Below are 55,306 nucleotides of genomic sequence, written 5' to 3' on the forward strand. Positions count from 1 at the left end.
TTTGTAGATTTCGCCGAGTTGGCGGATGAGGACCTTGTTGTTGAACACGGCGTGGGCGCGTTCGACGGCGGCGGGGATGATCGTCCGGCGCAGGCCGTCGTCGGTCAGGGCGCGGCGGATGATGCCGGCCAGGGCGGCGGGATCGTTGGACGGGCAGAGCAGGCCGGTCTGTTCGTGGGTGACGAGTTCGGGCACGCCGGAGACGTCGGTGGCGGCCACGGGCACGCCGGTGGCCATGGCCTCGGCGACCACGTTGGGGATGCCGTCCCGGTCTCCGTCCCTGGCCTCGCGGCAGCCCAGGGTGAAGCAGTCGGCGCGGTTCAGCAACGCGATGACCTCGTCGTGGGTGATGGTTCCGGGCAGGGTGGTCACGTCCTCCAGGCCAAGCTTGCGGACGAGGTCCCTGATCTTGCGGTTGAATTTGGCCTTGCCCTCGCCGACCAGGGTGTAGCGGAAGTCGAGCCCCTGGGCGCGCAGTTCGGCCAGGGCCTCAAGCACGGTGTCCAGCCCCTTCTTCTCCACGAACCGGGCCACGGTCAGGATCTCGTAGGGCGGCCGGGCCTCGGGCGGACGGCCGTTGGGCGAGAAGAGGTCGAGGTTGATGCCGTGGTACACGCAGTGGATGGGGTTGCCGTTCGCCACGTGCTCGCGCAGGTAGCGCTCGTTGTACCGGGTGCAGGTGACCACGAACTTGGCCCGCGCGACCTTGTCACGGATGCGCTCCGGGTCCTGGGTGTAGATGTCCTTGGCGTGGGCGGTGAAGGAAAAGGGGATACCGGCCAGGCAGGCGGCGTACATGGTCACGGTGGTCGGGGTATGGGCGAAATGGCCGTGCAGGTGGGCCAGGTTCACGCCGCCGTCGAGAACCGACTTCTGGACGATGTAGCCCGCCTGGAGCATGTGCTTGACCCAGGTGTGCTTCTTGGGCGCGAGCCTGAACCGCTTCCTCATCAGCTTGAGGCACTCGCGATAGCGGCCGGGCATGCGCAGGAACAGGCGCACGTTGTGGTAGACGAGCCGGGGCAACCCCCAGAGCATGGATTCCGGCAGGTAGGTGACCTTGGCCTTGATCCGCTTGATGGACTCGTGGGAGAAATTCTCGCGCGGGGCGCGCATGGAGTAGATGTGGATGGTGAAGCCCATCTCTTCGAGCAGGCGGATCTCGTTGGAGATGAAGGTCTCGGAAATGCGCGGGTACCCCTTGAGCACCATGCCCAGGGTCTTTTTGCCGGAAGGTGCGAACATCAGCAGTTCTCGCGGAAAAAGAGCAGCCGTTCGCGCATGACCTTGAGCCCGGTCATGGCGAAGGTTTCCAGGGCCGAGGTGTAGGGCGTGGGGTCTTCGAGCAGGGCGTTGATCTTTTCGCGCATGGTCTCGGGCGAGACGTCGTCCCAGCGGATGTACTCGCACAGCCCCTGTTCCTTGAACACCTTGGCCCGGATGAGCTGTTCCTGGCGCGGGTTGTCGCGGGGGATGATCAGGGCGGGTTTTTTCAGGGAGAGGATCTCGCACATGGTGTTGTAGCCGCCCATGGAGACCACCAGGTCGGACTTGGCCATGCGCTTTTCCATGTTGCGCACGAACGGCTTGATCTGGACCTTGAGGGCGCGGGCGCGGTCGGCCAGCTCATCCAGCCGCTCCAGGGAGAGGAACGGGCCGGTGATCATCAGGGTCTTGAAGTCCACGGTCCCGTTGGTCTCGAGCATCTTCAGGTAGGTGTCGAGCACGGTGTAGCCGTCCCCGCCGCCGCCGATGGTGACAATGACCTGCTTGTGCTTGCGCCGGGCCTTGCGGGCGCGCGGGATGAAGCGCGGGATGTAGCCGGTGAACACGGTCTTGGCCGCGATGTCGTCCGGGAAGGCGTACTCGGTGATCGGGTCGTACATGGACTTGGCCCCGTAGACCCAGATCTCGGAGTAGAGGTCGCGCAGGACCTCGGGAAATTTCTTGCGCTGCCAGTCGGCGCGGGTGGACTCGGCGTCGTCCAGGATGTCGCGCAGGCCGAGGACCACGCGCGAGCAGGGCAGGTGCTTGCGCATCCACTTCAGGGTCGGCAGGACCTCGCCCTTGAGCCCGGTGGGGACCTTGTCCACGATGAGCAGGTCCGGCTTGAAGCTTTTGGCCGTGGCCGAGATGATCTTGGTCCGGATGGAGATGGCGATCTTGGGATCGACCTTGATGGAATGGGGCACGTAGACCACGTTGGTCTTCTTGATCATGCCGGGGATGCGCACGAAGTCGATGCCGCGCGGCATGGTGTACCGGCCGACGATGGGCGACCCGGTGACGATGAGGATGTTCACCTCGGGCCCGACCAGATTCCTGGCGATGGCCATGGTGCGGCGGATGTGTCCCAGACCGTAGGTGTCGTGGGAATACATCAGGATGTTGTAGGCTTTCGATTCCATGGGTATCCGCGGGTCACAAAAAAAGCCGGACAGTCCATCTTCTCCGGCAACAAGCACACATTATCGGCTTGCGCGGTTTCTGTCCAGAACCGGTCAGGACCAATCTGCCATTTCCCGGAAAATCATCGGGGGGCGTCGGCGTCGGCGTTGACGTCCAGACAGATGCCGGGGTCGAAATCCGGGGCGTCGGCGCGGGCGCCGTCGAGGTTGGCGGCATACAGCGGGTTGTCCGGCCGCGCCTTCAGGGCGCGCTCGAAACGGCGCACGGCCGCGGCCGCGTCGCCGCGCCGCCAGGCCAGCACGCCGAGGTTGTTCTCACCGCACGGATGGCCGGGCGAGACGGCCATGGCCCGCTCGAAAGCGGTCAGGGAGGCATCGTTTTCGGCCACTACCGCGAACTGGACGCCCTCCACCAGGGCGGCCTGGGCGTCGCTGAGCTGCACGTGGTCCAGCCCCCGGCAAGGGCAGCGCTTCTTGGTGCAGGGCGGGCAGCCCTCATAGAGCGAGACCTCGTCCATGACGTTGCCGAGCACGGTCTTGTCGCCGGGGCAGCGGAAGATCGTCCCGTCGGGCTCCATGCGCAGCAGGGTGCGGCCCGCCGAACAGGGCAGGCCCTCGAAGTTGAAGGCCACCTTCCGGCCCTGCTCCGGGTGGTCGGCGAAGATGGCCCTGGCCCGGTCGCCGTATGCCTCGGGGTAGCGCCGCCCCTCGAAGCTCCCCCGGAATGGACGCGGGGTGATGCGGATGCCGTGGCCCGCGAAAAAGGCGACGTCCTCGTGGAAGCGCGCCTCCAGGGTGGGATGAACCACGTAGTTGACGATGATCTCGAATCCCTTGTCCAGGAGCAGTTGGGCGTTTTGGATGAAGGCGTCCACGCCCTTGATCCGCTCGCGCTCCTCGATGTGCAAGGCCACGTAGAGGTTATGGACCCGCTTCGGGTCGATGCGCTGCGCGAACTCCCGGACCTTGGAGGACACGGACAGGTTGGTGTCGATGCCGATGACGTGGGTTTGCGTCAGGGTCTCGCAGACGTCGACGATGCCGGGGTAGATGAACGGCTCGCCGCCGGTCAGGCCGACCTTCCACGTCTCGCCCGTGCCGTCGAGGAAGTCCTTGATGCGGGCCGCATCCAGGGTCTCGGTGACCGGCGTGTTGTCATGGGGAAAGTAGCAGTATTCACAGCGGAAATTGCACTTCCGCGTCATGTTCCAGATCAGTGTGTTGCAGGGGACGTTCATACCGGTGTGGCCTCCGTGCATGGTCCTGCCACATTGTCGGTAAAAATGCCAGCGCGGGTAGTGGCTTTTATTCCAAAGCTCTGGTACAATCAACGTCCCATGACTGCCCACTCCATGAATATCCTGCTGCGCGAACTGGACGCCTGGAAGGACGCGGGTGCGACCGCCGAATTCTGGTGGCGCGACGACGACGCGGCCGAACCGACCGCGCCCCTTGACCGGCTCCTCTCCCTGAGCGGCCGGTACGGCGTGCCCTGCGGCCTGGCCACTGTCCCGGCCAAGGCGGGCGAACCGCTGCGCAAGACCGTGTCCCACGCCCATCTCGTCTGGGTCCTGCAGCACGGCTTTGCCCACAAGAACCACGCCCCGTCCGGCACCGGGGCCTGGGAGCTCGGCGGCCACCGGCCCAAGTCCGTGGTCATGGACGAGCTCAGGCAGGGCATGGGCAAGCTGACCCAGCTATTCAAGTTCCAGTTCGTGCCCGTGCTGGTGCCGCCGTGGAACCGCATCGACCCGGAACTGCTGCCCTACCTGCCGGTCCTGGGCTACCGGGGGCTGTCCTCCGGCTACAAGAAATCGCGGCCCGCGCCGCCCGCCGGCCTGCGCGTGGCCGACGCCCACTGCGACGTGCTCCACTGGAAGGACAAGCCGAACGTGCGCTTTGCCGGAACGGAAAAGTGCTTGAAATTATTGGTGGACCATCTGAAAGACAAGCGCACCAGCGAGGCCGATGCCGACGAGCCCACCTGCGTGCTCACCCACCACATGGCCATGGACGCCGAGGCCTGGGCGTTTGTGGAGACCCTCTTCGAGGCGACCACGGCCCACCCTGCGGCCGCGTGGCTCTCCCCGGCCGCGATCTGGCCCGCCAAGGACTGACCCGGCCCGCCTCGCGGCCGATTCCGCCTGTTTGGCACCGAACGGGTAGGTTTCTGCTTGCACACTGCGGACGAACGATCTACCGTCCCTGTCGAACCACTTCCCAGAGGATTGCCATGACCGCTACACTGCGCCCCATGAAGGCGGCGGACATAGACGCCGTCTGTACGCTCTTGCATGAGCATATGAATCCGAACTTCACCGCAAAGCGCTGGAAGGCGCTTTTCTCCCCGGTCTGGTGCGCCGAAAAGCACGACCTGGGCATCGTGGCCGAGGACAACGGCCGCATTGTGGGCGTGCACGGCCACGTATGCTCCTACCGGGTCATCGACGGACACCGGGAGCGGTTCCGAAACTTCTCCTCCTGGTACATCCTCAAGGAATACCGCAAGAGCGGGCTCGGCTCGGGCATGGTCGAAATGGCCTGCGCCGACCCCGAGGTGACCTGCACCGTCTTTTCGCTGTCTCCCAAGCAGACCGACTTCTTTAAAACGCTCGGCATGAGCGTGCTCGAAGAGGAGCGGCTGTTGTGGCGCAAGACCGGCAAGCGGTACGACAACCTCGAACTGGTCAGCGACCCGGTCAAGATCCGCCAATGGTGCGACCAGGGGGACATCCGGGTCTTCGACGACCACCACGACCTGCCGGTCATCCCGGTCCTGGTCATGACCCGCTGCACCCAGTGCCTGCTCTTCCTGTCCCGCGCCGTCAAACACGGCGGCAGGATCTACTACGACGTGCTCTACCGCTCGAATCCGGCCATGTTCACCGACCGGGTCCAGGACATCGCCGAGGCGCTGTTGCCCGACGAAGACTGCGTGCTGGCCGCGGACCGGCGGTTCACGGACCACGACGCCGGGGGCGAGGTGGAGGTTATCAAGTCCCCGCGCTTCTACAAGTCCGCGCGGGTCCAGCCACGGGACATCGACCTGGCCTATTCCGAAATTTCCCTGCTGGGGCTCAAGCTCGACTAGGCCCCGCCCTTGCCCAAAATCGCCCGGCAGGGTAATTAGTCGGGACATGAGCGAAGAAAATACCTACCCCACGTCCCTGGAAGCGCCCGAGGGCGACGCCACGCCCCTGACCCTGAGCCTGGTGGGCAGGCTGCTGGCACAGTCCCGACAGAGCCCGCGCAAGCGCCTGCTCCAGAGGCTGCACAAATCCCTGGACGCCGGCGCACACCGCATGTTCAACGCCATGCAGCCCGGCACCTACATCATGCCCCACCGGCACCTCGACCCCGCCAAGGAAGAGACCGTTCTGGTCATGGCCGGGTCCATGCTCTTCATCCGCTTCACGGACGACGGCGAGATCGCCGAGCAGGTCCTGCTCCAGCCCGGCACCGAGACCTTCGGCATGGACGTCGCCCCGCACGTCTACCACACATACGTGCCCCTCAAACCGGACACCCTGGTCTTCGAGTGCAAGACCGGCCCGTACTCGGCGGAATCGGACAAGGATGTGCCTGCCTGGGCCCCGCGCGAGGGGACCCCGGAGGCCGAGCAGTACCTCCTGGAGATGCTCAAGGCCCTGGCCGCCAAGGCCAACGCCGAGGCCGAGGCCGTCAAGGCGGACCGGGGCGGCGAACCGGACCAATAGCCCCGCACCGGCCTTGCCGCCCGGCACCGAATACAGTACACGGGGTAAGTTTTTCCCGTAAGGAGACCACCCCGTGAACACCCGCGCCCTCCGCGCCGACATCCTGCTCTTCCTCACCGCCGCCATCTGGGGCCTGGCCTTTGTGGCCCAGCGCGTGGGCATGGAACACGTCGGCCCCCTGACCTTCAACGGCATCCGCTTCGCCCTCGGGGCGCTGGCCCTGGTCCCGCTCACCCTGGCCCTGGAAAAACGGCGCGCCCCCGGCAACCTCGGCGCGGACCGCAAACGCATGGCCGTGGGGGGCATGCTTCTCGGCATCGCCCTGTTCGTCGGGGCCTCCCTGCAACAGATCGGCCTGGCCGGTCCGCAACTGGCCGGGTTCGGACTGGAGGCGTCCACTGCGGGCAAGGCGGGGTTCATCACCGGGCTGTACGTGGTCCTGGTGCCCATCTTCGGCCTGCTCCTGGCGCAAAGGCCGGGCTGGGGCACGTGGATCGGCGCGAGCCTGGCCGTGGTCGGCATGTACCTGCTGTCCGTGACATCAAACCTGACCATCTCCTTCGGTGACCTGCTGGTCTTCATCGGCGCGTTCTTCTGGGCGGGCCACGTCCTGCTCGTGGGCAAGCTCTCCCCCGGCCTGGACGGGGTGGACGCCATCAAGCTGTCCACCATCCAGTTCGCGGCCTGCGCGGTGTTGTCGCTCCTCGGCGCTGTGGTCACCGAGGAAATCACCCTGGCGGGCATCCTCGGCGCAGCCCCGGCCATCGCCTACGGCGGGCTGATGTCCGTGGGCGTGGCCTACACCCTCCAGGTGGTCGCCCAGCGCGATGCCCAGCCCGCCCACGCGGCCATCATCCTCAGCCTGGAATCGGTCTTCGCCGCCCTCGGCGGCTGGCTGATGCTCGGCGAGGTCCTGTCCACCCGAGGGTTGATCGGGTGCGGGCTCATGCTCGGCGGCATGGTCCTGAGCCAGTTGAAGCCGTAGCGGCCTCTTCACCGCATTTTCAAGACAGGAAAGGCCGCCTTGAGGCGGCCTTCTGGTTGGCGGAAGAATCCGTGCGGAGGCGGCGATGCCGCCGGACGCGCCGTGCGCTAGTCATGCGTGTCCCACATGCCGTTGTAGACCCAGCCGAAGTACTTGCGGGCGATATGGGACGCCACCTCCGCGGCGTCGTCCAGCCCGAACTTGGGGACGTCGGCGTCGGCCCCCCGGTCCGTGACCATGGCGATGAGCTTCCTGGCCTGCTGGTTGTGCCGATCGCACAGGGGATGGACGTGGGCGTCCTTGCGGTAGATCTCGATCTTGGGCTGGTCAGAGTTGAAATACCCCTCGGCCAGGACTAGGTCCTTGTCCGCGAACAGGGTCTCGGCCAACTCCTCCAGGGACCGCTCGCGGTCGATGGACTGGATCATGGCCACGCGGTCGGGCGAGGAGACCACCACGGTCTCGGCCCCGGCGCGCTTGAGCCGCCAGGAGTCCTTGCCCTCCACGTCCATCTCGAAGGAGTGGGCGTCGTGCTTGACCGCGCCCACGGACAAACCGAGCTTCTGCAACTCGGGCAGCAGCTTTTCCATAAAGGTGGTCTTGCCGGACTTCTTCTTGCCGACGATGCAGAGTATATGTTGTGCCATTTCAATCCCTTAAAGTTGCGATACAGGAATGCGGCCGGGGGTCCGCAACAGCCCCCCGGCGCGACGCATCTACAGACTTTTTTATCATATATTAAGGGATCAAAGGGTGCAATTATTAAGGGAGCAAGGGGGCAATCCTTTACAACATGCGGGCCGGGTGCCAGTATCGCCACAAACGGCCGCCAAACACCCCAAGGAAGTCCATGCACACACCCATCTCCCGAGCGGACGCGGTCCGCAAGCTGCTCCGGCGCGCCCGCCCGGCCGGGGAACTGGCCGTGGCCCCCATGGACGGCGTCGGCCTGGCTGCCGGGCTCGATGTCTCCGCCCTGTGCGACGTGCCCGAGCACGCCTGCTCGGTGCGCGACGGATACGCCGTGCAAAGCCGGGACGTGGCCCCGGCCAAGGCCATGGCCCCGGTGCGGCTGGCCGTGCACGGATGCCTGCGCGCCGAGTCCGCGGACCCGGATTCCATCGAGCCGGGTACGGCCGTGCGCGTGCTCACCGGCGGCCCGGTGCCGCCCGGCGCGGATGCTGTCCTTGCAGAAGAAGATGTCCGGGAAGAGGGTGACCACATCCAGGTCTTCGAGCCCGTGCGTCCCGGCTGGTTCGTCCGCGCCGCGGGCGGCGAGATCGCGGCGGGCACGGTCGTCACCCCGGCGGGACACGAGATCACGCCCCAGGCGGCGGCGGTCATGACCCGTACGCGCGTGGACTCCATCCTGGTCCATCCCCGGCCCCGCGCCAGGCTCATGGCGCTCGGCAGCGAACTGGCCAAGCCGGGCCTCGACCCGGCCGAACGGATCGTGTCCGGCACCGCGCGCTTTCCGGCGGACAACCTGGTCCTGCTCAAGGGGGTCTTCGAGGCGGCCGGGGCAATCGTGGAACGGACCGGGGTCATCCCGGACGACCGCGAGCGGCTGGTCGCGGCCCTGTCAGGCCCGGATCTGCCCGAGATCATCGTGACCACGGGCGGCACGGGCAACAGCGAACGCGACTTCGCCTTCGAGGCCGCAATCGAAAGCGGGTTCGAACCGATCTTCAAGCGCATCGACATCCGCCCCGGCCGGAACATGTTCGCGGCCGCGCGCGGCAACACCCTGCTCTTCGGCCTGCCCGGCCCGCCCGCCGCGGGCCACGCCTGCTTCCACGCGGTCATCCTCCCGGTGGTCCGCACACTGCGCGGCCTGCCCGATGCCGGACCCCGCACCGCCCGGTTCACACAGGCCATCAACGCCCGGCCCGGCTCCGAATGGCTGGTCCAGTGCAGCCTGAAGATCGAAGGCTCAACCCTGACCGCCACTCCCCTGGCCGGCAAGACCGTGCCCCCCATGCACGGCCTGGCCCAGGCCCACGGCCTCGCCGTCCTGCAAAGCGGCCAAACCCTCACCCCCGGCGACGAGGTTGAGGTACTGACGACGCTGTTCTAAGAGCGCCTGCGGCGCCAGGGGAAGGGGAGAGAGGGCACCCTTTGGAAAAGGGCTTCCCTCTCTCCCTTCCCCGGACTCCCTATCCCCTCTCACTCTCCGAAACCTTTTGGTGCCGCTTCGCGGATTACGGGGGCGATTATCCGGCCCGCAACCCACCACATTGACTTCCGCATCAAGCCCCACTCCTGGCGTATTTGAGCGCCCCGCGCTCAAACAGCCCCGCACTCTCTTCCCTAATCCCCTGGAGCGAATCGGGTGCGCAGCATCCCGACAGCGGCTCACCCCTTCGGGGCGTTGCGGAAAGACCGCAACGTCCAAATCCGCTGTCCTGCGGATTTGTCGAGAGTGGGCCAGCTGTGCATTTTCCGGGGGTCCGCCTGACCGCAGCGTCCCCCAGTACGTGAGGATCAGGCGGACCCTCGAAAAATGTGCAGATGGCCCGCTCTCGGAAGCCGTCCCCCCAAAAACTGTAACTGACCTTTCTAGAGGCCGTCACGAAGATGTAACATCGCGGGTCTATCACTACGTCACACGTCGACGAGGAATGGTTTTTTATCATAATTTTTAAGGAAGGTACTTCTAATGAAAAAATTGCTCATTGCTTTCGTGACCCTGGCTGTCCTGAGCGTTTCCGCTCTCTCCTTTGCCGCGGAAATCCGCGTCAAGGGCTCCACCACCGTCGACCCGGCCATGAAAAAGCTGGTGGCCGCCTACCAGACCGCCAATCCGGGTGTGAATTTCTCCATTTCCGCCACCGGTTCCGGTGACGGCGCCAAGGCGATCATCAACAAGACCGCCGACATCGGTATGATGTCCCGTCCCATGAAAGACACCGAGATCAAAAAATGCCAGGCCAACGGCATCGAGCCCGTGCGCACCATCATCGCCCTGGACTGCATCGTGCCCATCGTGCACCCGTCCAACCCGGTGAACGCCGTGACCACCGCCCAGCTCAAGGACATCTACCAGGACAAGATCCGCAACTGGAAGGAACTCGGCGGCAACGACGGCATGATCGCCCTGTTCTCCCGCGAAACCAACTCCGGTACCTACGAGGTGTGGGAAAAGAAGGTCATGCAGAAGGAAGACGAGTATGACCTGGTCTCCCGCATGCCCTCCAACGCCGCCATGGCCGCCAAGATCGCCGGCAACAAGAACGGCATCGGCTACGTGGGCCTCGGCTTCCTGAACCCGAAGATCAAGGGCCTGACCGTCAACGGCATCGTGCCCTCCGTCAAGACCGGCGCCGACGGCACCTACCCGCTGGCCCGCAAGCTGAACCTGTACACCGGCGGACAGCCCACCGGCGAAGTCGCCAAGTTCATCACCTTCGTGATGTCCCCGGCCGGCCAGAAGATCATCGCCGAAGTCGGTTTCGTGCCCGTCAACTAAACCGAACGGCAACCCAAGACGAACGCAACGTCCCGTCGGGGTGGGTAACCGCCCCGACGGGATCACGCATCAAAGGCGGCAACACATGCTCGTTTCACGGTCCTCCAAGGAAAAGCTCATCCGGGCGGCCTTCCTGATCTGCGCCAGCGCATCGATCATCGCCCTCGGGCTGATCATGTACTTCCTGATCTCCGAGGCCCTGCCCACGTTCACCGGCTTCGACGCCATGGGCGAAAAGATCAGCGGACTCAATTTCTTCGATTTCATCTTCGGCACCCAGTGGAAGCCCATTTCCTCGCATCCGCGCTGGGGCATCCTGCCGCTGATCATGGGTTCCTTCTGGGTCACCCTGCTCTCCTCGCTCATCGCCATCCCGCTGGGCGTCATGACCGCGGTGTACCTGGCCGAGATCGCGCCTCACAAGGTCCGCGAGATCGTCAAGCCCATGGTCGAGCTGCTGGCCTCCCTGCCGTCGGTCGTCATCGGTTTCTTCGGCATGGTCGTGGTCGCCCCGATTCTGCTCGAGCTCTTCAACATCCGGTTCGGCGTGAACATGCTCAACGCCTCCATCATGCTCGCCTTCATGGCCGTGCCGACCATCACCTCCATCGCCGAGGACGCCATCCATTCCGTCCCGGCCGAGGTCCGCGAGGGCTCGCTCGCCCTGGGCGCCACCCGGTTCGAGACCATCTGGCGCGTGGTCCTGCCCGCGTCCCTGTCCGGCCTGTCCACGGCGGTCATCCTGGGCATGTCCCGGTCCATAGGCGAAACCATGGTCGTGCTCATGGTCGCGGGCGGCGCGGCGCGCATCCCGACCTCCATCTTCGACCCGGTCCGGCCCATGCCCGCCTCCATCGCCGCGGAGATGGGCGAGACCAGTTTCGGCCTGGAACGCCACTATTTCGCCCTGTTCGCCATCGCCATGGTGCTCTTCATCATCACCTTTCTCTTCAACCTCCTGGCCGACCACATCGCCCACAAATACAAGCAGGTCGGCTCGGCCAGCCTCTAGGAAAAGGACATGTCTGAAATGGTAAGCACCGATATCGCCATGAACGGTCCCAACATCCCGGACAATCCGGGCCTGCTTTTCCGGCGCAAGGCGACCCAGGAGATCTGGTTCACCCTGTTCCGGATCGCCGTGGCCATCAACGCCCTGGCCCTGTTCATCATCGTCGGCTACATGGTCTACTACGGCCTCCCGGCCATCAGTTGGGACTTCTTGACCACCCAGCCCACCGAGGGCGGCCTGGCGGGCGGCATCTTCCCGTGCATCGTGGGCACCTTCTATCTCTCGCTGGGCTCCATGGCCCTGGCCCTGCCGCTGGGCGTGGCCGCGGCCATCTACCTGCACGAATACGCCACCCCCGGCCCGTTCATGCGCGTGGTCCGACTGTGCATCAATAACCTGGCGGGCGTCCCGTCCGTGGTCTACGGCCTGTTCGGCATGGCCTTTTTCGTGGCCGGGCGCGACCTCGGCGGCCTGGGCATGGGCGTGTCCATCGCCTCGGGCTGCATGACCCTGGCCGTGCTCATCCTGCCGGTCATCATCGGCACCTCGGAAGAGGCGCTGAGGAGCGTGCCGGACACCTACCGCGAGGCCTCCCTCGGCCTGGGGGCCACCAAGTGGCAGACCATCTTCAAGGTGGTCATGCCCTCGGCCATGCCCGGCGTGTTGACCGGCTCCATCCTGTCCATCTCCCGCGCGGCGGGCGAGACCGCGGCGATCATGTTCACGGCCGCGGCCAGCTACAACCCGACCCTGCCGAAATCCATCTTCGACGAGGTCATGGCCCTGCCCTACCAGATCTATTCCCTGTCCGTTTCCTCCACCAACCCCGAGGCCACCCTACCTCTCCAGTACGGCACTTCGCTCGTACTGGTGGCCTTGGTGTTGGGCATGAACCTGATCGCCATCATGCTCCGCTCCCGCCTGCGCAAGAAGCTGACCTAGAAAACCCAACGACTCGCCGGAGAGCCCCCGCACCGAACATCGGTACGGGGGCTCTTTTATGAAGTTGTTTCCCTTGCGAGGCCAAAAGAACCGCGCCGCAGGCGAAATCACCCGTCATTCGGCGCGAAGCGGTTTTCAAAACCTGATTTTGCTATACGGCGCAATGCGCGCCTACAGGCTCGCATACAGGCGGGCGTAATCCCCGACCATGCGTTCCACGGAGAATTTCCGGCGGCCGGACAGAAAGGCTTCCTGGCCCATCTGGCGGACCAGGGAGCGGCTGGACAGGACGGACAGGGCCGTGTCCACGAATTGCCCCCGGTCGCCGGGCGGCACGAGCATGCCGGTCATGCGGTCCACGATCTGCTCGGGGATGCCGCCCACGCCGTAGGCGACCACGGGCAACCCGGCGGCCATGGCCTCCAGGACCACCAGGGAGTGGTTGTCCGCGCGGGTGGGATAGAGCAGGACGTCGGACGCGGCCATGAGCAAGGCGAGCTTTTCGCGGTCCACGTAGGGCCACAGGATGAAGTCGTCGCGCCGCTCCGCGCGGTCGCCGCCCACGGCGAAACAGACCAGGTCGGGCAGGGCCTTTTTCAAGCGCTCCCAGAGCTCCTGCCAGGTGTCGCCGGACTTGTAGGCCGCGTTCATGCCGCCATGGGCCGCGAACAGGGCCACGCGCGCCGCCGGGTGGATGCCGAGCAGCTTGCGGGCCTCGGCCTTGGCGCGCCGGTCCGCGGGCCAGGGGATGCCGTTGGGGATGACCCTGACCGGCCGGTGCAGGTGGGTCTTGGCCAGCCGGGCCAGCCAACGCGACGGCGCGGCCAGAACCGGTTCGAGCCTCTTTATTTCGGCCAGCTTGCGCTTGCGCAGCGCGTCGGCGTCCGGGAAATTGCGCGGGCACGGAACGGCGCACCCGTCCTCGGCCATGGGGCAGTCCAGGGGATAGGGGCAGCCGCCGGTGAACAGCTCGCAGTCGTGCAGGGTGATGACCGTCTTCGCCCCTGCGGGGATGGACCCGAGCAGGGCGGGCCAGTCTCCCGTGCAGTGCACGTGGGCGATGGACCCCTGGGGCAGGCGCGCGCCGAACTCCTCGGGCGGGATGGCCGCCACGTCCGCCTTCTCGGCCAGCTCGAAGGACAGGCTGGAGTCCACCTCGTACCGGGCCAGCCCTTCGAGCAGCAGCCGGGCGACGCGGGTGGCCCCGCCGCTCGCCTCCAGGCCGGTGTGGTGATGGACCGGGGGCAGGTTCATGGCCTAGTAGTCCACCTTCTCCATGTCCAATGTCATGTCCACCAGGTCCGGGTCGTGCGGATCGGGCTCGATCTCGAAACCGAACTTCCGGGACAGGCCCTGCATGGCCTTGTTCTCGAGCATGGTCTGGCCGGTGAGCAGCCTGGTGCCGCGTTCCTTGGTGTACTGGATGCCCTTGTGGAAGAGCATGGAGCCCAGCCCCTCGCCCTTCATGTCCGAGCGGACCACGATGGCGAACTCGGCCTCGGAGTTATCCGGCTTGGTGTTGGTGCGCATGACGCCGAGCGTCTCGGGCTCGCCGCGGTCGGTCAGGGCCGTGGCGATGAAGGCCATCTCCCGGTCGTAGTCGATCTGGGTGAAGCGGGCGATGTCCTTGTGGTCGAAGTCGCGCTGGACCACGCCGAAGAAGCGCAGCCGCAGGTCCTCGTCGCTCAGGCTGGCCAGGAACGTACGGTGGGTGTCCTCGTCCTCGGGCCGGATGGGCCGCAGGGTAACCTGCCGCCCGCTCCGCAGCGTAACGCACTCCTCCAGCTCGCGGGGATAGGGCCGGATGGCCAGCCGGGACTCGCCCTCACCCTCAAACGGCGCGATGTCGATCTTGGCGTCCAGGGCGAGCACGCCCTCGGAGTCGGCGTAGAGCGGGTTGATGTCGATGGCCGTGATCTGGGGCACGTCCACGATGAGCTGGGATATCTGGATGATGGTCAGGCAGATGTCCTCGATGTCCGCCGGGAGGTGGGACGGGGTGCCCTTGAGCAGGGTGCTGATGCGCGTGCGCGAGACCAGTTCCCTGGCCAGGGACATGGACAGGGGCGGCAGGGTCAGGGCCTGGTCCTGGATCATCTCGCGGGCCATGCCGCCGTGCCCGAACTGGAGCACCGGGCCGAAAATCTTGTCCAGATGGGCCGACACGGACAGCTCGTGCGCGCCGGGCCGGCGGCCCATGCGCTGGACCGTAAACCCCTCGATGTAGGCGTCGGGCCGCTCGCGGGTGCAACGGGCCAGGATGGAGGCCGCGCCCTCCCAGACACGCTCGGGCGTCTCCAGGTCCAGGAGCACGCCGCCCACGTCATAGGGCTGGGGAATCTGCGGGCTGCGCAGCTTCAGGGCCACGGGATAGCCGAGCTCGTCGGCCGCGATGACCGCCTCCTTGGCGGACACGGCGATGCGCGTTTCGACCACGGGGATGCCGTAGGCGGCCAGGATGTCCTTGGCCTCGGGCTCGGTCAGCGACTCGCGCCCGCCCTCCAGCGCCAGGCGGACAATCTTTCGCGCCCCGGAGGTGTCCGGGAAGAAGTCCGTGGGCAGGGAGTCCGGGGTCTCGATGAGCATCTCCTGGTTGTGCAGGTACTCGGCCATGTACAGGAAGGCCTGGACCGCCTGGGTGGGGGTCTCGTAGGTGGGGATGCCCGCGTTGCGGAAGACCTCGCGGGCCTGCCCGGCCTGGCCGGAGCCGAGCCAGGCGGTCAGGACCATGCGCCGGACCCGTTTCAGGGCGTCGCGGATGGCCTCGGCCACCTCCACGTCGGGCTGGGCGGTCCAGGGCACGTGCATGGCGAGGATGCCGTTGGAATTCTTGTCCTTGATGAGCAGCTTGAGGACCTCGGAGTAGGCCTTGCCGTCGGCGTTGAACGGGATGTCCACCGGGTTGGCCCTGGACCAGTTGCTTGCGCCGAGCACCCCGTCGATGCCCTTGACGGTCTCGTCGGACAATGGGGCCATCTCGCCGCCGCCCACCAGCAGCCGGTCGGCGGCCAGGATGCCCGCGGAGGTCCCGTTGGTCAGGATGGCCAGCTTGCGGCCGAAGACCTGGCGCGGCGTGGACAGGGTCTGGGCCGCGTCGAACAGCCCGTCGATGTCCTCCACCCGGAGCATGCCCGCCCTGCGGAAGGCCACGTCGTAAATTTCGTCGGAACAACAGCGCTCGCCGGTCTCGCGCTGCTTGAGGTTCGCGAGCACGGCGTCCAGCGCCTGGCCCGGCCGGATGACCAGCACGGGCTTGTTGCGCGAGGCGGCCCTGGCCGCGGACATGAACTCGCGCGCGTCGCGGATGGACTCCACGTAGAGCATGATGGACCGGGTCAGCGGGTCCGAGCCGAGATAGTCGAGGATGTCGGCGAAGGTCACGTCGATGCGGCTGCCCAGGGCGACCATGTGCGAAAATCCCACGCCCTTGTCGATGGCCCAGTCCAGGACCGTGGCGAACAGGGAGTCGGACTGCGAGATGAAGGCCACCTTGCCCGGCTCCACCCTGGCGTGGGCCAGGGAGGCGTTCAGGTTCATGGACGGAATCATCAGCCCCAGGGACTTGGGTCCGAGAATGCGTATCTCCGGCGGCTGGGCGATGGACAGGATGGTGGACTTGATGTCCTGGCTCTCGTCATAGGACATGGACGCGAACCCCGCCCCCATGAGCACGGCCGCGCGCGTGCCCCGCTCCTTCAGGGAATGAATGACCTCCGGAACCTCGTCCAGGGGCGAACAGACCACGGCCAGGTCCGGAGTCTTGGGCAAATGCTTGACAGAAGGGTAGGTAAGCACCCCGGCGATGGCCTCGGCCTGGGACGAAACCGGCATGACCGGCCCCAGAAATCCGCCGGCCATGATGTTGCGCATGACGATGTTGCCCGCGTTTCGGGGATCGTTGGTGGCACCGATAACCGCCACGGACTTGGGCTTGAAGAGGTATTCGAGATTGGTGACGCTCATGTGGCTCCTTGGCGTGTCGGGACAGGACGGTTTAGGCGAACGATAGCGTCTTTTGCCGCCATGAGGCAACCGCAGAATGGGCTTGGCCGGCGGGCGGCCGGGAGCCCCGCCGGGGCCGCCGTCCGGCCCGCCGCAAGGCACGTTTCTATATTTTTATAAAAATACATATACAAACCTAAAGTTTTCCGCTTGCCGTCCGATAAGCCGTTTGAGGGAAGGTCCATGGAGCAACAAAGGAGTGCGAGCCATGGCGATCGAATCACTGTTGCAACAGGCCGGGGCGTTCGTGGATACGCTGACCGTCAAGCCCGCGTCCACGGACAAGACCGGGAACGAGACCGCCCAGGAGGCGCGGGTTCCCGAGCAGGGGGACACCGTGATCATCTCCGAGGAGGGGCGCGCCTTGGCCGCGGCGGAGGATTCCGGCGATTCCAAGGAAACCGGCGGTTCCAACGTCGGCATCGCCGCCGACCAGTCCGATGAGAGCCAGGAAGAAAGCGAGACGGACCGGATCATCCGCATGCTCAAGGAGCAGATCCAGCGCATCGAGGAGGAGATCAAGGCCCTGGAGGAGTCGGACATGCCCGAGAAGCTCAAGCGGACCATGATCCAGGACAAGCAGATCATGCTCATGGAGCTGAACGAGCAGCTCACCAAGGCCATGGAAGACAAGATGAAGAACATCGGCGGCGCTGTGGGCGGCGGCACCCGGGCCGAGGGCTTCGGCGGCTCCGCGGCCTCCTTCTGACCGTAAGCGGCGCATCGGACGGCGAGCGGGCCGGGCGGTGCCCCGGAGAACCGGCCCGTTTTCGGACGGGCTCAATATAGATTCGTTTACAAACATAAAGTTTTCTATGCACGATCCGATAAGCCGGGCGAGGGGATGCCCATGCCCGCGACAAAGGAGTGCGAATCATGGCTATCGAATCATTGATGCAGCAGGCCGGATCCTTCGTGGATGCGCTGACCGTCAAAGCGGCGGCCACGGACAAAACCGGAAATGAAACCGCCCAGGCGGCCCGCGTGCCCGAGCAGGGCGACACCGTGACCATCTCCGAGGAGGGCCGCGCCCTGATCGCCCTGGAAAAATCCGGCGACTCCGACGAGCTCGACCAGGAAAAGGACATGGACCAGACCATCGACACCCTCAAGAACCGCATCCAGAAGCTGGAGGAGGAAATCAAGGCCATCGAGGACGGCGACCTCCCCGAGGACCGCAAGCAGACCCAGCTCCAGGCAAAAGAGACCATGCTCATGGATCTGCGCGACCAACTGCTCAAGGCCGAACAGACCAAGCTCAAGGTCTCCGGCATGGCCGACGGCGGCGGCACCCGCGCCAACGGCTTCGGCAACACCGCCGAGACCTTCTGACCCCGGCGCCGCCTCCCCCGCGCCGGCCGCCCCCCTTCGGGGCCACAGCACTCCCCGTTTCCGCACGGAGAATATACCCCTTGACGCCCTTTTTCCCGCTCGTATATTGTAGATATACGCCAGAAGGCCCCATTGCGGGCGCATGCGGACCAGGGAAGGGCCGCTCGGCGGGGAGAAAATCCCATGTCCATGGGAGTTACAGACTTCATCGTGGCCGGCCCTCCGGGTCAGACCACCGCAGGCCCGGCAGGCTCGTTCCAGGCGGGCCCGCCCGGACAGTTATCCATCGGCCAGCCCGGCCACGTCCCCATTGACGCCACACCCGCGCGCGTGCCCATCGACACGTCCATCGCCCGGATACCCTACTCCGCAGCCGCCGGCGGCGGACTCGCCTCCGCCTTTGCGGGCGCGGCCTCGGCTGGTGGCGGCGGACTGACCGCGGGCATGTCCTCCTCGCACATCGGCGGCGGAGGCGGCGGAGGTGGCGCCGTGGGCAGCGCCACCGGCATCGGCAGCTCCGGGCGGACCGGCAGCGACAACTCCATCAGCCAGTCCACCTCGGGCGGCTTCGCGGTCTCGGGCGGGGCCAACGTGCCCATCTCCACCGAGGCGGGCAAGCCGAACATATCCCCGGCCACGGGCGGCAGCTCCGGGCAATCCGGCCCCGGCAACGGGGTCAGCCAGGGCACCTCGGGCGGCTTCGCGGTCTCGGGCGGAGCCAACGTGCCCATCTCCACCGAAGGCGGCCGCACCAACGCGGCCCCGGCCACGGGCGGCAATCCCAGCGGCCCGGTGGGAGGCAACCCGGTCGAATCTCCCTCCTCGCCCCCGACCAGGGCCACAGGCAGCGTGACCATCACCCCGGGCCTCGGCGTTCAGCCCATCTCCCCGGCGGGCAACGTGCAGATCGCGCCCCAGATCGGCTTCTCCATGCCCACCCTGACCGGGTTCGTGCCCATCACCCCGGGCGGGACCATCATGGCCCACCGCATGACCAACCCGCACGGCATGTTCTTCGGCCACACCCAGCACTGGCCCAACGACGTCTTCCACCACTCGCGCCACTCCTCGCCCTACGTGCATCCCACCGTGCCCATGGCCCCGTGGGTGCCGACCGCGGACGGCTACGCGGAACCCTTGTCCACGCCCAAGACCGACTTCGACCAGGACACGGGCCGGGGCGCGCCCGTCGACATGCGCTCCGAATACTCCATGAGCATCGACCAGACCCAGGACATCGAGCAAAACCGCCAGGTGACCTACAACGAAACCGTGGACCAGACCCTGGACCAGTCCATGAACCAGGTGGTCGAACGCAACGACCGCTCCCTGACCCAGAACGAGTTCGACAACTCCACCCACCGCAACCTGGACCTGTCCACCCATCCGACCACCCAGAACACCGAAAAGGTCACCCAGAACTTCAACCGCGACAACCAGTTCTCCAACGTGACCAACGTCAGCAACGAACAGGACAACTCGCGCAGCTTCACCTACCAGGAAAACCACGACACCACCCTGACCACCGAGAACACCGACATCCGCAACGTGGACGCCAGCCAAAGCCCCACCGAAAACCACATCGTGGAACGGAACGAACAGGACAACTCCCGAACGACCTTCGACGAGACCCGCTCCGTGATCCTGGCCTTCCCCGAATCCTGGACCGTCGTGGCCGACAACTCCACCACCCTCAACCAGAACAACAACTTCGAGAACGTCGACCGCGGCTCCTCGGAAATCAACAACATCGACGCCGGCCAGACCCAGTTCACCACCAGCGACAACCCCACCTACGTGTTCGACAACTCCTCGCGAACCTTCCTCAACTTCGCCGCCCCCGAACGCACCGGCGGCGACATCGTGGTCGGCAACGCATAGAGGGATGCGCCTGACGACGACATGAGAGATGCCTCCGGCGGGCCCTCGCCGGGCGGCGTCTCCGACGGCCTAAGAACCTTTTGAAAAAGGTTCTTAGGAATCTCCCAAACTTTTTGGGTCGCCTGCGGCGAAGGGCGTGCGGCGGCGGAAAGCTGGCGAGGGACGCCTTCCGCCGTGCCGGTTGGCGATTTCGGACAGAAAAAACGGGTGAAACGGCGTACTTCTTCACCAGAAGAAGTACGCCGTTTTTTCTACCCGAAATCGCGAGATTTGTTTTTTGGAAAAGTCATGTCCAGAAAAGAAACATTCATCCCGCCGCAGTCATAAAACGCCGCAAAACCAATTTCCCGAGCTTCGCCCACGCCCCCCTGCGGCGTTGGTTACCGTCCCGGATGATTCGCGCCGGGCGGCCCTCCGAGGCCCGTGGACGTCCGGCGCGAATCATTCGGGACACCAGTCAGCCAAGCTATTTCCACCCTCCCGCGAAACACCTCGTCACCCCGCTCCCTTACCTTCGCCGCAGGCGCCCCAAGAGGCTCGGAGGGGTCAGGGAACCCTTTCTCGAAGGGTTCCCCTGGCGGGTCTGGGGCAGCGCCCCAGCTCCACCTAATCCACGGCCAAGCTCGCCGTCTGGTAGACGCACATCTCGCTGAAGCCGTACAGCCGGGCGAAGCGGAAGAGCCTTGCATCGAACCGCCCCTGGTCGTCGGCGCGGACGCCCATGATCCTGGGCAGGCCGAGGCGGCGGGCCTCGGCCTTGAGCCAGTCGAGATCGCGGGCCAGGGTGCGTCGGGTTTCGGGCCCCCAGCGGGACATGGTCATATGCAGTTCGAGATATTCCGGGCGTTCGGCGACGGCGCAGGCGGCGTAGGGGCCGTGGGCGTCGGCGAGTTCGAACCAACGGTAGGGGCCGTCATCCGGGAAGTTGGCCAGGGGGGCGGGTCGGTGGTCGGTTTCAGTCACGGGCATGGGTGCCTCCGAAGGGGTTGTAGTTGTTGGCGGTCCGGGACGGGCGCGGGCCTGGTTCGGGTTGGCGGAAGCCCACGGCGAAGTAGCGGAAGCCGTCGGCGGCGTGGCTGGTCCAGTCGTGCAGGGGGTGGGCCGCGAAATCGGCGGTCCGGTCATTGAAGGAGCGCCGGTAGTGGCGCAGGGCTTCGAGTCCGGGGCCGCAGCGGGCCTCATCGAACCAGCAGCGCGGCAGGATGGTTCGCACGGCGTTGATGCCGTCCTGGATGGGGATGTTGGCGGCGATGTCGAAGCGGATGCCGAGGGACCGGGCCGTTTCCAGGCGCGACTTGCCGGTGCCCAGCTCGCGCACGCGGATGTCGTGGGGTGCGATGTGGGTGCCGTATTTGTAGCCCTTGGCGTCCAGGACCTTGGCGTAGTGGTCGAGGCCCTCGCCGCAGGCCTCATAGTAGTCCACCACCGCAAAGGTGCCGCCGGGCCGGGCCTGGACGAACCAGATGGAGGTGGAGTCGGACATACCCAGGTCCCAGGCGGTGTGCACGGGCATGGACGGATCCATGGGCACGGCGGTGACGCGGCCCTCGCGGTCGGCGTCGGCCAGGAGCTGGCCGAAGTAGGCCCCCCGGATGGCGGCGGTGAAGGAACATTCAAATTCCTGCTCGTATTCCTCGGGCGACATCTCGCGGGCGCTGGCGTCGAGTTCCCCGGCCGGGATGATCCCGGTCTCGGAGGCGCGGTACATGGCGGCCAGCCAGTCCGGGTCGAGCCTGGCCTTTTCCCATATCTCGTAGAGGGCGTTCTTGCCGCGCGGGGTGCCGATGAACATGGCCCAGCCCCGGCGGTCGGACAGGGCGGGCCGGATGACCTCGGTCCAGACGCGCAGGGGCATCTGGGCCACCTCGTCGAAGACCACGCCGTCCAGGTACATGCCGCGCAGGGAGTCCGGGTTGTTGGCCCCGAACAGACGGATGCGCGCGCCGTTTTCGAAGTCGGCGCGCAGCTCGGACTCGTTGAACTTGACGATGCAGCCGTCCAGGCCCAGGCCGCAGTAGCGCTTGAGCTCGTCCCAGACCACGGTCTTGGCCTGGCGGTACAGGGGCGCGATGTAGGCCCCGCGCCAGTCGTCGCGGCGGGTGGCCCTGGCCGCGCGGATGAGCCGGTTGACGGACAGGACGGTCTTGCCGAACCGGCGGTGGCAGACCAGGACCGAGAAACGGCCGAGTTCGGCCTCGATCCTGGCCTGGTGTTCCCTGGGCACGTACAGGTCATTGGTCATTGTTACCTCGCTTATGTTGACGGGCGGTACGGGCCGAGGGTATTCCACGGCCATGCGAACCTACGCCCTGATTGTTTTTCTCTGCCTGCTTCTGGCCGTGCCGGGCTGCGCGGGCAAGGAGACCCCGCCCGCGGCCCCGCCCACGCCGGCGGAGTTGGCCGTGCAACGGCGACAGGCCCAGGCCGCCGAGGCGCTGACCGAGGCCATGCAACTGCGGCACGACGGCGGATTCCTGGACGAGGACACGGCGCTCGCCTACCTGAACCAGGCCCTGGACCTGGACCCGAACCTGGCCAACGCGCGCTACTACCGGTCGACCATCCTGTTCTCCAAGGGGCGGACGAACGAGGCCCTGGCCGACGTGGACCGGGCCATCGAGCTGAAGCCCGAACACGTGCAGGCGCACTACACGCGCGGCTCCATTCTGTTGAACCTGGGCCGGTTCCGCGAGGCGGCACGGGACTTCACCGAGGTCATCGGGCACGACCCGTCCATCGCCCAGGCGTTCGTCCGGCGCGGAATGTGCTACATGCGGCTGCACCGCGAGGACGAGGCCATCGACGACTTCGGCAGCGCCCTGGCCATCAATCCGGCCAACCTGGAGGCCAACTACAACCGGGGCATGGCGTACCTGGCCCGGGGCGAGTACGACGCAGCCCTGAGCGATCTGTCCCAGGCGTACGTCCTGGATGCGGACAACGTCCGGCTGCTCACCGCGCGAGGCCAGATTCTGCTCAAGCTCGGGCGGTTCAAGTCGGCCGCCCGGGACTACCTGCGGGCCACCCAGCTGGCCCCGGGGCAGAGCCCCCTGTACGGCCTGCTCGCCGAGGCCCTGGCCGGGGCCGGGGAGATGGACCAGGCCATCGAGGCCGCGGAAAAGGCCCTGTCCCTGGCGCACGCCCGTGGCGACGACTCTCTGGCCGCCCGGTACAGGGACCAGCTCCGGCAATACCGGGACAAGACCTATCCCTAGGCTCATCGCAGCACCTCGAAGAGCATCCGTCCGCCCAGGGCGGCCACGCCCGCCACGCTGCCCCAGACCAGCCGCTCCAGCAGCCGCAGCTTCTCCCGGTTGCCCGCGCAGCGCCGGGTTTCGTTGATCTCGCGGATGGCCACCTGGATGGCCTTGACCCTCTCGTCGATGCGGACCAGGAGGTCCTGCAGGTCCTGTCTCTCCATGGCCGTCATTTGCCGCCTCCCAGGGCGTCCTTGAGCCCGCGCACCGCGCCGGGCAGGTAGTCGCCGATCTTCTTGACCCCGAGCACGGCGGCCACGATCCAGAAAGTGATCTGCAAAAACCAGTCGGGCAGGGCCTCCCAGGAGCGGATGACCTCGGCCGCGCCCTCGGGGTCCACCCCGGACCAGATGAAGAAACCTATCCAGGCGAAGAAGAGCACGTCGTCTTTCCAGCCCGCGTTCTCCAACTGTTTCATCTCCCAATCGTGATTGAATTCCCGGTCCGACCGGGCCAGCCGCACCCGGTTCTCCATGACCGCCTTCTTCAGTTCCTGTTTTCCCTTGAAGTGGTCCGCCACTCCGTCCACCACCGTGGTCAGCAGTCCGGCCACGGTCGCGATAATCGGTATCATGCCGTTCTCCATATCCTTGAGGATTGCTCACGCACCCCGGTCCCGGACAGCATAGCCCCGGTTTTCGGCAAAACCGGTTTTCGGGAGAGATCGGCAGGGAAAAACAGGCGAATGGTATAAAAAATCATCTTGACGGGGTTCCGGCGGCCGGGGTAGCCGACCAGGCCCGACCGGTGTGCGAAAAACCCGTCGCAGGGCTAGCCAAATGGCGCGGGAAACGTTACGAATAGCACAGAATATCGATTGTATCCGGCCGGGCGAGGCCGGTTAACCAAGGAGGAATACCCCTATGCTGGTAGTCAACTGGATGAGCACCGACGTCGTCACCATCACCCCCGAGCGCTCCATGATGAAGGCCTCCAAGCTGATGAAGGACAAAGGCATCAGCCGTCTGCCCGTGGTTGATGAAGAAGGCAAAATCATAGGCATCGTCTCGGACCGCGACGTCAAGGACGCCTCCCCGTCCAAGGCAACCACCCTGGACGTTCACGAGCTGTACTACCTCCTTTCCGAGATCAAGGTCGGGGACATCATGACCAAAAAGGTGGTCACCATCCGCGACACCGAGACCGTGGAAAAAGCCGCCGTGCTCATGCTCGAAGGCAACTTCGGCGGCCTGCCCGTGGTCGACGAGGAAGACAAGGTCGTGGGCATCATCACCGATACCGACATCTTCAAGGTCCTGGTCGAAATCTCCGGCGTCTACGAGGGCGGCGCCCAGTTCTGCCTGCGCCTGTCCACCGAACCCGGCAGCCTGCGCCCGGTGCTGGCCTTCCTCAAGGAACACGGCGCGCGCATCATGTCCATCATGACCCACAACGTGCCCGAATCCGAAGGGTTCAAAAACGTGTACGTGCGCATCCGCGACATGGAAAAGCCCGAGTTCAAGCGCCTCAAGCAGGACCTCGGCGAGACCTTCGACGTCGTCTACTGGGCCGTGGACTCCGTCCATAACGTCATCTAACCCCGGTGACAGCGCGGATAGATCACTTTTTTCGATAAAAGCACGATAAGTTACTTGATCTATATCCTCGCGTAATATAGTTATATCTTACCGACGATCTCTGCCTTTTCCGAATCCAGGAGGCCGCCCCGCAAGGAGCGGCCTCCTGCCGTTTCAAGGGACGCCGGATGTTGGGGAATGCCTCCGGCGGGCGGCGTCTCCGACGGCCTAAGAACCTTTTGGAAAAGGTTCTTAGGGATCTCCCAAACTTTTTGTGTCGCTTCGCGAAGGGCGTGCGGCGGCGAAAGGACGCGACGTGGACGCCTTCCGCCGTGCCGGGTGGCGATTCCGGGCAGAAAAACGGATCAGGCGGCGTGCTTTTTCACCACAAGAGGCACGCTGTTTTTTCTACCCGAAATCGCGGGTTTGTTTTTCTTAAAAGGCTTATCCCGCCCCCCCGCAGTCATAAAACGCCGCACAACCAATTCCCCGAGCTTCGCCCACGCCCGGCCTGCGGCGTTGGCAACCGTCCCGAAGGGGGCGCACCGGACGGCTAAGGGCCTCGGAGGGCCGCTCTGCGCGAACCCTTCGGGACACCGCACCGCCAAGCTACTCCCTCCCCCCACGCGCAACAGTCCGCCATACCCGTGCCCGCACGCCCTGCCGAAGGCACACAAAAAGCTCGGGAGGGGTCCAGGGAACCCTCTTAAAGGGTTCCCCTGCGCGGGTCTGGCAGCGCCCCAGCCGCCGGAGGCACCCGCCTGGCGAGGCCTGCCGAAGGCCTCGCATTGGCCGGTCAAAGCTTCACCAAGTACCTTAAGAAATATGAAGAAGAGCCGAAAAGAGGGAAGACAGCGTTTGGAGAAAGGAGCGGTTATGGGAAACGTGGTGGCCTTGGAGGAATTTCGGCGCACGCTGGATCGGCGCGAGGAGCGCGGCAAGGTGTTGGCGCGACCCGAAATTCGGGGTGCGGACATATGGGGCCGGGACTACACGCAACTGGAGGCGGTGGTCTTCGGGTTGTTGAAGGTCCGGGAGATCGCGGCCTACCATGCGTCGTTGCGCGCGGCCCGGCATGCGGACGGGTCCGGGCAGGCGTTCGACGCATTGTGCCTGGACGCCCTGGACGCGGCCTATCGGGTGGCGGACCTGGGTCCGGCCCGGCTCAAGGCGGCGGTCAAGCCGCTTAAGGAATGGCTCCTGGACGCCATGACCGAGGACAACAAACGCGACATGGCCTGGGCCCTGGTCCTGGTCGACCTGATCGAAAAGTCGCCGACCAAGTAGATATCGATAAGTGACGATAATCTACTAATACCATAATTTTAAATTGATAAAAAGCCGTCGATTCATGCGACGGCTTTTTCGATGGCGTCCCCATCCCCGCCCCGAAGCCGGCCGCGGGGGACTGGGAGGATGAAGGCCTGCGAGCGGACGGTTTCCGGCGGCGTGCGGACGCCAGGCGCGTTTTGCCGCCGTTTACCCGCCGGATTGCGCCCTTCCCCGATATTTCATTGCCTGGACCGGCGGGTATCGTATGGTGCAGGCATGGGAGAAGACGCAGTCGGCCGGGACGGCCCCCAGATTCTGCTGTCGGCGGGGTGTTTGTTCCACCTGCCGCTCAAGCTTGTGGCGCGCATCGGCCGGGAGGCCGGGTTCGCAGGCATGGAACTGATTATGAACTCGCCCAAGCTCGATCCGCAGGCCGGGCTCGCTGCTATCAACGACATCCTGCCTATCCGCAGCCTGCACGCCCCGTTCCGCGACTGGTCGGCCTGGGGCGGGCATCTCAACTCCTGGCGCGCGACCACGGCCCTGGCCAACTCCCTGCCCGAGGCGGACCACATCGTCATGCACCCGCCCGGCTCGCGGCTGGCCAACATGATCCAGAACCGCTGGTTCGAGAAGGCCGTGGACCTGCCGCTGCTCCTGGACGCCAAGGGCCGCATCCGCTTCTCGCTGGAGAACATGCCGTGGGCCGAGGGCTCGCCGTTCGGCCGCGACCCGCTGGATAAGCTCATGGCCCAGTGCCGGGACAAGAACGTGGGGCTGACCTTCGACGTCTGCCACATGGGGGTGTCCGGGCGCAACGTGCTGGAAGCCATCGACAAAGTGCCGCCCGAGCTGCTCTGCAACGTCCACTTCTCCGACGCCTTGGGCTACACCGAGCATCTCGCGCCGGGCAAGGGTGCGCTGCCGCTCGACGATTTTCTGGAGCGCCTTGGCAAACGGGGCTACGCCGGATACATTACCCTTGAACTGGAACCGGGCGCCTTCCCCGACGACGTGGACGGCACCGTGGAATTGCTCACCAGGCTGCGCGGGGACATGGAGGCGCGGCTGACAACCGGCCGGAGTGAATGACCATGCCCCAAGCCTATCTCGACGCGGTCCGCCAGCCCGGCCAGACCGTGAACAACCTCTTCGCCTTCCTCGGCATCGTCGTCGACACCATCGAACCGGACCGGGCCGTGCTGCGCCTGCCGTTTAAACCGGAACTGACCCAGGGCGCGGGCATGGTCGCGGGCGGCGTGCTGGGTACTCTGCTCGACGAGACCATGGCCCACGCGGTGCTCGGCGGCAACCGGCCCGGCGAGCGGACCACCACCGTGGACCTGTCCGTCAGCTTCCTCCGCACGGTCAAGCCCGGCTCGGACCTGAACTGCGAGGCCCGCGTGGTCAAACGCGGCGGCCGCGTCCTGTTCGTCGAGGCCAGCGCCTCTTCCGACGGCCGGGAAGTGGCCCGGGGCACGGCCTCGTTCCTGCTCCTGACCTGATCCGAAGCCCTTGCCCCGCCCGGTTTCATGCTTATTTTCCTTCCGTACGACATCAACGGAGGAACACCATGACCACCGACAATAAACTCATCGTCTGCCCGCACTGCGGGGCCGTCAATCGCGTCCAGACCGGCCGCGAGGCCGAAGCCGTCTGCGGCAAATGCCGCGACAAGGTCTTTGACGACCACCCCGTCGAACTCGTGGGCTCGACCTTCGACCGCCACATCGCCAAATCCCAGGTCCCCATTCTCGTGGACTTCTACTCGCCCACCTGCGGCCCCTGCCTGATGATGGGCCCCCAGTTCGCCGACGCCGCCAAAAACCTGTTCCCCAAGGTCCGGCTGGCCAAAATAGACACCTCGGCCGAACAGGCCGTCGCCGGACGCTACGGCATCCGCGCCGTGCCCACCCTCATCCTGTTCAAGAACGGACGGGAAGCGGCCCGCCAGTCCGGCGCCATGAACGCCCGCGACATCGCGGCCTGGGTGAAGCAGTACCTGTAGGGCGTGACGCCGCGTTGGGGAATGCCTCCGGCGGACCCTCGCCGGGAGGCGTCTCCGACGGCCTAAGAACCTTTTGCAAAAGGTTCTTAGGAATCTCCCAAACTTTTTGTGTCGCTTCGCGAAGGGCTTGCGGCGGCGAAAGGACGCTAGGTGGACGCCTTCCGCCGTGCCGGGTGGCGATTTCGGGCAGAAAAAACGGATCGGACGGTGTGCTTCTTCACCAGAAAAAGCACGCCGTTTTTTCTGCCCGAAATCGCGGGGTTTGTTTTTGGGAAAAGGCTTATCCCAAAGAGAAACATCCTCCCACCGCAGTCAGAAAACGCCGCAAAACCAATTCCTCGAGCTTCGCCCATGCCCGCCTGCGGCGTTGGTTACCGTCCGGCGCGAACCCTTCGGGACACCACGCAGCCAAGCTACTCCCTCCCCCACGCGCAGCAATTCGCCATCCCGCGCCCGCACGCCCTGCCGAAGGCACACAAAAAGCTCGGGAGGGGTCCAGGGGAACCCTTTTCTCAAAGGGTTCCCCTGGCGGGGTCTGGGCAGCGCCCCAGCCGCCGGGGGCATTCTTCAATCCGCCCAACCGTGCTTGTTTCCCGTGCCCGACTTTGGTATTTCTCTGCGATCATTGTGAAATCGATCCGGGAGAGCCTATGAGCCAGAAAAGGAAATTCGCCATGGGGACCGAGGCGGTCTGGGGTGGCGAGGAAAGGTTGTTCGAGGGCAACGCCACGCAGGTGCCGGTGGTGCACAGCGTGTCGTTCGGCTTTGATGACATGGACGAGTGGCTGGACGTGGCCCTGGGCAACCGGCCGGGACACATCTACACGCGCAACACCAACCCCACGGTGTCGGTGTTCGAGGAGAAGGTCCGGCTGTTGGAGGGCGGCGAGGCGGCCACGAGCGCGTCCTCGGGCATGGGCATCATTTCCAACGCACTGTTCGCGCTGCTGAAGCCGGGCGACCGGGTGGTCTCGGTCAAGGATACGTATGGCGGCACGAACCGGATGTTCACGGAGTTCCTGCCCAGGGTGAACGTGGAGGTGACCCTGTGCGACACCACGGACCATGCGGCCATCGAGGCCGAGGTGGCCAAGGGGTGCGCGGTGCTCTATCTGGAGACGCCGACCAACCCGACCATCAAGGTGCTGGATATCGAGCGGCTGGCCGGGGCGGGCAAGGCGGCGGGCGCCGTGGTCATGGTGGACAACACGTTCGCCACGCCGGTGAACCAGAACCCGCTGGCCCTGGGCGCGGACCTGGTGCTGCACAGCGCGACCAAGTACCTGGGCGGGCACGCGGACGCATTGGGCGGGGTGGCCGTGGGCAGCGCCGGGCTGATCAAGGCCATCTATTCGTACCGCGAAATTGTGGGCAACGTGCTGGAGCCCATGAGCGCGTATCTGTTGCTGCGCGGCATGAAGACGCTGCATCTGCGCATTGAGCGGCAGAACGCCAATGCTTTGGAGATCGCCCGGTTCCTGGAGGGCCATCCCGGAGTGGAGAAGGTGTTTTATCCGGGGCTGGAGTCCCATCCGGGGCACGAGATCGCGCGCAGGCAGATGCGCGGGTTCGGCGGGATGCTCAGTTTCGTGGCCAAGGGCGGGACGTATGCGGACGCCTGCCGGGTGCTGTCCGAGCTGAAACTGGCGCGGCGCGCGGCCAACCTGGGCGCGGTGGAGACCATCGCCGGGCCGCCCGCGACCACGAGCCATGTGGAGTGCAGCAAGGAGGAGCGCGCGGCCATGGGCATCCCGGAGAGCCTGATCCGCTATTCCGTGGGCATCGAGGACGTGGAGGATTTGAAGGCGGACCTGGACCGGGCATTGCGACAGGACGCTTGACGCGAGCGCGCCGAGGGGTGAGAACAAGATATGTTGCTGGACGTGCCCTTTTTGCCCCGCGACGACTACGTCACCTTCCTGCGCGAGCGGTCCGACCGGCTCACGTCGGTCCATTTCCCGTTGAATGATCCGCGCGTGCCCGACGCCCGGCAGCGGCTGGAAGGGCCGGATATCGAAGCGGTCGTGCGCGGCCTGAACCGGCTGGAGGGCGTGGACCGGTTCCTGCTCATGAACGGACGGCTGCACCGGCCGGAGCGGTATTTCGACGCGGCCGGACTCAACGCCACCGCCGACCTTCTGGTGCGGCTCGCGGACGAGGCCGGGCTGACCGGGGTGGTCTTCGCGGACGCGTATTATTTGCAGGCGCTGTCCGACGCACGGCCCGAAGTCTGCGAACGGCTGGAGGCGGTACCGAGCGTCAACGCCATGCCGGACACGCCCGCCAGGGTCTTCGCCCTGCTGGACATGATTGCGGAGACCGCGTTCCGCCCGCCGTCGCGGCTGGTGGCGGACCGCGCCCTGAACCGCGACCCGGACGGTTTGAGCGCCCTGGCCCACGGGCTACGCGCCCGGCACGCGGACATCCGCCTGTTCCTGTTGGCCAACGAGGGGTGCCTGTACCACTGCCCGTACAAGCCCGCTCACGACGCGCACATCGCGTTGGTGGTGGAGGGGCTGTGCGGAGACCGGACCTTTGCCCTGAACCGGGAGTTCGGCTGCGTGCGGCGCATGCTCGACGAGCCGGGGCTGATGCTCGCCTCGCCGTTCATCCGGCCCGAGGACGCGGGCCGCTATGAGGGGCTGGTCCACGGGCTCAAGCTCTGCGGGCGCAACCGGGGCGCGGACTTTCTCCTGCGCGCGGTGGCCGCCTACGCGGAGGAGCGGTACGAGGGCAACCTGCTGGACCTGATGGACGCCATGGGCGATTTGGCGGACCGGGTGCACATCCCCAACCACTGGCTGCCCGCCGATTTTTTCGAGCAGGTCACGGCGTGCGACAAGGCATGCCGCGCCTGCGGCCTGTGCGCGGCCCTGGCCGATCGCATCGCCAAACGCACCGACCCCGGCCTGCCCGGGCTCAGGCGCTGATCGTTTCCATTCACCCCGGCCCGCCCCGAACGGCAGGCCCCAATGCATACGAGGAGCAACGCTCATGAAAAAATCCCTCGGTCCCAACACTCTGGCACAGCCCGCCCCCGTTTGGGCGGTGGGTTCCTATGACGAAGAGGGCAAGCCCAACGCGATGATCGCGGCCTGGGGCGGCATCTGCGGCTCGGACCCGGCCTGCCTGACCGTGTCCGTGCGCCCGTCGCGCCACACCTACAAGGGCATCCTCAAGCACAAGGCGTTCACCGTGTCCGTGAGTTCGGCCCCGCTCGCCGCCGAGGCGGACTTCCTGGGCATGGCCTCGGGCGGCAACGTGGACAAGTTCGCGGTCACCGGCCTGACCCCGGTCAAGGCCGAGTTCGTGGACGCTCCGTATATCGAGGAGTTTCCGCTGGTCATCGAGTGCGAGCTCAAGGAGACCGTGGACCTCAACGTGCACGTCATGTTCGTGGGCGAGATCAAGGACGTGAAATGCGACGAGGACAAGCTGGCCGACGGCAAGTACCCGGACCCGGAAAAGGTCCTGCCGCTGATCTTCTCCCCCGGCACCCGAAGCTACCACACCGTGGGCGAAAAGGTCGGCAGGGGCTTCGACCTGGGCAAGAAATTCCTCAAGAAAGGCTAGCTGATGCGTCGCCCCGGCCCGTCCCCGCTCCTGCTCCCGGCCCTGTTCGCGGCCCTGCTCCTGATCGGTGCGGGGTGCGCGGCGCGACGGCCGGACGCGCCCCGGCTGCTGCCGGTGCAGGACGCCGGGGCATACCACGGGTTGCCCGGGGAGGCCCTGCTCATGAGCCCGGAGGTCCAGGCCGTGGCCTGGTCGGATTTTCTCGCGCGCCACTTCGACCCCTGGGGGCGGACGCAGCCGGAGTATCCGGCCGACAAGGTCTTCTGGGGGCTGACCACCTTCGCGGACAAGCGGTTGTACGGAGAAAACCTGCTGCCCCGCGACCCGGCCTGGCTCGCTGCCATGACCGCGGCCTCGCGGGTCGACGAGTACCCGAGCCTGAGCCGGCGGGCCATAGCCGTGGCCAACACGGCCATGCGGGTCCTGCCCACGGGCAAGCCCGCCTTCGACGACCCACGGCAGGCGGGCGAGGGATTCCCCTTCGATTACCTGCAGAACTCCCTGGTCCTGGCCGGGACGCCGCTGTACGCCAGCCACGAGAGCGCGGACCGCGCCTGGGTGCTGGTGGAGTCGCGTTTCGCCTACGGTTGGGTGCGGCGCACGGATATCGCCTGGGTGGACGACGACTTCGCCCGGACGTTCAGGACCGGCGCGTTCGCGGCCGTGGTCCGGGACGGGGTCTCCCTGACGGACACGGACGGCGTGTTCCGTTTCAAGGGGTTCATCGGCACCCTGCTGCCCGTGGCTGAGCGTGCGAAAAGTGCCGGAGACGGCAGCCTCACGGTCATGGTCCCGGCCAGAGACGTCCTCGGCCGGGCGGTCGTCCGGTTCGCCCAGATCGCGCCCGGAGACGCGCTCCCCGCCCCGCTCGCGCCCACGCCGGACAACTTTGCCATGCTGGCGAACCGCATGCTCGGCGAACCCTACGGCTGGGGCGGGTTGTACATGGACCGCGACTGCTCGGCCACGACCATGGACCTGATGGCCGCCTTCGGCATCTTCCTGCCGCGCAACTCGAGCCAGCAGGCCAAACTCGGCTGGGTGGAGCCCCTGGACGGCGAGAGCGACGCGGCCAAGAAGGCGCGGCTGCTCAAAGGGAGCGTGCCGTTCCTGACCCTGGTGCGCAAGCCGGGGCACATCATGTTCTACATCGGCTCAATGGACGGCGAGCCCGTGGTTTTACAGACCATCTGGGGGCTCAAGACCCGGCGCGGCGGGGTCGAAGGGCGCGCGCTCATCGGCCGGACCGTGATCTCCACCCTGGAACCGGGGGAGAATCTCCGCGACCTGGCCAGGCCCGACGGCGTTCTCCTGCACTCGGTCCGCTCCTTCAACACCCTGCCCTGACCGGCCCGACCGTTTTTTGACGGCGAGCGTACGGGCCGATAAGGCTCGCGGCGCAATGGCCTGATTTCGCACGTCTTGGCCCGATTGGGTACGAGCCATGCATCCTTCGGGGCATGCACGGACCGAAACTCGGCCATATCCTGCTCCTGGGAGCGCTGACCGCATTGCCCGGCTGTCTGGCCATCAACGCGGCCCTGGGCGTGCTCGGCGCCATGGGACCGCCTGCCGCCCAACTGGCCGGAGCAGCCTACACCGTGGCCGAGTACTCCTACGAATACGGGGCCCACGACCGCACGCCGGACGAGGTCTTCCTGGCCAAGTTCGACTGGCTCCTGGCCGACGGGGACGAACCCGACCCGTCCGCCTTTGCCGGGGCCCTGAGCGCGGCCGTGCCCGGCCCGCAGGTCGACGTCACGCCACGCCCGATCGTGGTCGCGGCGAACGCCGCGGACCCGGCCGGTCCCCGAGCCCGACCGGGCGTCACCCGCGCTGCCGGGCCCGTTGCCGCAACCGGACGGCCCGTACGGCTCATGAAGAAGGCAACGCCCGTGGCGGCGGCAAGCAGGGCCGCGTCTCCGAAGCGTATCGCCAACGCCCCGGCCCGGGCCATCGCCCGCAAGCCTGCCCTGGCCGCGCCGGTGCGCAGGACGACCCCGGTCCACCACTATGCGGTCCATGCGCCGGACCCGCTGCTGGCCAGGCTCGACCGGCTGGAAAACGGGTTGGCTCAGGCCGAGGCGCTCTATCTTTCGGAGACGGCGGGCGGCCTGCGGCTGTCCGTGCCCCCGTGCGACGGCGACCCCTGCGCCCAGGGCGTGAACGGCGGGTATTCCCTGCGGCTGCCGGTCATGTACAATGCGCCCCGCGCAACCGGCGCGTCCTCCGCGCGGGCGGGCTGAACCGGTCAATCCGCGCCTCCCTCCAGGCGCTCCCTGAACACGTAGTTGCTGATGTGCCGGTCGCGCTGCTCGCGGATCCACCGTTGCAGATCCTCGGGCAGGGCGCGCCACGAGCCCTTGTCGTCCCGCTTCCAGGCGGGCAGCCCCTTGTCTCTGACCAATTCCGTGATGTTACGCGGGTTTTCGCCCACGGCCTCGCAGATGTCCTTGGCCCCTTTCAGACAGATTTCCGACATGCGCCCCCCGTTCCTATTCCGCGATCTCGAATTGAAAGGTCTGTTCCCCGGAACAGTGGTCCAGAAACTCCCTGAAGGCCGCGCGGGAATCGAGCACGCCGCGCTCGGGACCGAGCCTGCCGAACCGGCTGCCGAGCAGGATGCAGCCGTGGGTGTCGCTGGCCACATTGCCCTGGTGAAAAAGAATGGCGGTCCGGCCGGGCACGTCGGCCACTTCGAAGGTCCTGCCGAAGGTCGGCGAATCCACCCTCCGGCAGGTATAGGTCCCGGCCGGGATGCAGGACACGCCGACCCGGTTGCCCCGCTCGGGCGGCTCCAGGGTGACGCACTGGACCCGGCCGTCCAGGCGGAGCACGCCGAAGGTCCCTTCCTCGCTCTTTTCCAAGCGCATAATATCAACCTTTTTCATCAGTTAATCCTCCATATTTGTAATCTGACAATGTTGTTCCGGTTTGGTATAGTCACTTGTCTATTTGCTAGTCAACCATTTTCCGCATTTCTCTTTAGACATTTGCCAATTTTCATGTATAAGGGTGCACAACCATTACACAGAAAAGGGGATGACATGGGATTCACCGACGACGTGCGCCAGGCGCTCCTCGACCGGATCGGGCCGGGCAAACGGTACCCCAACAACAAACGGATGGCGGACGAACTCGGGGTCGACCCGTCGCAGCTCAACCGTTTCCTCAAGCGGGAGCGCGGCCTGAACAGCGACTCCCTGGGGCACATCCTCGACCGCGTGGGCGTGACTCTGGCCTTTTGCGATGAACCGGCCGACGCCGCCCGTGAAGTCTGCTTCCGGCCGCCGGACACGGGCGGGACCGGGCCCGGCGCGCCCGAGCCCAGGGCCGACGACTACCTGGCCGTCCCCCTGGCCGGTCCGGCCGTGGCCGCCTCGGCGGGGCTGGTCCCGGAGGGGAGCGTGGAGGGCTGGGTCCTGGTCTGGCGCCACCAGGAGTCCATCCGCTTCCGGTCCAACCTGGTGGCCGTGGAGGTGGGCCGGGGCGAGCTGTCCATGGCCCCCACCCTGCATCCGGGGGACATCGTCCTGGTGGACCGCGACGACCGGGACCCCTGCCCGGCGGGCAAGATCATGCTCGTCCGCGAACCGGGCGAGGATGGGGGCGTGCACATCCGGCGGGTCTGCACCCGGCGACTGGACGATGACGTGGAGCTGATCTACTACTCGGACAACAGCCGCGAACACCCGCCCGCCACCTACCGGCTCGGGCGGGATTTCGGCGGCGACATCAACGGGGCCATCGGCGGCAACGTGGTCTGGGCCTGGAGCGACATGACCCGGAAATAGCCACTTTTCGAAACAAGGAGACCCAATGTTGGACTTTCGACATATTTGCTCGGCCCGAAGGCGCGCCCTGCCGCTGCTTTTCGTTCTGGCCCTGAGCCTCGTCCCGGCACCGCGCGCCGCTGCCGCGGGGCCGGGCTCCCCGGGCATCGCCCGGATGCTGGGCAGCACGGATGCGGGCGAGCGCTCCATGGGACTGTCCGCCCTGCGCAACAGCGGGCAGGCGGCCCTGCCCGGCCTGATCGCGAGCCTGAGCGCCCCGGAGACGGCCGTTCGGCGCGGCGCGGTCTACGGGCTGGCCCTGCTGCCTGCGCCCGCCCTAGCCCTGGACGGCCTGCTCAAGTCCCTGGGAGATCCCGACCCCACGGTCCGTTTCCTGGCCGCGCACACCCTGGCCCGCATGGGCGGCTTGGCCGCCCCGGACGTGGCCCGGTTGCTGGCCAGCCCGGATGACAAGGTCCGCGTGGCCGCCTCCCTTTGCCTGAGCCGCATGGGCTCGGCCGCGGTCCCGGCCCTGGCCGGCCTGCTGCGCCGCGAGGATCCACCGGTCCAGGCCAAGGCCGCCTGGCTGCTCGGGGCCATGGGGCCCGAGGCCATGCCCGCGGTCCCGGCCCTGGTCCGGGCGCTCAAGACCCGCGACGTGCGCCTGATGCACGTCGTGGCCGAGACCCTGGACCTTATCGGCCCGGACCCGGCCCTGATTTTTCGGCAAATGACCCTGCTTGGCAGCGGGGAAACCAACCGGCCGTTCGCACGCCTGGGCGCGGCCGCGGCCCCGACCCTGGTCCGGCTGCTGGCCCGGCCCGGCACACCCATGGGGCAGATGGCCCTGTACACCCTGGCCCGCATGGGCGCGCAGGCGGAACCCGCGCTGCGCGCCGCCCTGGCCACGGGCAGCGACGGGCAGAAGGCTGCCGCCGCCATGCTCCTGACCGGCATCGACCCGGATCTGGCGCAGACCCTGCCCGAGGACCTTCGCCGCACCCTGAGCGGCGCCCTTCACCTGAACTGACACGGAGGCACCATGCCTGAACTGATTTACGCCCTTATCTGCTCGGACCTGATCATCGATAAGGACTCGAGCTCGACCTCGTTCATCCGGACCATCGAACACGCGGTGGTGCCGGAGTTCCCGGCCACCCTGCCGCCCATCTACTTCGCCAGCCTCTGGGACCTGGAAGGCGCGGGGACCACCCCGTTCACCATCTCCCTGGACCTGGTCTCGCCCGAGGGCAAGGAGATCACCCTGGGCATGCAGGAGATCACCCCCACAGGGACCATGCTCCACAAGATGAACTTCCAACTGCCCGGCCTCAAGGTGGAGGGCGAGGGCAAACACACCCTGGCCGTGTCCGTGAAGACCGACGGCGACTGGGAGACCTGCGCGCGCCTCCCGCTCTACGTGTTCAAGAGCCAGGACCAATAGCCTCCCGGACAAGAGCACTGCAAAAGGCCGCCTCATGCATAGTTATACTATGCATGAGGCGGCCTTTTGCATTATGCACAACATAACTAGCCCCCTCCTGGGGACATTGCCGATGCAACACCGCTTCCAATGGACTATAAAATGCTTTTTACAGCAAAACTTTAAATTGTATTTAACTAATTTTTCAAAGTAAAATAGGATATTAGATGCAAAATTTGTCAGTTTTTACTGGACATTTTGTTGTTGCATTCTTATTGTTGCAACGTTGATTCTATATTTATCGATTGCCCGCTTTGCCGCCCTGCGGAGCGGCCGGGCACCCAGGGGGAACCATGCGTCTTGCCGTGATCATAAAAGCCGAACAAAAGGAGGTGCTGCCCACGGCCGCCGAACTCCGGGAGGCGGGCTTCGCCGTGTCCTCGGCCATGGGACCGGGCCGGGGTGCCGCCGGGGCCTGCGGCCCGGCCCGCAGGCGGTGCGGCAGCGACGAGCCGGACAAGGCCGCGCCCGAACGGGCCGGACCGGTGTGCCGGTGCCTCACGGAACGACAAAGACCCTGACGCCGTGGGCGCCAGGGTCTTTCGTTGCGTTTCGAGTCCGCGAAAATCCGGGCTAGAGAATGTCCTCGTATCCCTCGATGGCTTCATCCACCGGGGCGTCCTCGTGGACGATCCGGTTGAGGACCTCGACCAGCCGGGTGGTGTCGCGATGCTGGAACACGTTGCGGCCCACGGACAGGCCGGAGCCGCCCGCATCCAGGGAGGTGCGGACCATGTCCAGGAACTCGCGGGTGGAGTCCATCTTGGCCCCGCCCGCGATGACCACGGGCACGCCCGCGCATTCGACCACGTGGGCGAAGCTCTCGGCGCTGCCGGGGTAGTTGACCTTGACCACGTCCGCGCCGAGCTCCGCGCCCACCCGGGCGCAGTGGGCCACGATGTCCGGGTCATACTCGTCCGGGACCTTGGGGCCGCGCGCGTAGACCATGGCCAGCAGGGGCATGCCCCATTCCGAGGCGGATGCGGCCACCCGGCCCAGGTCCATGAGCATCTGGCCCTCGGTTTCATCGCCCAGGTTGACGTGCACGCTGACCGCGTCCGCGCCGAGGCGGATGGCTTCCTCCACCGTGGTCACCAGCCGCTTCACGTTGGGAAACGGCGACAGGCAGGTACCTCCCGACAGGTGGACAATGCAGCCGAAATCGCGGCCCTGCATACGGTGGCCGAGTTTGACCTGGCCCTTGTGGACCAGCCCCGCGTTGGCCCCGCCGGCTACCAGGTTGGTGACCGTGTCGCGCATCTTCTCAAGCCCGGCGATGGGCCCCACGGTCACGCCGTGGTCCATGGGCACGATGATGGTCCGCCCGGTGTTGCGGTTGAAAATTCTCTCCAGTCGGATGGCCTTGCCGATATGCATTGTATCACCTCTCTCCTGGTGGTTGCTGTCTGTCCGATACCTGGGTTCACATAATACAGTCCGGGCCAAGAGGAAAGCGGAATTCCCCCTGCCCGGAATCCGGTTTCCACTCGCTTTTTGTGCGGAGTTGTTGACGAATGGCCTTCCACAAACTATCCTCCATACCGTGCCGTTTCCCTGTGAACCGCCATGAACGATCCGATCGCCCGACAAAGGGGACAGCGATGACCGACGAGAAGACCTATGAATCCGTCTTCGTGGCCCGACAGCCCATATTCGATACCCAGAACGAGACGTGGGGCTACATGATGCTCTTCCGCGACAGCGGAGAAGCCGACCACGCCGTCTTCACCGACAACTCCGAGGCGACCATGAGCCTCGTGTCCAACCTCCCGCTGTGCGACACTCCGCAGAACAGCAAGACCCGGTTCCTGATCCACTTCACGCCCGAGGCCGTGGTCCGGGGCATCCCCCACGCCATCCCCTGGGACAACACGGTTATCATCCTGGAGGAGCTTGAGGCCCCGGAAGAGGCCCTGATCGTGGCCTTGGGCGACCTGATGCTCGACGGCTACGAGCTGGCCCTGAACAACTTCGAGGGCAAACCCGGCTGCGAACGGCTGGCCGAACTGGCCGACACCCTGCTCATCGACGTGGAGGGCAAGGACCAGGCCGACCTCGAGGCCATCGTCATGCGCGGCAAGAAGTTCGGCGTGACCCGCATGATCGCCAAAAGGGTGGAGAACGCGGCGGACCTGGAACGGGCCCGGAACGCCGGCTTCCACCTCTTCCACGGCTTCTTCTTCAAGCGCCCCCAGATCGAGTCGGGACGCAAGATCAGCTCGGCCAAGGCCACCCGGCTCAAGCTCTTCGAGATCATCGAAAAGGAAGAGCCCAACTTCGACGCCCTGGCCCCGGCCATCGAGGCGGACGTGGCCATCAGCTACCGGCTGCTCAATTTCCTCAACTCCGCCAACTTCAGCTTCGCCACCAAGGTGACCTCCATCAAACAGGCCGTGGTCCTGACCGGGTGGAAGCCCATCCGCAACTGGCTCAGGCTGATCATCCTGACCGACCTGACCCCGTCGGAGAAGACCTTGGAGCTGGCCTACATCTCGGCCCACCGGGCCAAGCTCTTCGAGACCGCCGCCCTGGGCAGCGGGTACGAGGAGGACTCGGACACCCTGTTCATCGTCGGCCTCTTCTCCCTGCTGGACGCCATGCTCGACACGGACATGAAAGAGGTGACCAACCACCTGCCCGTGGACGAGGAGGTCAAGGCCACCCTGTGCGGCAAGAAGACCCGGTTCACCCCGTGGCTCGATCTGGCCAAGGCCATCGAGGCCTCGGACTGGGACGAGGTGGGCCAGCGCGCCGCGGCCCTGAACCTGCTGCCCGGCACCGTGGCCGTCAGCTACCAGCACGCCTTCACCTGGGCCGACGCCTTCTTCTCCTCCAAGCCCTGCGCGGACTAGCCCCGGCCCATGGCCCTGTCCCGGCGCGCGTTCCTGACCCTGTTGGCCGGGACCGGCCTGCTCGCGCCCGCGGTCCATGCGGCCCCGTCCCCGCCGCGGGGGACCTTCGCCCTGGCGGGCACCGTGTATCCCGGCCGGGGAGCCCCCCTGCCCGGCCACGCCGTGCTCGTCCGCAGGGGCCGCATCGAGGGCGTGGTCCCGGCCCGCGACGTGGCCGACCGCCCGGTCATCGCCCCTGAAGGCGGCTCCATCCTGCCGGGCGTGATCAACGCCCACTGCCACAACCTGCACACCGCCCGCGAGCGGCGCGAACGCTGGCTCGACCACGGCGTGACCGCCATCGGTGATGCGGCCTCGCCGCTCAAGTTCCTGTCCGCGCTCCTCGACTCGCCCTCCGGCCGGACGGCCACGGCCTCCGCCTGCGGCCCCATGCTCTGTCCGCCCGGCGGCTATCCCCTGCCCGTGCACAGCCCGGAGCACGCCCTGGCCGTGGCATCGCCCAAGGAAGGCGCGGACGCGGTCAGACGGCTGGCGGACCGGGGCGCCGCGCGTATCAAGATCGCCTTCGAGCCGGGCATCCTGCCCAGACCGTGGCCCCGATTCGACACGGCCACGGCGAGGTCGATCTGCGACACGGCCCGCCGCCTCGGGCTGGCGGTGCGCTGCCACGTGGAGGACCTGTCCGGGCTCGAACCCGCCCTCGACGCCGGGGCGGACTTCGTGGAGCACGTCCCCTATCGCTGGCACGACCACGGCGCCATCCGGCCCGTGCTCGGCCCGGACGGAGCACCCGTGCCCCACTACCGGCAGTTGCTCGAACGCATGGTCCGCAATGGGGTGGTCATGACCCCGACCCTGGACGTGTTCACCCGCACGCCGTGGAACGGACCGGCCCTGTTTGCACCGGTCCGCACCTTCCACGCTCTGGGCGGCAAGGTGGCGCTCGGCAACGACTTTCCCTACCGGCGGACGGACGCGGGCATGCCGGTGCGCGAGATGCGCCTGCTGGCCCGGGCCGGTCTGGACCGGGCAGCCGTGCTCGAAGCGGCCACGGCCACGGCGGCCGAGGTCTGCGGGTTCCGCGACCGGGGGCGGATCGCGCCGGGCATGGCCGCCGACCTGCTCATGGTGCGCGGCGCACCCTCGCCGGACGCACTGCAAGACCCCGTGCACATCGTCAAGGACGGGGTCTTCATCCGCTGATTTTTCGGGAGGTCAGAGCCGCCGGGCTGATTCGGCCTTGAGCGGGGTCCTGCCCGCCAGGGCGCGGTCGAGGCTGTCCAGGGCCGCCTGTTTGCCCGAGGGCAGGCGGACCTTGAGCGGCAGGTAGTTGGAGGCGTGATCGGCCAGGAACAGGCCGCGCGTCAACGTGGTCCCGGCCAGCATCTCGCGCAGCTCCCGCAGGATGCCCGGCGCGTCGGGAAGCTCGAACTCGCCGCGCTCGAAGCGCTCGTGCAGCGGGGTGCCGGGCACGAGCATGAGGCTGAGCGCCCCCACCTGGTCCGGGTCTATGCGGGTCAGGGCACGGGCCGTGGCCTGCGCGTGCTCCATGGACCGCTCGACCCCGCCCAGCCCGTTGATGACCGTGACGTTGACCTTGAACCCGGCCGCCCCGGCGCGTTGCCCCTGCTCCACGATGCAGGCCGCGTCGCCGCTCTTGCCCATGTCCCGGAGGACCGCGTCGTCGCCGGACTCCAGTCCCATGTAGACGATGCCCAGTCCCAGCCCGCGCAGCTCGGCCAGTTCCGCGTCGGTCTTGCGCTTCAGGCTCTTGGCGCTGGCGTAGGTGCCGACCCTGGTGACCCACGGCAGGTGCTCGCGGATGAGCGACAGGATGTCCGTCAGTCGGGCCTGGGGCAGGATCATGGCGTCGCCGTCGCACAAAAATATCCGCCGCCGGTCGGGATAATGGCGGGCCGCGTACAGGATGTCCGCCAGCACGGTCCCGCGCGGCTTGATGGCGAACCGCTTGCCCTGGTAGGCACCGCAAAAGGCGCAACGGCCGTGCGAACACCCCAGAGTGACCTGCAACAGAACGGACCCGGCCTCGCTCGGCGGTCGTATGATCATGCCCTGGTGGTCCATGCGCGTCCTCCTTGGAACGGGCCTCACGATACGGCAACGGCGGGAAATGGCAAGCCGGCCGGGCATCGAGATTTATAATGGTTCGACAGGGGTTTCCCGTTGACCTGCCCGCCCTGGTTTTTTACTACATAGTCAAGAGTGAACCCATCGAATCCACGAACAGCATGCCCTTCGACAAAAAACCCGCACGCCCCACCTCCTACGTCGCCCTGGACGAGACCTCCCGGGCCCTGATGGACTCCTCCGTGGAGTCCGCCTTCGTCATGGACGTGAGCGGATACGTGCTGGCCGCCAACGAGGCCGCAGCCAAGCTGTTCGACCTCAAGCCCGGCCAGGGCCTGCAACGCTCCAACATCTACGACCTCCTGCCCGCGGACGCGGCGGACTCCCGCCGGGCCAAGATCGAGGAGGCCATCAAGAGCGTGCGGGCCGTGCGCTTCGAAGAGGAGATCGGCGGCCGCTCCCTGGTCCACTCCATCGTGCCCGTGGCCAACCCCTGGGGTGAGGTCAACCGGCTGGCCGTGCACACCCTGGACCTGACCAAGCTCAGGCGTACGGACGAGGATCTGCGCCGCGAGCAGCAACGCCAGATCTTCTTCATGGAGTCCCTGCCCGGCATCGTCTACCACCTCTACCCGGACCAGACCATCCGCTACGCCAACCGCTACTTCCGGCGGTATTTCGGCAGCCCCAGGAACCGCAACTGCCGCGACGCCCTGAACTGCTCGGGCACCTCCTGCTCCCTGTGCCCGCCCATGGAGGCCATGAACACCGACCGGGCCGTGGAATGGGACTGGACCGACAACCAGGGACGGACCTTCCACCTGCAATGCAGCCCCATGACCGACTCGAACGGCGAACGCATGATCATGGTGCTCGGCATCGACATCACCGCCAGACAGCGGGCCGAGGATGCCCTGAAAAAGGCCCGCGACAAGTTGGAGGACCGCGTCCGCCAGCGCACCGAGGAACTGGAAAAGGCCAATCTCGAACTGACCAGCAAGTCCCAGCGTCTGGTCACCGCCATGGAAAAAGCCGACGCGGCCACCAGGGCCAAGTCCTCGTTCCTGGCCAACATGAGCCACGAGATCCGCACCCCGCTCAACGCCATCCTGGGCATGTCCGAGCTGGCCCTGTCCATCGACGACCAGGAGCGCAAGGACCGCTACCTGCGCCGGGTCATGGAGGCGGGCAATTCGCTCCTGTCCGTGATCAACGACATCCTCGACTTCTCCAAGATCGAGGCCTCCAGGCTGACCCTGGAGAGCATCGATTTCGATCTGCGGGGGGTCCTCAACGGCGCCCTGGACCTGCACCTCATCGCGGCCGGGGAAAAGGGCCTCAAGCTGCATGCAGGCGTGGCCGAGGACGTGCCCCCCGCCCTGGTGGGCGACCCCTCCCGACTGCGCCAGATCATCATCAACCTGGTGGGCAACGCCATCAAGTTCACCGAGACCGGCGGGGTGACCGTGACCGTCCGGCCCGCCGAACCGGCCGACGACCTCAAGCCCGGCGACCCGGTCACCTTAGTCTTCTCCGTGACCGACACCGGGGTGGGCATCCCGGAACACAAGCAGCGGGACATCTTCCAGTCATTCCTCCAGGCAGACGACTCCATCACCCGCAAGTACGGCGGCACCGGCCTGGGCCTGGCCATCTGCCAACTCCTGGTCGGGCTCATGGGCGGCGAACTCTCTCTGGAGAGCGAAGAGGGACGGGGCAGCACCTTCACCTTCACCACCGACCTCAAGGTGGGCGACCCCGCAGCCGTGGAACGGGAACGGCGCGAAGCCGAAACCCCGCCGCCGGACATCGTCCCCATGACCGTGCTCCTGGCCGACGACAACCCGCTTAACCGCGAGCTGGCCACCACCCTGCTCAGCGAGCAGGGCCACCGGGTTCTGGCCGTGAAAAACGGCATCGAGGCCCTCAATGCCCTGCGCGAGGCCCCCTTCGACCTGGTCCTCATGGACGTCCAGATGCCGATCATGGATGGCGTCTCGGCCACCCGGGCCATCCGCGATCCCAACTCCGGCGCGCTCAACCCGGACATCCCGATCATCGCCCTGACCGCCCACGCCCTCAAGGGCGACCGCGAGCGGTTCCTGGAAGCGGGCATGGACGACTACATCGCCAAACCCATCAAGATGCGGGACTTCTACGACACCATCGCCCGGGCCTCGAACGGCCGCTCCGCCATCCCCCCGGCCCCCCCGGAGGAGCAGTACGCTCCCGCCCCCGCGGGCAAGCCCTTCGACCGGGAGAGCGCCCTGGAAATGCTCGGCGGCAAGCAGGCGCTCCTCGCCCGCATGGATGAAATCTTCCTGCGAGACGTACCCGGCGAACTCGAGGAGCTGGCCGGCCACTTCACCGGCCGCGACTGGAAAAACGCCAAGCGGCTGGCCCACTCCATCAAAAGTTCGGCCCGCACCGTGGGCGCGCACCGGCTCGGGGCCATCGCCGAACAGATGGAATATCTCTGCCGTCAACAGGACGTCGCCTCTGCCGAAAAAGAATTGAAAATCCTTGAATCGGATGTCCGGTCCGCGCTAGACTATCTAACCGGTATCCGGGAGCAGGCTGCGGACTCCCTCCCTGAAACGTAAAGGAGCACCTTGATGAAGACCATTCTCGTCGTCGACGACGCCCCCATGATCCGGGAACTGCTCAAGTCGGTTCTCGAGGCCGAAGGCTATGCAGTGATCGAGGCCGCGGACGGCGAAGAGGCCATCCACATCTGCCGGGATACCCCCATCGACCTGTCCATCATCGACATCTTTCTGCCCAAGAAGGGCGGGCTCCAGGTCATGGGCGAACTGATCAAGGCCGACAGCGCCCACAAGTTCATCGCCATCTCCGGCGGCGAAGCCTTCAACCCCGAAGCCATCGTCGAACTCGCCAAGGTCTACGACGTGGTCGACACCTTCACCAAGCCCATCGACACCCGCCGCCTCGTCGAAGTCGTCCGCACCGCCCTGAGCGACTAGGCCGACATCCCGAGACGAAAAAAGTCCTCCCGACCGCCATGCGGCCGGGGGGACTTTTTTTGCCTCCGGCGGCCAGAGGGGAAACTTTTGGAAAAGTTTCCCCTCTGGACTCCCCTTCAAAACTTTTTAGCGCCGCTTCGCGGGGTGGGGACGCAAAGAAAGGGCCGTTGGTCCAACAAACCATACGGCCTTCAATTCTTCATTCTTTTGGAGCGATTCGGGTGCGCAGCACCCGACAGCGGCTCTCTCTTCCGCGCTAGCACAAGGCTTTCGAGAGTGGGTCAGCTGTGCATTTTCTTCCGGCCGCGGCAACCGCAGCGTAGCCGTCTACGTGAGGATTGGCGCGGCCGGAAAAAATGTGCAGATGGCCCGCTGTCGGAAGCCGCCCTACACCAAATCTACCGTCACACCTTCGGCCACGTAGAAGAGGAGGGTGTACTTGCTTTGCAGCAGCTCAACGACATCCTCAACGGACTTGTCGCCGAGATCGGCGATGGAGACGTAGGCGTTGCGGGAGCCGCAACGGGTGGGGTCCACGGCGGTGAACACGCTGGTGAAGACGATGCCCTTGGCCCGAAGGTCGCAGAGGATATCGGCCAGGGCGCCCTCGGGGCCGTCCATGCGGATGCCGAACTGGGCGCCGCCGCGCGCGGAGCCCGCCGAGGCGCAGAGGAAGCGGAGCACGTCGAGCTGGGTGATGATCCCTTCGAGCCGGCCCCTGTCGACCACGGGCAGGCCGCCGACCTTGTGCTTGACCAGGATGTCGGCCACTTCGGTCATGGCCGCGTCCGAGGGCACGGACACGGGATCCAGGGTCATGATGTCCCCGGCCGTGAGGGTATACAGGCCGCCGCCGCTCTCGACCACGGCGTCGCCGGGGATGAACTTGGACGGCATGGCGTCGCGGATGTCCCGGTCCGAGACGATGCCCACCAGGCAGCCCGCGCTGTCGATGACCGGAAACTGCCGGATGTTCTTTTCCCGCAGTATCTCGGCCGCATCCAGCACAGAGGAATTCACTCCCAGGGCGATGACGTTGACCGTCATCCAGTCTCTGACCAGCATCGGCTACCTCCTGTACAGCGATTTCCGGGATGGAAACAGTCTGCCATACCTACTTGGTAAGTCCGCAAATTGCAACGGGTTACAGCCGAGCGGCCTCTTTCTCCACCGCCAGGACCAGGGCGTCGAAGCGGGGCACGAGTCCTTTGACCCCTTCCTTGACCTCATCCATCTCTCCGCAATAACATCGCTTTTCCAGCAATCGGGACAGCTTGACCACATCCATGGCCAGGACGTGGCTGGAGATGTTGGTGATGGAATGCAGGGCGGCGGCCACGGCCTTTGCGTCCATGGCCTCAAGCCCCCGGTGGAGGTCTTCGCGCTTGACCTTGGCCTCGATGAGGAAGAGGTCGAGGATGTCCTTGTACAGGTCCATGTTGCCCTCGAACCGCTTGCACAGGCTGTCCACGTCCAGGGAGACCTCGATCTTCTCCTCGGCCTTGGGCTTGGGCTCGTGCTGCGCGGAGGCGGGGCGGCAGACCATGCCCTTGCGGGCCTGGCGGTCGGCGGTACAGCGGACGATGGCCTCGGACAATTTGTGCATGTCCACGGGCTTGCTGACGTAGTCGTCCATGCCCGCTTCGAGCATGCGCTCGCGGTCGCCCGTCATGGCGTAGGCGGTCAGGGCGATGATCGGTACCTTGCGGTTGTACAGGCGGCCATCGGACTCGCGGATGGCCCGGGTGGCCTCCAGACCGCTCATCTCGGGCATCTGCACGTCCATGAGGACCACGTCGATGGTCCGCCCCTTGTCGCGCAGGACCTCCAGGGCCTGGACCCCGTTCTCCGCGGTGGTCACGGTGTGCCCGAACATGGTCAGGAAGTGTTCCAGGTACTTCCGGTTCATGGGGTTGTCGTCGGCCAGCAGGATATTCAGATGCAGGGTGCGCGGGGTGCGCGGCCTCACCGGCGCGGCCTCGGGCTCGGCTTCCTCGACCAGGCCGAACCAGGCGGTGAAGAAGAAGGTGCTGCCCTGGCCCACGGCGGACTCCACGCCGATCTCGCCGCCCATCATGTTGACCAGTTGCCGTGATATGGTCAGGCCGAGCCCGGTGCCCTGGTGCTTCTTGCGCAGGGAGCTGTCCGCCTGGGTGAAGCTGTCGAAGACCGCGTCGAGCTTGTCCTCGGGAATGCCCACGCCGGTGTCGCGAACCTTGAACTGGAGGCAGGCGCGTCCGGCCTCGATCCGGGAGAGCGCCACGGTCAGTTCCACCAGTCCGCGCGGGGTGAACTTCAGCGCGTTGCCGATGAGGTTCCACAGGACCTGGCCGAGCCGGTCCGGATCGCCGTTGAGCCTGGCGGGTACGTCGTCGGCCACGGTGTAGCGGAAGACCAGCCCGTTGAGTTCGGCCTGGGGGCCGAAGGAACGTACGCTGGTCTCCAGCGCCGAGCGGAAGGTGAAGTCCTCGGGCTTGAGCTCCATGCGGCCCGCCTCGATCTTGGAGATGTCCAGGATGTCGTTAACGATGTTCAGCAGGGAACTCCCGGCGTCGCGGATCATGTCCATGTGCTCGCGCTGGGCCTCGGTCAGCCCGGTGGTGACCATCATCTCGGCCATGCCCAGGATGCCGCTGATGGGCGTGCGTATTTCGTGGCTCATGTTGGCCAGGAACATGGACTTGGCCATGTTCGCCTCCAGCGCGACGCTGGAGGCCTCCTCGGCCGACCGGTTGGCCTCCACCAGCTTGCGGCTCATCTCGCCGTAGTGGATGGCCGAGCCGAAGAGGTTGGCGGCCAGCATCATGGACTCGATCTCCACGGGCAGCCAGTCCCGCTCACGGCGGTGTTCGGACAACCCCAGGAACCCCCACCAGGCGTTCCCGGCGAAGACCGGGACGATCATGACCGACTTGGCCCCGGTGGCCGCGAACAAGGCCCGCTCCTCCTTGCGGAAATGCTTGACATGGCCGGTGACCACCTTGCGCTTGAGCATGGCCCCGCGCCAGGTTTCGTAGCGGGGCGAGATCGCGATGTTCCGGCTCTCCGGCAGGGTGCTCAGGGGCGCGACCCACTCCGTGCCCCACTCGTTGTGCAGGGACAGGACCTCCCCGCCGTCCGGGCCGGTGTCCTTCTTGAAGAGATAGATGCGGGTCACGTCCGTGACCTTGCCGAGCTTGGCCAGGGCCTCGTCCACGCCCTCGTTCCAGTCCACCTTGCGCAGGAAGCGGCTGGCGAAGTTGGCCAGGACCTGGAGGATGGCGTCCCGCCGGAAGAGCAGTTCCTCGAATTCCTTTTGCAGGGAAACGTCGCGGGCCATACCCCAGATGCGCACCACCTCGCCTCCCGGTCCCAGCTCCACCTCGCGGTTGACGTGCAGGTGGCGGACCTTGCCGTCCTCGTCCACCACCCGATACTCGAAGTCCAGGGGCCAGCCCTGGTCGAAGGTGGCCTCGGTGGCCCGGTCAAAGACCTCCAGGTCGTCCGGGTGGACGTGGTTTCGCAGGCCGGACAGCCTGCGGCCGGGAGCCTCTTCCCGGCCGAAGATGCGGCCCAGCCCCTCGGACCAGCGGATGTCCCCGTCCGAGCCCATCTCCCAACTCCCGAAGGCGTCGGTGCGTTCCATCCAGTCGAGCAGGTCCAGGCGGAACTTGAGCCGGGTCTCGATGTCCAGGCGGTCCTCAAGGTGGCGGAAGCTGCGGGTCAGGCATTCGCGGATTCCGGGGCCCGGGACGAAACAATCGAAGGCCCCCTGTGCCAGGGCCGCGTCCTCCGCGCCGGGGGCGTGGGTCAAGACGATGGACTGCCGTCCGTATTCCTTGCGGATGCGGCTCACGGCACGGGGCCAGGAGTCGTCGTCCGGATCGGGCGCGAGCAGAACCAGGTCCGCGTCGTTCTTTTCCAACCGGCGCACGCCCCGTGAGACCGTGGCCAACCGAACCACCGTCCGCTCATGGCCCTCCGGGAGCAGGTCCAGGTCCCGCTCGTCCACATGCTTGCCCGCCAAGATCAGTATTTTCACACAACGCCTCCGCTATCCGCCCCGAAACATGAACGGTTCCCGCCGCCTACCCGATGTCCTTACGACATAAACGGGACAAGGGACAAGTGCATACCGCGTATCCGGAGGGCGCGCAGCCCCGCCGCAGTGGGGGGTGGGCGCATAGTTGACCGCAACCGTCTGAAAAGACAGTCCTTCCCTTTTTCGCAGCCCTTGCTTTCTGCCCGAACGGGGTTTACATACAGTACAGGCCCCCCGTACGCAGGGCATTCCCAACATACAGACCGAAGGTGCAACCATGAACTTTCTGCCCGACAACTCCATCCTGTCCCTGCTTGCCGGGGCGACCCTGGCGGTGAAGCTGGTCATGCTCTTCCTGGGATGCATGTCCCTGTGGAGCTGGACCATCATTTTCTTCAAGTTCTTCACCATCGGCACGGCCCGCAAGAAGGTCATGGCCGGGTACGACGCCTTTGTGGCCGCCGGGGACCTGTCCAAGGGAATCAAGGGGTTGGGCGACAAGGAGCAGTCGCCCCTGGCCCGCGTCTCGTCCCTGGCCGTGCACGAGTTCCGTCTGCTGGAGAAGGCCGGGATCAACCGCGAGCGCAAGCGGCTGCTGGTCAAGGACACCCTGCGGCGCGTGCTCAAGCAGGGCATCTCCAAGGAGATGCGCGGGTTGACCCGCAACCTGCCGTTCCTGGCCACCTGTGCCAACGCGGCCCCGTTCATCGGCCTGTTCGGCACGGTCTGGGGCATCATGCACTCGTTCCATTCCATCGGGCAGGCGCAGAGCGCGGCCCTGGCCACGGTGGCGCCCGGCATCTCCGAGGCGCTCATCGCCACGGCCATCGGGCTGCTCGTGGCCATCCCGGCGACCATCTTCTACAACTATTTCCTGGGCAAGCTGAACGAGGTCGAGTCCGGCATGGTCGATTTCGCCGGGGCCTTCCTGAACCGCGCCGAACGCGAAATCGCCTGGGCCGACAAGCCCGAGCGGGGCTAGGAGCGCGCCATGGCGATCAAGACCGGCGGCGGCTTCCTCAACGAGATCAACGTCACACCCTTCGTGGACGTGATGCTGGTGCTGCTGATCATCTTCATGGTCACGGCCCCGCTCATGACCCAGGGGGTGGAGGTAGACCTGCCGACCACGCGCACGGTCCGCAACCTGCCCCAGGACTCCGAGCACCTGGTCCTGACCGTGCGCAAGGACGGCCGGATCTTCCTGGACGAGTACCAGGTCTCCATGGACGAGCTGGAGGACCACCTGAAACGGCTGGTGGCCGGACAGAAGAAGCAGCTCTTCCTGCGCGCGGACAAGGAGGTCCCCTACGGCACCGTGGTCCAGGTCATGGGCGAGATCAAGGCCGCGGGCATCGACAAGCTCGGCATTGTGGCGGAAGAGCCCAAACAGGACAGGAAGTAAGGGGAAGCGAGGCGGCATGCAGCGGGCACTGAGCTGGACACTCTCCATTCTCTTCCACGCCGTGGTGGCCGTGGCCCTGCTCAATTCCGTGAGCCTGCCGCCCCTGCTGCCCGAGGAGCTCATGGAGGTGAACCTGACCGAGGTTCCCGAACCGCAACCAATCATCCCCATGCCCGCCCCCGCGCCCGCGCCTGAGCCACAGGCCGCAAAGGAATGCCCGGAAGTCCCCCCGGCCGCCGCCCCCTTGCCCATGGACAAGACCGTGGTCCTGGACGACGCGCCGCAACCGCCCGAGACCGCTCCGCCGCCCGAGGCGGAGCCCGCGCCGCCGGCCGAGCCCGACGTGGTCGAGATCAGCCCGTCCAAGACCCTGCCGCCCGAGCCCGAACCCGCGCCCGAAGAGGAACTGGCCGAGGACGGCCTGCCCAAGAAAATTTACGTGCGCAAGGACGGCACCGTGCACCGCGGGGCCGAGGCCCGTTTCGGCCGGGCCATGATGGGCGACTATTTTTCCTATTCGCCCCAGGAGTTCTCCGGCCAGTTCCGGACCAAGGACAACCGGGTCATCTCCATCATCGACGCCCGCAACACCAAGTACGGGCGCTTCCTGATCTACGACTCCAAGAACAAGACTCTGCGCCGCCTGAAGCAGGCCTTCGGCAAGTACGTCTACACCGTCGGTCCGTCCGTCTACGCCGACGAGCCGGTCACGGGCTCGGTCACCTTCCTGGCCAAGGACGACCGCATCGAGCGGTTCATCCTGGTCACGGACGACGACCGCATCGCCCACTACCCGGTCAAGGTGCACGTGCGCGAGGAAGCGGTCGCCTTCGACGGCCCGGCTGGGCGGGTCGAGGCCATGTTCTCCCGCCCGCCCTATGACGAGGGCCACGCGGGCGTGGTGGTCGTCCATGGACCCGAGTGCGCGGACCCCGGCATGGTCCAGGCCTTCACCCGGACCCTGTCCATGCACGGCCTGGCCGCCCTGACCTTCGTTCCGCGCGGCTGCGGTGCCGAGACGCCTGCCCCGGCGGGCACCGGCGAACTGGCCGAGGACACCGCGTCGGCCTTCGATTTCCTGGCGGCACACCCGTCCATCGGCGCGGACAAGGCCGGCATCTGGGGCTCGGGCCGGGGCGTGCCCGCGGCCATCCGGGCCGCCGGGCTGACCTCCCCCCGCTTCCTGGTCTGCATGCTCACCGACGGGCTCGCCCCGACCGACATGCCGAACCGCACGGTTCTCGCCGGGCTGGACCTGCCCGTGCTCTGGCTGATCACCGGCCGGGAGACGGCCAAATGGCGACCGTTGATCACCGTGCTCGAAGCCCTGCGCGACAAGCAGCAACGCCCCTTCACCATTGTGGTCGCCCCGGCCAAAACCAGCCGGGAGGTGCTTGAGGCCGAAGGGGCGCGCTCCTCCTGGGTGGAGCAGGTGGCCGACGACCACGCCTCACTGGCCGTGTCCTGGATCAACGGCCTCAAATAGCCCCGGAAACGGGCAGCGCAACGCTCGCGCCTTCCATCCGGACTGTAAATACGTTATGGTGCGTTCACCGTAATGGCTCATGCCTGTCACTTTCACCCAGCCGGACGCCCTGTGAAGATCGACCGCGACCCGCGAGAACGCCTTGATCCAGAAACCCGCAAACGGCTGGTCGATGCCGATCCCGCCCTGTTTCGGAGACTGGTCGAGGCGTCGGGCATGCCGGTCTCCATCCACGACAAGACCCTCTACCCCATCTGGGGGAACCGGGCCTGGACCGAACTCTGGGGGTACTCTCTGGAGAATCTCCTGGACCTGCCCCAGGGACTGGCCATGCCCGAGGAAAGCGTCGAGCTCTATTGGAAGAGCGTGTTGCCCACGGTCAGTCAGGGCAAGCGGTGGCAGGGTGAGTACCTGATCCGGGCCAAGGGCGGCACCCTGCGCACGGTCAAGGGGTGGTTCGACCCCGTCACCGACGAATCCGGCGAAATCACCCACATCATCGGCATCAAACAGGACCTGTCCGACCTCATCCGCATGCGCGAGGCCCTGGGCTCGGCCGAAAAGAGCCTGAACTTCATTTCCGACTGCACCAGCGACATCTTCTTCCGCCTGAACCTGCACACCGGCCTCTACGACTACCTCAGCCCCTCGGTTGAGCGCTTTTCGGGCTATACCGTCCGGGAGTATCAGGAATGCCCCATGCTCGTCCGCAAAATCGTCCACCCGGACTGGCGGGACTACCTGGACCGGATCATGGAGGAGCTGCTCGCGGGCAGGGTGCGCGAGGAATACGAATTCCAGTTCATCCACAAGTCGGGCGAGGTCCACTGGGCCAGCCAGCGGCACATCCTGCTCCGGAACAAGGCCGGGGCCCCCGTGGCCGTGGAGGGCATCGCCACGGACATCACCGCCCGCAAGGAGGCCGAGGAACGGTTGCGGGCCAGCGAGGAAAAATATCGCTTCCTGGCCGAGAACACCGCCGACGTCATCTGGACCATGGACGACGACTACCACCTGATCTACGCCACCCCGTCCATCAAGGACATCAGCGGCTTCACCCTGGAGGAGCTCCAGGGCCGCCCGTTCCGGAAGATGATCACCCGGTCCTCCATCCGCAAGTTCGAGGAGGCCCTGGCCCGGCGGCGAGAGGCCGAGGCCAAGGGGGACCACGCCCTGATCAACAGCCTGGAGCTGGAACACATCCACAAGAACGGCAAGACCTTCTGGGCCGAGACCATGATCAAGCGGCTGCTCGACGGCAAGGGGCGCCCCTGCGGATTCCAGGGCGTGTCCAGGGACGTCACCCTGCGCCTGGAGGCCGGAGCCGCCATCACGGCCAGCGAGGCCCGGTTCCGCACCCTGTTCGAGGACTCCCCCATCTCCCTCTGGGAGGAGGACCTGACCAAACTCAAGTTCTACTTCGACGACCTCAAGGAACAGGGGATCGGCGATTTCCGCAAATTCTTCTACGACAACCCCGAGGCGCTGGCCAAATGCGCCACCCTGGTCACCGTGGTGGACGTGAACAAGGCCACCCTGTCCCTGCTCGGCGCGACGAGCAAGGAGGACTTGTTCGGCAACCTGGACAAGGTCCTGACCGAGTCCTCCATGGCCGCCTTCGCCGAGGAGATGATCCTGCTCGCCTCGGGCGGCCGGGAATACTGCGGCGAGATCACCAACCGCACCCTGGACGGCGACACCATCTGGGTCATGGTCCACTTCTTCGTGCCGGACGAATACAAGGACACCCTGTCCAGGGTCATCGTCTCCCTGCTGGACGTGACCCCCCGGCGCCGCGCCGAAGAGGCCCTCATGGACTCCGAGGAGCGCTACCGCGTGCTGGCCGAGAACTCCCAGGAGGGAGTCATCGTCATGCAGAGCGGCGTGGCCCGTTACGTCAACGAGTCCATGATGCGCATCACCGGCTACTCGGCGAGGGAGTTCGAAGGGCTCGATTTCGTGGACATGGTCCACCCCGGCGACCAGGCCGAACACGCGCCCCGCTTCGCCCGCCTCGACTCCGGCGAGATGAACGAGTCCCTGGGCTCCTTCCGCATCCTGACCCGGAGCGGCGGGACCAAGTGGGTGAACATGAGCGTCAAGCCGATCATGTGGGGCGGCCGCGAGGCCCAGATGCTCATCCTGACCAACATCACCCGGTACAAGGCGCTCGAATCCGAACTGCTCATCGCCCACGCCCAGATGGAAAACCGGGTGCGCAAGCGGACCGCCGAGCTGTCCAAGGCCAACGTCCGGCTCAAGGCCGAGGCCGAGGAGCGGCGCAAGGCCCAGGAACGCATCCAGGCCCTGACCCAACAGCTCATCCGCGTGCAGGAGGACGAGCGCCAGCGCATCGCCCGCGACCTGCACGACAACGTGGCCCAGGACCTCTCCTCCATCATGCTCAAGATGGAGACCCTGTTCGACGGCCACCCGGACGCACACCCGGAGCTGGCCGAACGCGGCGAAGCCGTGGCCGAGGTGCTGCGCCACACCATCGCCTCGGTCCGGGAGATCGCCTACGGGCTGCGCCCCCCGGCCCTGGACCAGCTGGGCCTGGTCCAGGCCCTGACCAATCTGTGCCACGACTCCGGGAGCCGATATGGCTTTGACGTTGACTTTTTCTCCACCGGAATCGAGAATATTTCCTTGGACTTCGACGTGGAAATCAACCTCTACCGCATGGTCCAGGAAGCCGTCAGGAACATCTGCCGCCACGCCGGGGCGACCAAGGCCGTCATCCGCCTGGTCAAAAGCCACCCCGACATCCTCATCCGCATCGAGGACAACGGCAGCGGATTCCCGATGGAGGAAAGCCTGGCCAGGGCCGACGCGGAAAAACGCATGGGCCTGCGGAGCATGGAGGAGCGGGCCCGCCTCATCGGCGGTTCCATGGAGGTCCAGACCCTGACCGGCACCGGCACACGCATACTTTTCAAGGTACCGATCGAAAGCGCGAGGAGACACGGCTAGTATGGGAGCGAATACCCTTGACATCATGATCGTCGACGACCACCCCCTTTTCAGGGAGGGCCTCAAAACCATCGTCAGCCGGGACGAAAACTTCGCGGTCTGCGCCGAGGCGGGCACCGGCGAGGACGGGGTGACCCTGGCCCGCACCCACAAGCCGGACATCATCCTGGTGGACATCTCCATGCCGGACAAGAGCGGCATCCAGATGATCCGCGAACTCAAGGACGAACTGCCCCTGACCCGGTTCGTGATCATCTCCATGCACTCCGAGGCCGACTACATAGTCGAGGCCTTCCGGGCCGGCGCCACGGGCTACATCATCAAGGAATCCGCCGCCGGGCAGCTCCTCAAGGGGCTGAACACCGTGGCCGGAGGCAACCTCTTCCTGGACAGCGCCCTGTCCCAGGAGGTCGTCTTCAAACTGCTCCAGACCAAGAGCGACTCCCGGGACGGCAACGACGACCCATACGCCACCCTGACCCCCCGCGAACAGGAGGTCATGCGCATGCTCGCCGAGGGGCTGACCGCCAAGGGAGTGGCCGAGCAGTTGTTCATCTCCCCAAAGACCGTGGAGAACCACCGTACCAACCTGATGAAGAAGCTCGGGCTCAAGAGCTCCGTGGAACTCGTCCGCTACGCCGCCCGGCTGGGGCTCATCGACATCGAGACCTGGGCCATTTGACCGGCCCGGTCCGCTGCGGACCGTACGCAAAGAGCCCCCGGCAACTTCGGTTGTCGGAGGCTCTTTGTTTGGAATGACTGACGAAACTATTGCGCTTCGATGGTGATCCGCTTGGGCTGGACCTTCTCCACCTTGGGCAGGAAGAGTTCCAGGACGCCGTTTTCCAGGGAGGCCTTGATGCGCTC

Annotated in this window: 52 protein-coding genes (2 of these 52 cut by a window edge); 35 read left to right on the top strand and 17 right to left on the bottom strand. The window is 66.1% G+C overall.

Going from position 1 to position 55,306, the window contains the following annotated elements; all coding sequences use genetic code 11:
• The 3 genes from V8V93_RS01600 to V8V93_RS01610 form a co-directional block, all read right to left on the bottom strand.
• On the bottom strand, nt 1–1,245 hold the 5' portion of the coding sequence (locus V8V93_RS01600) for a glycosyltransferase (RefSeq protein WP_338668620.1). Its footprint begins 27 nt before the window's first position; the window shows 1,245 of its 1,272 coding nt (coding positions 1–1,245); the start codon lies at nt 1,243–1,245; the stop codon falls past the left edge of the window.
• Nucleotides 1,245–2,408: a glycosyltransferase family protein gene (locus V8V93_RS01605; protein WP_338668621.1), complete on the bottom strand. Its 1,164-nt coding sequence runs from the start codon at nt 2,406–2,408 to the stop codon at nt 1,245–1,247. The genes V8V93_RS01600 and V8V93_RS01605 overlap by 1 nt, the downstream gene beginning before the upstream one ends.
• 122 nt (nt 2,409–2,530) lie before the next feature.
• Nucleotides 2,531–3,646, bottom strand: a complete 1,116-nt coding sequence (locus tag V8V93_RS01610) for a radical SAM protein (protein WP_338668622.1) — start codon at nt 3,644–3,646, stop codon at nt 2,531–2,533.
• A 114-nt stretch (nt 3,647–3,760) separates the two neighbouring features.
• Between V8V93_RS01610 and V8V93_RS01615 the strand changes: the two genes are divergently transcribed.
• From V8V93_RS01615 to V8V93_RS01630, 4 genes are all read left to right on the top strand, one after another.
• Entirely contained in the window at nt 3,761–4,525 is a 765-nt protein-coding gene (locus V8V93_RS01615) for a polysaccharide deacetylase family protein (protein WP_338668623.1), read from the top strand.
• Between the two features lie 116 nt (nt 4,526–4,641).
• On the top strand, nt 4,642–5,499 hold the full coding sequence (locus tag V8V93_RS01620; RefSeq protein ID WP_338668624.1) for a GNAT family N-acetyltransferase: 858 nt from the start codon (nt 4,642–4,644) through the stop codon (nt 5,497–5,499).
• 46 nt (nt 5,500–5,545) lie between these two features.
• Nucleotides 5,546–6,124, top strand: a complete 579-nt coding sequence (locus V8V93_RS01625; protein ID WP_338668625.1) for a WbuC family cupin fold metalloprotein — start codon at nt 5,546–5,548, stop codon at nt 6,122–6,124.
• A 73-nt stretch (nt 6,125–6,197) separates the two neighbouring features.
• Nucleotides 6,198–7,109, top strand: a complete 912-nt coding sequence (locus tag V8V93_RS01630; protein ID WP_338668626.1) for a DMT family transporter — start codon at nt 6,198–6,200, stop codon at nt 7,107–7,109.
• A gap of 107 nt (nt 7,110–7,216) precedes the next feature.
• On the opposite strand, the gene mobB is transcribed toward V8V93_RS01630, so the two are convergent.
• Nucleotides 7,217–7,756: a molybdopterin-guanine dinucleotide biosynthesis protein B gene (gene mobB / locus V8V93_RS01635; RefSeq protein WP_338668627.1), complete on the bottom strand. Its 540-nt coding sequence runs from the start codon at nt 7,754–7,756 to the stop codon at nt 7,217–7,219.
• A gap of 203 nt (nt 7,757–7,959) precedes the next feature.
• Between mobB and V8V93_RS01640 the strand changes: the two genes are divergently transcribed.
• The 4 genes from V8V93_RS01640 to pstA all read left to right on the top strand — a co-directional run bounded on the left by V8V93_RS01640 (nt 7,960) and on the right by pstA (nt 12,532).
• Complete coding sequence (locus tag V8V93_RS01640; RefSeq protein WP_338668628.1) at nt 7,960–9,186, top strand: molybdopterin molybdotransferase MoeA; 1,227 nt, start codon at nt 7,960–7,962, stop codon at nt 9,184–9,186.
• 582 nt (nt 9,187–9,768) lie between these two features.
• On the top strand, nt 9,769–10,578 hold the full coding sequence (locus V8V93_RS01645) for a PstS family phosphate ABC transporter substrate-binding protein (protein WP_338668629.1): 810 nt from the start codon (nt 9,769–9,771) through the stop codon (nt 10,576–10,578).
• 85 nt (nt 10,579–10,663) lie between these two features.
• Complete coding sequence (gene pstC, locus V8V93_RS01650) at nt 10,664–11,590, top strand: phosphate ABC transporter permease subunit PstC (RefSeq protein WP_338668630.1); 927 nt, start codon at nt 10,664–10,666, stop codon at nt 11,588–11,590.
• An 18-nt stretch (nt 11,591–11,608) separates the two neighbouring features.
• Entirely contained in the window at nt 11,609–12,532 is a 924-nt protein-coding gene (pstA, locus tag V8V93_RS01655) for a phosphate ABC transporter permease PstA (RefSeq protein ID WP_422394432.1), read from the top strand.
• Between the two features lie 171 nt (nt 12,533–12,703).
• Here the strand turns inward: pstA and V8V93_RS01660 are convergent, their stop codons facing one another.
• Both V8V93_RS01660 and V8V93_RS01665 read right to left on the bottom strand, forming a co-directional pair.
• Entirely contained in the window at nt 12,704–13,786 is a 1,083-nt protein-coding gene (locus V8V93_RS01660) for a glycosyltransferase (RefSeq protein ID WP_338668631.1), read from the bottom strand.
• A gap of 3 nt (nt 13,787–13,789) precedes the next feature.
• Nucleotides 13,790–16,495, bottom strand: a complete 2,706-nt coding sequence (locus V8V93_RS01665) for a bifunctional acetate--CoA ligase family protein/GNAT family N-acetyltransferase (protein ID WP_338668632.1) — start codon at nt 16,493–16,495, stop codon at nt 13,790–13,792.
• Between the two features lie 247 nt (nt 16,496–16,742).
• On the opposite strand from V8V93_RS01665, the gene V8V93_RS01670 reads away from it, so the two are divergent.
• The 3 genes from V8V93_RS01670 (at nt 16,743) to V8V93_RS01680 (ending at nt 19,747) form a co-directional block, all read left to right on the top strand.
• A complete protein-coding gene (locus V8V93_RS01670) occupies nt 16,743–17,243 on the top strand; it encodes a hypothetical protein (protein WP_338668633.1) in 501 nt (166 codons plus the stop codon).
• Nucleotides 17,244–17,410: 167 nt separating this feature from the next.
• Nucleotides 17,411–17,866 (top strand): hypothetical protein, encoded by a 456-nt coding sequence (locus tag V8V93_RS01675; RefSeq protein ID WP_338668634.1) that lies wholly within the window; start codon nt 17,411–17,413, stop codon nt 17,864–17,866.
• A 183-nt stretch (nt 17,867–18,049) separates the two neighbouring features.
• On the top strand, nt 18,050–19,747 hold the full coding sequence (locus V8V93_RS01680; RefSeq protein ID WP_338668635.1) for a hypothetical protein: 1,698 nt from the start codon (nt 18,050–18,052) through the stop codon (nt 19,745–19,747).
• A 606-nt stretch (nt 19,748–20,353) separates the two neighbouring features.
• Here V8V93_RS01680 and V8V93_RS01685 read toward each other — a convergent pair.
• Complete coding sequence (locus tag V8V93_RS01685; RefSeq protein ID WP_338668636.1) at nt 20,354–20,716, bottom strand: hypothetical protein; 363 nt, start codon at nt 20,714–20,716, stop codon at nt 20,354–20,356.
• Complete coding sequence (locus tag V8V93_RS01690; RefSeq protein ID WP_338668637.1) at nt 20,703–21,989, bottom strand: terminase large subunit domain-containing protein; 1,287 nt, start codon at nt 21,987–21,989, stop codon at nt 20,703–20,705. The genes V8V93_RS01685 and V8V93_RS01690 overlap by 14 nt, the downstream gene beginning before the upstream one ends.
• Nucleotides 21,990–22,041: 52 nt before the next feature.
• On the opposite strand from V8V93_RS01690, the gene V8V93_RS01695 reads away from it, so the two are divergent.
• On the top strand, nt 22,042–22,962 hold the full coding sequence (locus tag V8V93_RS01695; protein ID WP_338668638.1) for a tetratricopeptide repeat protein: 921 nt from the start codon (nt 22,042–22,044) through the stop codon (nt 22,960–22,962).
• A 2-nt stretch (nt 22,963–22,964) separates the two neighbouring features.
• On the opposite strand, the gene V8V93_RS01700 is transcribed toward V8V93_RS01695, so the two are convergent.
• Entirely contained in the window at nt 22,965–23,177 is a 213-nt protein-coding gene (locus V8V93_RS01700) for a hypothetical protein (RefSeq protein ID WP_338668639.1), read from the bottom strand.
• On the bottom strand, nt 23,174–23,578 hold the full coding sequence (locus V8V93_RS01705) for a hypothetical protein (protein ID WP_338668640.1): 405 nt from the start codon (nt 23,576–23,578) through the stop codon (nt 23,174–23,176). The genes V8V93_RS01700 and V8V93_RS01705 overlap by 4 nt, the downstream gene beginning before the upstream one ends.
• A 289-nt stretch (nt 23,579–23,867) precedes the next feature.
• On the opposite strand from V8V93_RS01705, the gene V8V93_RS01710 reads away from it, so the two are divergent.
• The 10 genes from V8V93_RS01710 to V8V93_RS01755 all read left to right on the top strand — a co-directional run bounded on the left by V8V93_RS01710 (nt 23,868) and on the right by V8V93_RS01755 (nt 33,620).
• Nucleotides 23,868–24,542, top strand: coding sequence for a CBS and ACT domain-containing protein (locus V8V93_RS01710; protein WP_338668641.1), 675 nt, complete (start codon nt 23,868–23,870; stop codon nt 24,540–24,542).
• A gap of 855 nt (nt 24,543–25,397) precedes the next feature.
• Nucleotides 25,398–25,808, top strand: coding sequence for a hypothetical protein (locus tag V8V93_RS01715; RefSeq protein WP_338668642.1), 411 nt, complete (start codon nt 25,398–25,400; stop codon nt 25,806–25,808).
• Between the two features lie 261 nt (nt 25,809–26,069).
• Nucleotides 26,070–26,885 (top strand): sugar phosphate isomerase/epimerase family protein, encoded by an 816-nt coding sequence (locus V8V93_RS01720; RefSeq protein WP_338668643.1) that lies wholly within the window; start codon nt 26,070–26,072, stop codon nt 26,883–26,885.
• Between the two features lie 2 nt (nt 26,886–26,887).
• A complete protein-coding gene (locus V8V93_RS01725) occupies nt 26,888–27,298 on the top strand; it encodes a PaaI family thioesterase (RefSeq protein ID WP_338668644.1) in 411 nt (136 codons plus the stop codon).
• A gap of 68 nt (nt 27,299–27,366) precedes the next feature.
• Nucleotides 27,367–27,801: a thioredoxin family protein gene (locus V8V93_RS01730; protein ID WP_338668645.1), complete on the top strand. Its 435-nt coding sequence runs from the start codon at nt 27,367–27,369 to the stop codon at nt 27,799–27,801.
• Nucleotides 27,802–28,451: 650 nt separating this feature from the next.
• A complete protein-coding gene (locus V8V93_RS01735) occupies nt 28,452–29,642 on the top strand; it encodes a cystathionine gamma-synthase family protein (protein WP_338668646.1) in 1,191 nt (396 codons plus the stop codon).
• A 30-nt stretch (nt 29,643–29,672) separates the two neighbouring features.
• Nucleotides 29,673–30,731 carry a hypothetical protein gene (locus tag V8V93_RS01740; RefSeq protein ID WP_338668647.1) on the top strand — a complete coding sequence of 353 codons (1,059 nt, stop codon included), beginning with the start codon at nt 29,673–29,675 and terminating at the stop codon, nt 30,729–30,731.
• A gap of 64 nt (nt 30,732–30,795) precedes the next feature.
• Nucleotides 30,796–31,374, top strand: coding sequence for a flavin reductase family protein (locus V8V93_RS01745; RefSeq protein WP_338668648.1), 579 nt, complete (start codon nt 30,796–30,798; stop codon nt 31,372–31,374).
• A 3-nt stretch (nt 31,375–31,377) separates the two neighbouring features.
• Nucleotides 31,378–32,721 carry an SH3 domain-containing protein gene (locus tag V8V93_RS01750; protein ID WP_338668649.1) on the top strand — a complete coding sequence of 448 codons (1,344 nt, stop codon included), beginning with the start codon at nt 31,378–31,380 and terminating at the stop codon, nt 32,719–32,721.
• A gap of 113 nt (nt 32,722–32,834) precedes the next feature.
• Nucleotides 32,835–33,620 (top strand): hypothetical protein, encoded by a 786-nt coding sequence (locus V8V93_RS01755; RefSeq protein WP_338668650.1) that lies wholly within the window; start codon nt 32,835–32,837, stop codon nt 33,618–33,620.
• Nucleotides 33,621–33,625: 5 nt separating this feature from the next.
• On the opposite strand, the gene V8V93_RS01760 is transcribed toward V8V93_RS01755, so the two are convergent.
• Together V8V93_RS01760 and V8V93_RS01765 are read right to left on the bottom strand one after the other, a co-directional pair.
• A complete protein-coding gene (locus tag V8V93_RS01760; protein ID WP_338668651.1) occupies nt 33,626–33,856 on the bottom strand; it encodes a helix-turn-helix domain-containing protein in 231 nt (76 codons plus the stop codon).
• 13 nt (nt 33,857–33,869) lie between these two features.
• Complete coding sequence (locus V8V93_RS01765; RefSeq protein WP_338668652.1) at nt 33,870–34,265, bottom strand: DUF5675 family protein; 396 nt, start codon at nt 34,263–34,265, stop codon at nt 33,870–33,872.
• A 156-nt stretch (nt 34,266–34,421) separates the two neighbouring features.
• Between V8V93_RS01765 and V8V93_RS01770 the strand changes: the two genes are divergently transcribed.
• The 4 genes from V8V93_RS01770 (at nt 34,422) to V8V93_RS01785 (ending at nt 37,151) form a co-directional block, all read left to right on the top strand.
• Nucleotides 34,422–35,168, top strand: coding sequence for a S24 family peptidase (locus tag V8V93_RS01770; protein ID WP_338668653.1), 747 nt, complete (start codon nt 34,422–34,424; stop codon nt 35,166–35,168).
• 25 nt (nt 35,169–35,193) lie between these two features.
• Entirely contained in the window at nt 35,194–36,177 is a 984-nt protein-coding gene (locus tag V8V93_RS01775) for a HEAT repeat domain-containing protein (RefSeq protein WP_338668654.1), read from the top strand.
• Nucleotides 36,178–36,189: 12 nt separating this feature from the next.
• A complete protein-coding gene (locus V8V93_RS01780) occupies nt 36,190–36,591 on the top strand; it encodes a DUF6941 family protein (RefSeq protein WP_338668655.1) in 402 nt (133 codons plus the stop codon).
• Between the two features lie 332 nt (nt 36,592–36,923).
• Nucleotides 36,924–37,151 carry a hypothetical protein gene (locus V8V93_RS01785; protein WP_338668656.1) on the top strand — a complete coding sequence of 76 codons (228 nt, stop codon included), beginning with the start codon at nt 36,924–36,926 and terminating at the stop codon, nt 37,149–37,151.
• Nucleotides 37,152–37,203: 52 nt separating this feature from the next.
• Here the strand turns inward: V8V93_RS01785 and V8V93_RS01790 are convergent, their stop codons facing one another.
• A complete protein-coding gene (locus V8V93_RS01790; protein WP_338668657.1) occupies nt 37,204–38,007 on the bottom strand; it encodes a 2-amino-3,7-dideoxy-D-threo-hept-6-ulosonate synthase in 804 nt (267 codons plus the stop codon).
• Nucleotides 38,008–38,231: 224 nt separating this feature from the next.
• Between V8V93_RS01790 and V8V93_RS01795 the strand changes: the two genes are divergently transcribed.
• Nucleotides 38,232–39,482, top strand: coding sequence for an EAL and HDOD domain-containing protein (locus V8V93_RS01795; protein ID WP_338668658.1), 1,251 nt, complete (start codon nt 38,232–38,234; stop codon nt 39,480–39,482).
• Nucleotides 39,483–39,491: 9 nt separating this feature from the next.
• On the top strand, nt 39,492–40,685 hold the full coding sequence (locus V8V93_RS01800) for an amidohydrolase family protein (RefSeq protein ID WP_338668659.1): 1,194 nt from the start codon (nt 39,492–39,494) through the stop codon (nt 40,683–40,685).
• A 12-nt stretch (nt 40,686–40,697) separates the two neighbouring features.
• On the opposite strand, the gene V8V93_RS01805 is transcribed toward V8V93_RS01800, so the two are convergent.
• Nucleotides 40,698–41,567 carry a radical SAM protein gene (locus tag V8V93_RS01805; RefSeq protein WP_338668660.1) on the bottom strand — a complete coding sequence of 290 codons (870 nt, stop codon included), beginning with the start codon at nt 41,565–41,567 and terminating at the stop codon, nt 40,698–40,700.
• Nucleotides 41,568–41,644: 77 nt separating this feature from the next.
• Here V8V93_RS01805 and V8V93_RS01810 point away from each other — a divergent pair, with 77 nt between their 5' ends.
• Together V8V93_RS01810 and V8V93_RS01815 are read left to right on the top strand one after the other, a co-directional pair.
• Nucleotides 41,645–44,173, top strand: a complete 2,529-nt coding sequence (locus V8V93_RS01810) for an ATP-binding protein (protein ID WP_338668661.1) — start codon at nt 41,645–41,647, stop codon at nt 44,171–44,173.
• Between the two features lie 12 nt (nt 44,174–44,185).
• Entirely contained in the window at nt 44,186–44,554 is a 369-nt protein-coding gene (locus tag V8V93_RS01815) for a response regulator (RefSeq protein ID WP_338668662.1), read from the top strand.
• 387 nt (nt 44,555–44,941) lie between these two features.
• On the opposite strand, the gene V8V93_RS01820 is transcribed toward V8V93_RS01815, so the two are convergent.
• Both V8V93_RS01820 and V8V93_RS01825 read right to left on the bottom strand, forming a co-directional pair.
• Nucleotides 44,942–45,619 carry a CBS domain-containing protein gene (locus tag V8V93_RS01820; protein ID WP_338668663.1) on the bottom strand — a complete coding sequence of 226 codons (678 nt, stop codon included), beginning with the start codon at nt 45,617–45,619 and terminating at the stop codon, nt 44,942–44,944.
• Nucleotides 45,620–45,698: 79 nt separating this feature from the next.
• Nucleotides 45,699–48,575 (bottom strand): hybrid sensor histidine kinase/response regulator, encoded by a 2,877-nt coding sequence (locus tag V8V93_RS01825; RefSeq protein ID WP_338668664.1) that lies wholly within the window; start codon nt 48,573–48,575, stop codon nt 45,699–45,701.
• A gap of 277 nt (nt 48,576–48,852) precedes the next feature.
• Between V8V93_RS01825 and V8V93_RS01830 the strand changes: the two genes are divergently transcribed.
• From V8V93_RS01830 to V8V93_RS01850, 5 genes are all read left to right on the top strand, one after another.
• Nucleotides 48,853–49,557, top strand: coding sequence for a MotA/TolQ/ExbB proton channel family protein (locus V8V93_RS01830; RefSeq protein WP_338666998.1), 705 nt, complete (start codon nt 48,853–48,855; stop codon nt 49,555–49,557).
• A gap of 9 nt (nt 49,558–49,566) precedes the next feature.
• Nucleotides 49,567–49,980: a protein TolR gene (tolR, locus tag V8V93_RS01835; RefSeq protein WP_338668665.1), complete on the top strand. Its 414-nt coding sequence runs from the start codon at nt 49,567–49,569 to the stop codon at nt 49,978–49,980.
• A gap of 16 nt (nt 49,981–49,996) precedes the next feature.
• A complete protein-coding gene (locus tag V8V93_RS01840) occupies nt 49,997–51,466 on the top strand; it encodes an alpha/beta hydrolase family protein (protein ID WP_338668666.1) in 1,470 nt (489 codons plus the stop codon).
• Nucleotides 51,467–51,577: 111 nt separating this feature from the next.
• Nucleotides 51,578–54,439, top strand: a complete 2,862-nt coding sequence (locus tag V8V93_RS01845; RefSeq protein WP_338668667.1) for a PAS domain S-box protein — start codon at nt 51,578–51,580, stop codon at nt 54,437–54,439.
• Between the two features lies 1 nt (nt 54,440).
• Nucleotides 54,441–55,121 carry a response regulator transcription factor gene (locus V8V93_RS01850; RefSeq protein ID WP_338668668.1) on the top strand — a complete coding sequence of 227 codons (681 nt, stop codon included), beginning with the start codon at nt 54,441–54,443 and terminating at the stop codon, nt 55,119–55,121.
• A gap of 86 nt (nt 55,122–55,207) precedes the next feature.
• Here V8V93_RS01850 and V8V93_RS01855 read toward each other — a convergent pair whose 3' ends face one another.
• A protein-coding gene (locus tag V8V93_RS01855; RefSeq protein ID WP_338668669.1) for an Hsp20/alpha crystallin family protein crosses the window boundary here: on the bottom strand, nt 55,208–55,306 show its final stretch. The gene runs 270 nt beyond the window's last position; the window shows 99 of its 369 coding nt (coding positions 271–369); its start codon lies off the right edge, out of view; its stop codon occupies nt 55,208–55,210.

It is taken from the genome of Pseudodesulfovibrio sp. 5S69 (assembly GCF_037094465.1).
Classification (GTDB): Bacteria; Desulfobacterota; Desulfovibrionia; order Desulfovibrionales; family Desulfovibrionaceae; genus Pseudodesulfovibrio; species Pseudodesulfovibrio methanolicus.

Excerpts from the sequence above, each read along its gene's own strand:
- V8V93_RS01605 (WP_338668621.1), bottom strand. The coding sequence starts at position 2,408 with ATGGAATCGAAAGCCTACAACATCCTGATGTATTCCCACGACACCTAC.
- V8V93_RS01610 (WP_338668622.1), bottom strand. The coding sequence starts at position 3,646 with ATGAACGTCCCCTGCAACACACTGATCTGGAACATGACGCGGAAGTGC.
- V8V93_RS01615 (WP_338668623.1), top strand. The coding sequence starts at position 3,761 with ATGAATATCCTGCTGCGCGAACTGGACGCCTGGAAGGACGCGGGTGCG.
- V8V93_RS01620 (WP_338668624.1), top strand. The coding sequence starts at position 4,642 with ATGACCGCTACACTGCGCCCCATGAAGGCGGCGGACATAGACGCCGTC.
- V8V93_RS01625 (WP_338668625.1), top strand. The coding sequence starts at position 5,546 with ATGAGCGAAGAAAATACCTACCCCACGTCCCTGGAAGCGCCCGAGGGC.
- mobB (WP_338668627.1), bottom strand. The coding sequence starts at position 7,756 with ATGGCACAACATATACTCTGCATCGTCGGCAAGAAGAAGTCCGGCAAG.
- V8V93_RS01640 (WP_338668628.1), top strand. The coding sequence starts at position 7,960 with ATGCACACACCCATCTCCCGAGCGGACGCGGTCCGCAAGCTGCTCCGG.
- V8V93_RS01645 (WP_338668629.1), top strand. The coding sequence starts at position 9,769 with ATGAAAAAATTGCTCATTGCTTTCGTGACCCTGGCTGTCCTGAGCGTT.
- pstC (WP_338668630.1), top strand. The coding sequence starts at position 10,664 with ATGCTCGTTTCACGGTCCTCCAAGGAAAAGCTCATCCGGGCGGCCTTC.
- pstA (WP_422394432.1), top strand. The coding sequence starts at position 11,609 with ATGGTAAGCACCGATATCGCCATGAACGGTCCCAACATCCCGGACAAT.
- V8V93_RS01660 (WP_338668631.1), bottom strand. The coding sequence starts at position 13,786 with ATGAACCTGCCCCCGGTCCATCACCACACCGGCCTGGAGGCGAGCGGC.
- V8V93_RS01665 (WP_338668632.1), bottom strand. The coding sequence starts at position 16,495 with ATGAGCGTCACCAATCTCGAATACCTCTTCAAGCCCAAGTCCGTGGCG.
- V8V93_RS01670 (WP_338668633.1), top strand. The coding sequence starts at position 16,743 with ATGGCGATCGAATCACTGTTGCAACAGGCCGGGGCGTTCGTGGATACG.
- V8V93_RS01675 (WP_338668634.1), top strand. The coding sequence starts at position 17,411 with ATGGCTATCGAATCATTGATGCAGCAGGCCGGATCCTTCGTGGATGCG.
- V8V93_RS01680 (WP_338668635.1), top strand. The coding sequence starts at position 18,050 with ATGTCCATGGGAGTTACAGACTTCATCGTGGCCGGCCCTCCGGGTCAG.
- V8V93_RS01685 (WP_338668636.1), bottom strand. The coding sequence starts at position 20,716 with ATGCCCGTGACTGAAACCGACCACCGACCCGCCCCCCTGGCCAACTTC.
- V8V93_RS01690 (WP_338668637.1), bottom strand. The coding sequence starts at position 21,989 with ATGACCAATGACCTGTACGTGCCCAGGGAACACCAGGCCAGGATCGAG.
- V8V93_RS01695 (WP_338668638.1), top strand. The coding sequence starts at position 22,042 with ATGCGAACCTACGCCCTGATTGTTTTTCTCTGCCTGCTTCTGGCCGTG.
- V8V93_RS01700 (WP_338668639.1), bottom strand. The coding sequence starts at position 23,177 with ATGACGGCCATGGAGAGACAGGACCTGCAGGACCTCCTGGTCCGCATC.
- V8V93_RS01705 (WP_338668640.1), bottom strand. The coding sequence starts at position 23,578 with ATGATACCGATTATCGCGACCGTGGCCGGACTGCTGACCACGGTGGTG.
- V8V93_RS01710 (WP_338668641.1), top strand. The coding sequence starts at position 23,868 with ATGCTGGTAGTCAACTGGATGAGCACCGACGTCGTCACCATCACCCCC.
- V8V93_RS01715 (WP_338668642.1), top strand. The coding sequence starts at position 25,398 with ATGGGAAACGTGGTGGCCTTGGAGGAATTTCGGCGCACGCTGGATCGG.
- V8V93_RS01720 (WP_338668643.1), top strand. The coding sequence starts at position 26,070 with ATGGGAGAAGACGCAGTCGGCCGGGACGGCCCCCAGATTCTGCTGTCG.
- V8V93_RS01725 (WP_338668644.1), top strand. The coding sequence starts at position 26,888 with ATGCCCCAAGCCTATCTCGACGCGGTCCGCCAGCCCGGCCAGACCGTG.
- V8V93_RS01730 (WP_338668645.1), top strand. The coding sequence starts at position 27,367 with ATGACCACCGACAATAAACTCATCGTCTGCCCGCACTGCGGGGCCGTC.
- V8V93_RS01735 (WP_338668646.1), top strand. The coding sequence starts at position 28,452 with ATGAGCCAGAAAAGGAAATTCGCCATGGGGACCGAGGCGGTCTGGGGT.
- V8V93_RS01740 (WP_338668647.1), top strand. The coding sequence starts at position 29,673 with ATGTTGCTGGACGTGCCCTTTTTGCCCCGCGACGACTACGTCACCTTC.
- V8V93_RS01745 (WP_338668648.1), top strand. The coding sequence starts at position 30,796 with ATGAAAAAATCCCTCGGTCCCAACACTCTGGCACAGCCCGCCCCCGTT.
- V8V93_RS01750 (WP_338668649.1), top strand. The coding sequence starts at position 31,378 with ATGCGTCGCCCCGGCCCGTCCCCGCTCCTGCTCCCGGCCCTGTTCGCG.
- V8V93_RS01755 (WP_338668650.1), top strand. The coding sequence starts at position 32,835 with ATGCACGGACCGAAACTCGGCCATATCCTGCTCCTGGGAGCGCTGACC.
- V8V93_RS01760 (WP_338668651.1), bottom strand. The coding sequence starts at position 33,856 with ATGTCGGAAATCTGTCTGAAAGGGGCCAAGGACATCTGCGAGGCCGTG.
- V8V93_RS01765 (WP_338668652.1), bottom strand. The coding sequence starts at position 34,265 with ATGAAAAAGGTTGATATTATGCGCTTGGAAAAGAGCGAGGAAGGGACC.
- V8V93_RS01770 (WP_338668653.1), top strand. The coding sequence starts at position 34,422 with ATGGGATTCACCGACGACGTGCGCCAGGCGCTCCTCGACCGGATCGGG.
- V8V93_RS01775 (WP_338668654.1), top strand. The coding sequence starts at position 35,194 with ATGTTGGACTTTCGACATATTTGCTCGGCCCGAAGGCGCGCCCTGCCG.
- V8V93_RS01780 (WP_338668655.1), top strand. The coding sequence starts at position 36,190 with ATGCCTGAACTGATTTACGCCCTTATCTGCTCGGACCTGATCATCGAT.
- V8V93_RS01785 (WP_338668656.1), top strand. The coding sequence starts at position 36,924 with ATGCGTCTTGCCGTGATCATAAAAGCCGAACAAAAGGAGGTGCTGCCC.
- V8V93_RS01790 (WP_338668657.1), bottom strand. The coding sequence starts at position 38,007 with ATGCATATCGGCAAGGCCATCCGACTGGAGAGAATTTTCAACCGCAAC.
- V8V93_RS01795 (WP_338668658.1), top strand. The coding sequence starts at position 38,232 with ATGACCGACGAGAAGACCTATGAATCCGTCTTCGTGGCCCGACAGCCC.
- V8V93_RS01800 (WP_338668659.1), top strand. The coding sequence starts at position 39,492 with ATGGCCCTGTCCCGGCGCGCGTTCCTGACCCTGTTGGCCGGGACCGGC.
- V8V93_RS01805 (WP_338668660.1), bottom strand. The coding sequence starts at position 41,567 with ATGGACCACCAGGGCATGATCATACGACCGCCGAGCGAGGCCGGGTCC.
- V8V93_RS01810 (WP_338668661.1), top strand. The coding sequence starts at position 41,645 with ATGGTTCGACAGGGGTTTCCCGTTGACCTGCCCGCCCTGGTTTTTTAC.
- V8V93_RS01815 (WP_338668662.1), top strand. The coding sequence starts at position 44,186 with ATGAAGACCATTCTCGTCGTCGACGACGCCCCCATGATCCGGGAACTG.
- V8V93_RS01820 (WP_338668663.1), bottom strand. The coding sequence starts at position 45,619 with ATGCTGGTCAGAGACTGGATGACGGTCAACGTCATCGCCCTGGGAGTG.
- V8V93_RS01830 (WP_338666998.1), top strand. The coding sequence starts at position 48,853 with ATGAACTTTCTGCCCGACAACTCCATCCTGTCCCTGCTTGCCGGGGCG.
- tolR (WP_338668665.1), top strand. The coding sequence starts at position 49,567 with ATGGCGATCAAGACCGGCGGCGGCTTCCTCAACGAGATCAACGTCACA.
- V8V93_RS01840 (WP_338668666.1), top strand. The coding sequence starts at position 49,997 with ATGCAGCGGGCACTGAGCTGGACACTCTCCATTCTCTTCCACGCCGTG.
- V8V93_RS01850 (WP_338668668.1), top strand. The coding sequence starts at position 54,441 with ATGGGAGCGAATACCCTTGACATCATGATCGTCGACGACCACCCCCTT.